The organism is Spirosoma spitsbergense DSM 19989, from assembly GCF_000374085.1.
GTDB lineage: Bacteria > Bacteroidota > Bacteroidia > Cytophagales > Spirosomataceae > Spirosoma > Spirosoma spitsbergense.
Genome location: NZ_KB893559.1, coordinates 115344 through 173014 on the forward strand (window position 1 = coordinate 115344; position 57671 = coordinate 173014).

Consider the following 57671-nt stretch of genomic DNA (forward strand, 5'->3'; position numbering starts at 1 on the left):
ATCATTGTTACGCCCTGCCTTTTTTATTCCTGAAAACAAAAAAGTAGATGATTTACTTCAGGACTTTCAAAAACGGCGTGTTCACATGGCTATTGTGGTTGATGAATACGGTGGAACGCGTGGTCTGGTGACGCTGGAAGATATTATTGAAGAGATTTTTGGCGATATCAATGATGAATTTGACGATGACACAGCCGTTGGTTACCGACGTGAGGATGCCCGTACTGTGGTATTTGAAGGAAAAATGTCGATATCTGACGTATGCAGGGTCCTTAATGTAGAAGCTACCACCTTCGAAGCAGTACAGGGAGATAGTGAATCGCTCGGTGGTCTGCTACTCGAACTATTCAAAAAACTCCCCCAGGCTGGTGAAGAAACTAATTACGAAGGCTTTATTTTTCAGGTATTGTCGGCCGATGACAAGCGGATCAACGAAGTGCGGGTCAGAAAGAACGACCTGGTTGAGCAAACCTAGCCGATTGGATTACGCTACTCAAACCCATAACCCTCTCCCCTGATTATAATCGGTGCTGATACGCTGAATTTCACTGGCCGAATAAGTCAGAAACCCTTTTTGCCGCAACGTCCGCAAACGCCTTTTTTCAACCCACGATAATCGACCGTCGACTAAGGAGGCAAAAACAACGAGTCGTTCCAGACTACGGCGTACAGGAAGAGGTAATGTAATTAACTGTTCGGTAAAGTGCCCTCCCGGCGGCACATCGGCCGAAAGGCCAAATCGGTCTACAATCGTTTCAGTTAACAGGAAGTGGGCATAACTAACAGGACCTTTCAGAATAGATGTATACAGCAGTGCTTCCATGATTATTGGAAAGAACTGATCATTCTTGCCCCATTCTTCGTGCAGTTCATGGACAAACTCCCGGATTGTAGTAGGGGCCATTACCCTGATCTGTGCTTCGTGTAGCACCTGCCACGCTGCCCAGCCATTCCAGAACGCGTAAATGGGTACGGACAATAACCCAACGGTCTGACGCAGGGTATACTCGTCCAAAAACTGCCCCAGCACAAGCTGTATGACCAGCATAATGAAGCTCGCTTTCAGGATATTGAGCAGAAAGAAAATAGGTAGTCCCCATCGGGGCATTGTTAGGTAGGGATCAAGCCCTAAACGAAAAAGACCTGCCCGTGACTTAGTGGGGGTTTCATCGGCCAGTGCCTGTATGTGGCGTTCATACTGGGCATCGTGCGCACGGGGAAACTGGCATACCTCCATAATCATCTTCACTCCCCAGCCACCCAGCCACAATAAAACATTTACTTCCAGGTAAACCAATAATAGCGCGTAGAGTGAGTTGACAAGGGCTAGTTCGTAAGACTGGCCAAGAATAGCAACAGACGTAGTGCTGAACGTGTCGGGCCATTTTTGCTGCGGTAGAAAAAAGGCCAAAACTCCTAACGCACCCAGCAAAGCTGACAAGGTCAGAACAAAATTTTTCGTACGACGAACAACCCGACTTTCGAACTCATTCAACACATACGGCTCATCAGTCGGGTGAGGCATCTCGAGTGCCTGCCGCAGATAGCGCATTGACAGATGGTCGAGTGGACCGGTGTTATTGTCAGGTGGCCGGGTAGACATAGTTTCTATTCAAGGTGGTGGCTCACCTAGTTAAACTACTAAAGCCCTGATGTTGTTGGCAAACAGCCTGATATAATAAATCATGCACTGTCGAACAAGTAGCTTTTGCTTTAGGGATAAATAGGTAAATGCAGCATTTGAGATACTTTACAGGATAGTGCATAAACCAGTTCTCTCATGAAGTACATTTTTTTATTTTGCAGTTGCCTGTTGGCCAGTCAGTTTACCCTGCCAGCGATTGGGCAGGTAGCCCCTTCACCCGCCCAGAAACGGGTAAAAGATGAAATGCTGGACGCGGTAATGGCATTTATGACCAAGCTCACACCTGAGCAAAAGAAGCAGGCCACCTATCCCCTAAACGATGAGGAGCGGTTCAACTGGCACTTCGTTCCCCGGGAGCGTAAGGGACTGCCACTCAAACAAATGACGAAGGAACAACAAAGCGCGGCAATGGCGATGCTCAAAACGGGATTGAGTCAGCAGGGATACGATAAAGTTACCTCAATCATGGATAACGAAAACGTACTTCGCGTAATTGACAATCGGCCGCCCAATGATACCTACCGTGACCCCGAAAACTATTCGTTCACTATATTCGGAAATCCAGATAATAAAGACCCGTGGAGCTGGCGAATTGAAGGCCATCACCTGTCGCTGCATTTTTTATCTCAGACCGGTAAGGTAATTGCTCAGACACCTACTTTCTTCGGTACCAATCCGGCTATCCTGGCCTTTGATTCCAGCATGGCCGACAAACGAATGCAAAACCCACGCATCGTCGATTTACCGCAGAAAGGCCGACAAATTATGAGGCAGGAAACCGATAAAGCGTTCGCCCTGCTGAAATCACTCAATCAGGATCAGCTTAAGCAGGCTATAGTAAATGCCGTTGCTTATCCCGAAATTGTGACCAGTAACAAACGAAAAGCGTCAATGGAGCGAATGGATGGGGTAAAAATGGCCGATATGAAGCCGGAACAACGCACCTTATTCATGGATCTGCTCCAGGTATATCTAAAAAACTACCATGTTACCCTGGCTAAGCAACAGCTAGACAAGCTTAAGAAAACAGGTCTGGATGAGCTTCGTTTTGCCTGGGCCGGCGACCTGACTCCAGAACTGGGCGAAGGAAAAGGCTGGTACTACCGCATTCATGGCCCCACGATTCTGATTGAGTATGATAACACCCAAACGAATGCCAACCATATTCATACAGTTGTGCGCGATTTGACCAACGATTTTGGGGAAGATCTATTGCAGGAGCATTACAAGAACGTAACGCACGATAAACCCTAGGCCGTTTAACAACTTTTAACCAAAAATTCCGATCGTTTCTTCTTAATTTGCCCAGATTTTTTGTTCCAAATTCATGAAGAAACACCTTATCAGCGCGTCGATCTGCCTGCTTTCGATGGCAGCATCCGCGCAGCAAACGCAGTGGTACCTACAGGATAAAACCGATAAAACAGCTGGTATCAGCGTTGAACGGACGTATCGCGAATTGCTTAAAGACCGTAAACCAACTCCCGTTGTGGTGGCGGTTATCGATGGCGGCATTGACACCACCCACGAAGACCTCCGCCGGGTGCTATGGGTAAACCCGAAAGAGATTGCCGGAAACGGCAAAGACGATGATAAAAATGGCTACGTAGATGACATACACGGCTGGAATTTTATCGGGGGCAAAGACGGTCGTAACGTCGATCATGAAACAGCCGAGGTAACCCGGCTGTATGTGCAACTCAAGCCTGCCTACGAAGGAAAAGACCGTAAATCGCTGAAGCCTGACCAGCAGAAAGAGTACGATCTGTATACGAAAGTGAAGGCTGAGGTCGAGAAGAATCAGGCGCAGTACAAAGCACAGTATCAGGGGATTGGCCAGTTTTACACGCAGTTTTCAACAGCGGTCGATAACCTGAAACAAGTATTGAACGTTACCAAACTCGATACGCTAACCTTGAGCAGAGCGGCCGACACCCTATCGGATGCCGCAATGAAACGGCCAGTGCAGGGCATATTGCGCCTGCTGCGCCAGCAGGGAGCCGCCGACACCGATGTGGTCATGGCCGAACTTGAAAAAGCGAATGAACAGCTTAAATCCCGCGCCGAGTACAACTACAATCCTGATTTCGACGGGCGTTCGGTGGTAGGTGACAACCCGGACGATATGAACCAGCGCGATTATGGTAACGCTGATATTTCCGGCGCGAATCCCGATCATGGTACGCACGTTTCGGGCATCATTGGCGCCGACCGGACGAATAATCTGGGTATAATGGGCATAGCAGATGCCGTGCAGATTATGGGGGTTCGGGCCGTTCCCGACGGCGATGAACGGGATAAAGACGTAGCCAATGCCATTCGGTACGCCGTTGATAATGGTGCCCAGATCATCAACATGAGTTTCGGAAAGGATTATTCGCCCCAGCGCAAAACCGTAGAAGATGCCGAGCGGTATGCGCTCACCAAAGGGGTTCTGATGATTCATGCCGCCGGGAATGATGGCAAGGATATAGACACAGCGGCCAACTACCCATCGCCCCGGTTTATTGATGGTTCAGCCATTCCCAATGTGATTACGGTGGGAGCCAGTGCCGAGCCGAACACCGGCGATTTGATTGCCAGTTTTTCCAATTACGGCAAGCAAAACGTAGATGTGTTTGCTCCGGGCAAGGATATTTATTCGACTGTTCCGGGCAGCAAATATGAAAACAACAGCGGCACCAGCATGGCATCGCCCGTGGTAGCGGGTGTGGCGGCTGTGCTGAAATCATACTTTCCTAAGTTGACCTATGCCGACATTAAACGGATCATTATGCAATCGGCAACGTCTTACGTAACAAAAGTAACCCGCCCTGAATCGACGGACGAAGTCTCTTTCAACACCCTGTCGAAATCGGGGGGTATTGTCAACCTATACGATGCAGTAAAAATGGCCATTGCCCAGGAAGCAGGCACGGGTACGAGTAAAGTGAAGTAATGAACTGCCTGGAGAACAGGAGATGAAAATTCTGTTTACAGGGCTACAAAAGCCGGGAGTTGCTATCGTACAAAAAAGATAGTCGACTCCCGGCTTAATTTTTCAGGAACCGTTCCGTTTGTGTCGTGTCCCCCTCCGAAAGATGAAGCATATAGATTCCGGAGGGTAAGTGCTGGATGGTAATAGTCCCCTGGGTTTCTCCCTGCTGGTTTTTCAGCAGGAAGGGGGTATTCCATACTCGCCCCTGCAAATCAACTACCTGAATGTGAACCTGCTTTGCCAACGGATTTGCGTAACGCACGTACAGCGTAGTTTGTGCTGGATTGGGATAAATCCAAAAATACCCGGTTGGGTCAGGGGAAGTAGCGGTTAAAACAGTTGTTAATATGGTTCGCTCGGTCGACCAGCCCACGCAGGTATGTTGTGTTACCCTCACCTTGTATGTACCCGCCTGAGAAACCAGTAATGAATAACCCCGAGCGTTCGTTAGCGAGTCATTATTGCGATACCATTGATACCGGTAAGACGTATCCTGTGGAGCTTTCAGCGTTATCGTAGCTCCCTGAGGAAGCCTGAATTCTGATCCTGCCGGAACCAGATCAAGGTTGTTGACTGAAGAGGGAAGAATCGCTTTTTCGCCAGACAGTACCTGACATGCCCTGTAAACAACCCTCACCCGATACCGGCCGGATTGGGTGACACTGAGTATACTGTCGTTTGCGTGAGGAATAACCGTATTATTCAGCAACCAGCTAAACGTTGCACCAGGCATGCCTACACCATTTACGGGAATAGCTTTCATCCGGACAGGCTCGTCCGGATTACAGAGCCATTGATTACCAACCGGGCTAAGGTCGATGGCGGCAGTCTTTACCTTTACCGGCTGCGATGTGGCTGAGCAACCATTTTTGTTCGTTATCCGCAGAATATACGTCCCCCCTTTTGTTGCCTGATAAACGGAAGCAGTCGTTGCCGCATCGATAGTACCGTCACGTAGCCATTGATAACTAACATTGGCGGATTCAGTGGATGAACGCAGTGGCAGTACGGTTCCGTCGCAGATAACCGTATCTTTTGCCGGTTGAATAGAAACGGCTAACTGGCAGTTCACTCGCTTCTGACCACTGATAATAAGCGAAAAGGGTTGACCCGCGTACTGCATAGTCCCCTTGTGCGAAACAGTGATCGTATAGGTTTTTCCCGGAACAGGATTAGTCAGGTAAATCTGCTCAAGATTATCACGGAAATTATCTTTTTGAACGGCCGCCCTGTCGGGATAAGCAGGATCGAGCGCGAAGGGGAAGGTTGTACGCACACCGTCACTCAGCCGAACGTCGAGGTCGTTGATAAGTTTAGGAGCGCGGTTATTTAACGCACCCGCGCCAATAGGTGTAGGTATTCCTTCTGGATCGGTCCAGCTTAAGGTGATCACCAGTGGTTCATTTCCCTGAGCAACAACACTACGGGAAATCGTTTTACCAGCGGCTAAACTTTGTTCCAGTACCAGGTGGGCCTGATTTTCGTTCAGCAACAGCCGGGCGGCTGCTTCGGTATTCAGTAAGCCCCAACCCTGCCTGTAATCTGGCCCGGCGGCCGGATTAGGCCGGTCGGCGGTATGAAGAACAAGCCCCTTCAGCGTAGCAGCCCGCATAAACTGCCCCGTCTGCGGTAACCCGGCCGCCCGTTGACGGGCGTATAATTCCTGTAGCAGAAACAAAGTACCCGACACGTTGGCTGATGCCATCGATGTGCCACTGTATGTACCGTACGCTGTGTTATCTGTTGCTATCGACGATACTACGTCCGAGCCAATACCCAGTAAATCGGGCTTGATTCGGCCATCATCCGTAGGCCCCCAGCCACTAAATGCCGTTGACCCGACCAGAACAGGCTGATTCTGGCTGGTATAACTCACCTCGGCCGCGCCAACCGTCAGTACGTTTTTCGCCGTAGCGTCGGCCGGAATTACGTCATAATCGGCGTTTCTGTTACGGACAATAGTGCTTTTACTATCTGAATCCTTCAGAAAATAAGGTTTTCCAGCGGGTGGACCAGTTTCTGCCCGTTTGTTATCCGCTGACCGAACCATCAGAAAAAACGGATTATTATACCCCAGCCGATCCAAATCCTGAACAGTAGTGTTGTAAAACCCGAACAGGTAATCGTCTGTGGTACTAATGGTAGTATTTCCCCACCACTCCCATTTCAGGTCCGGGTTGGTACCGGGGCGAGACGCGTTGTATAACCAGCCCGCTACGGGACCATAAGCATGATTCGAGACGAGTAGATTGGGGGCCGCAATAGCCAGTTCAGCCAAATCATTCGTATAGTCCCAAACAGATAACTGGGCTTCATTCGCCATTCCCTTCGCCTGCGGATCAATACCTCGCCCAATAAGCGTACCCGCCAGGTGAGTTGCGTGATTGTTTACAGCAGCTCCGTTGTCTTTTTGGCGTATTCTTGACTTGCCAGCATCATCACCAAACTCCCGGTGGGATTCCAGCACGCGCCCGCCATCCCACAAACCCAGTCGGCCCGCCAGGCTGGGTAAATTTCCCGAAACGTTGATGGGTAACGTCCCCCCACGCTGCAAAGCAAGGGTTCGTGTTCCACGGGCCGCTTCCACATTATGGAGTGTATAATAAATTGGCTGGCCAAGTGGATCAACTCCCTGAAGTTGCAGAATACGTTGATTGGAATAGTTTTTGCGGAGTTCCCACTTATGTCGCTGCGCCAAGCGAAGCGTCTGTTTCCGTGACTGGCTGTACCGATTGACAATCTCCGTTTGCCACAGCAAAGGCTCATTAGCAGGCATAGCCTGCCCCTGAACGGGGTTATCGACACCGTTAACGAACGCCAGAATCAGGCCAGGCAATAGCAAAAAGAGCCATCTATGCCTATACAGCGCCTTATTCTGGCCAATTGGGCCAGGTAGATAAATATGGGTCAGAAGCAGCGATGGTTAGTGTTTGTACATTCGTTTGACCCGGATATTTTGCATCCGTTCATCCGCTACAACCACAAAAAACGTACCGCCCGGCAGGCTGCTCACATCAACTACCACGGAATAAATTTTCCCGGCCCGCTCCAGCGTAGCCGTATAAAGCGTACTGCCGTTCAAATCGGTTAGCCGGACCGTAGGCAGTTGCAGTAAGGGTGTGGTAATGGGTACAGAAATGGTCAGTAGCTTCGTAGCCGGGTTTGGATAAACAGTTATATCCTCGTCGCTCGTGGTGGGTTCAGTTGCCAGAATCGTCAGGACCACTTCGCTGGAAATAGCCACTCCACATCCGTTCACATTTCCCTGCACCGAATACCGACCTGATTGCACAACGGCGTATGTAGCACCCGTAGCGCCCGGAATGGGAACGCCATTCATAAGCCATTGAGTAGATGAAATAGCATTGGTCATCAGCGTAAAACCATTGGCCGTTACCATGGGCGTTTGGGGCGAATTTACGGACACGACCAATGCCGATGAACGAACAGGGGCGCAGGTATTGGCTACCTGCACAGCATAACTGCCCGCCGTAACGGCCGAAAAACTAGCCCCGGTGGCTCCGGCAATGGCTTGCCCATTGAGGAACCACTGGTATGTTAGCCCGGTGCCCGTGTTGGCCTGTAAAGCCAAACTCGCCCCCTGACAGATACTAGTCGACCCGCCCGGTGTAATCGTGGCTGTTGCGGCCGTACTGGTCGTCGAACTAACGGGAGTTCGTTGCGGACTGGCGCAGTCGAGCGACCTGATTTTCATATTGTAGAAATAGTACCAGGCTGTTTTCAGCGTATCGGTCGTCGTACCGGTGTTGAATAGTGACCCCTTAATCGTAACGACAGGTTGCTCCGTCTGTGTTTTCAACTGATACGGAAAACCATTTACACCCGCATTGCTCCGGAAAATTGAAGCTCCCCCCGCATAGTCAATGGTTATTTTATAGTCTCCAGCTGCGGGTATTTTCAAATTCAACGCATACACCGCCCCCTGATCATCAGGATCATCGACCAACTGACTGTTCGTGGTGGCGGTAAGGCTCTGATTCCGGGTGGGGTTCACATCCAGCGTTACGCTTGAGATAGCGGTGTTATCGTATTTGCGTACTGTAAATGTCAACTGACCGGGCGTACCAATGTAGAGCCGGGCACTCTGAATAACAATGGGTACGGTGGTTGAGATAAGCGGAGCCGGTCCAAAGTTCCCACTGTACGTCCCCCCCGTAAACACGGTTTTGCCAACCGGACCAATAACTCCCGATAAATCATTCAGCGCGGCATAAAACTGACCGGTGGCGGGTGAGGCCTTTACCGAAACCCTGTTGCCTGCTGCCAGCAGGCTTCCCCCCGTTGGCGTATCGTACCAGAAAGCGGTTCCACCGCCCATATTCAGCAATGAAAAAACTGAGTCTGAGCCACAGCGGGTAGCGGAGAAAATACCGTTATTCGCAACAGGTGCACTCGTACGGGTTTCGGTAATACTGTTATTGGCAGCATTTTGATCGGTAGACAACCCGGTTGCTATAATGAATTTATATGTCTGGCCGGGGGCCAACGCAACCGTTGCCGGCAGGTTTAGTGCCAGCAAACCGTCCCGAAAAGCCAGCAGGTTAGGCAGTACACCCGTTAGTGTCGTTAACGGAATGTTGTTGGCATCGGTAATGGTCAGGCTAACCGGTACGTTGGTCTGACTGGCAGCTCCATAATTATGGATACGCACCGAAATAGCCACATCGCTGTTCGTTTGCCCACAGAAACTGGCTTCGGGCGAAAGGAGTGCCGAAGCCCCCACATCATTACTTGTTTGGACTACATCAATTACATAATCCTGCGTTTCGCCGTTGCCATAACTACCGCAGGCTACCACATCAGCGGCATTAGCGGTCTCAACAGCTACGACCCTAAACCGAACAATTTGTCCATTCTGGACGCTGGCCGGGATAGCAACCGTTGTTGAGAAAACCCCTGCATTGGTCAAGACGCCCGATATAGCCACGGTTTCACCGGCATCATCGAAACTGCCATTCAAGTTCCAGTCGGCAAACGCTTTAACGACAACGTTTTTGGCGGCTCCACAAGTACCCAGCGTAACTGTCAATGGAATCTGCTGACTGGACTGAACAGTCGTTGTTTCCGTGAAACTAGTGTACGATGTGCAGCCAGATGCTCCAGCCCGGTCGATGCTACCGAACTGCAACCGGTTTATTTTCGTATCGGCCGTTGAGGCTGGTGCTGAAGCGCAATAAGCGGTACCACCGATGCCACTCATCAACAAAGCATAATCCTGTTTGGCACCACTCAGGGTACCTTTATGCGTAACTGTCACCGTATAGGTTTTTCCCGGAACGGGTGTGGCCAGGAGTACCTGCTCTACATTGTCGCGAATATTATCGCCCCTTGTGGCGGCATTGGCCGGATTGGCCGGATCGAGTATCCAGGGTAGCGCAGTCGCTGTACCGTCGCTGATACGAATATCGAGGTCGTTAACGAGTTTGGGCGTTCTGTCATTGAGTGTTGTACTGGCCGTACCGGCGGGATCAGTCCAGCAAATGGTTGATACGAGCGGGCCCCGCCCAGAAGCTACCACAGTGAACGAATAGGGTTGCCCCTGCGTGAGCGTTCGTTCATTGAGCAAATAGTTGTTATCCGTATTCAGAATGACCCGCCCGGCCCGTTCCATGTTCAGCAAACCAAAGCCATTCTGATAGTCGGGACCGGGTGCCGAACCAGCCTCATCGGCGGTGTGAAGTGCCAGTCCTTTCAGCGTGGAAGAACGCAGGTATTGCCCGTTATTTCGTTGCGAAAACAGTTCCTGGAGTAACAGCAATGACCCCGCTACATTGGGCGATGACATGGACGTGCCGCTGTACACCACATAAGCACTATCACTCTCCGAACTGGACGATAAAACGCTAACCCCTATACCTGCTAAATCAGGCTTGATTCGGCCATCATCAGTAGGCCCCCAACTGGTAAAACCACTCAAAACAACATCGGAAGGCTGATTATACCCATAATTCAGGTTGCTTATGGCGGATACGGTCAGAATATTTTTAGCATTACCGTAAGTGGGAATCTGGTCGTACCCATTTTGATTGGCGCGGGCATCAGTACTGGTTTTGTTACTACTGCCAAGGTAATAAGGCTGCCCGGCTGCTGGCCCGTTGGAGCCGTGATCATTACCCGACGATTTCACAATGAGGTAGTAAGGGGCATTTTGAGCAATCTGGTCCCAGGTAACGGCCGAACTATTGTACAGGCCGAACTTATAATCCTCTGTTTTACTGATCAACGTGTCACCCCACCATTCCCATTGTATAGCCCCCGTACGGGTATCGCTGAATACCCACCCTGCATTCGAGCCGTAGGAGTGGTTAGAAACCAGAAGGTTAGGCGCAGCCGCGCTCATTTCGGTAACGTCATTACTGAAATCGTACGCCCGAAGATTGGTACCGAAAGCCATACCTTTTACCAGCGGGTTCACACCAGCCGCCATCATGATACCCGAAACGTGCGTGGCGTGGCTGGATAAGGTAGTGGCGTTATCAATCTGGGCAACGCGGCTGGCGGCTGTACCATTGCTAAACTCAACGTGCGTTGTGCGTACCTTACCCCCATCCCAAATACCCAGTTTGTCCTTCAACGTACTGCCAGAGAGTGAAACACCTAGGCTACCTCCGGCATACAACGAAGTGGTACGGGTACTGATGGCAGCCTGCGTTGTGCTATAGGTAGCATCATACAGTAGCTCGCCCGTAGGGGTAATACCGCGCAGCATCATAACCCTGCCCGTTGGCGACCGTTGTTCGAGCGGGCGGTTTAGCCGCTGTGCTTCCGTTATTGCCTTCTGGTAATTTTGGGTCTGGATTTGCTCAATGGATTGTTGCAAACCCTTCTGTATTGCTTGTTGCCGGGCACTGTACTGGGGTAAAGGCTGGGGTTGAGCAAGCAAACAAGTACTGATGAGGAGTAGAAAAAGAGTACTCTGTATCCAGGGCTTAAACAACCGAAAACGTTTACACATAGCAAAAAAGTACCTGACGGCCTCCAGTCAATTATATACAATACATACGGGAAAGGAGTGGTTCCCGTTGCGCCAGAACGGGATATTGACAATCATTAATGAATTTTTAATTAACCGAATCACCCGATTTATCCACCTCCTGTCGTACCAAAATCAATACATCCAGATAAATCAATTTGTTTTACAATACGGGTCGAAATAAGGAACGGGCCAATCAATAATGGAAGAAAACACCGGGCCATTACAGGCCCGTGTAGCTAAACGGCGTGATGGCTCTAAGTTCCGTTTTGACGGCATTCGACACGTTTAGCTCATCAATAAATTGCCGGATTGTATCCGCCGTAATTTTCTGATTGGTACGGGTTAACGCTTTCAGGGCCTCGTAGGGTTGCGGATAGCCTTCGCGCCGAAGAACAGTCTGGATTCCTTCGGCCACCACTGCCCAGTTATCTTCGAGGTCAGCGTTCAGGGCGGCAACGTTCAGCTCCAGTTTATCCAGACCTTTCAGGAGCGATTTCAACGCAATAACCGAATGCGCGAAAGGGATGCCGATGTTGCGCAAAACGGTCGAGTCGGTCAGGTCGCGCTGAAGCCGGGAGATAGGTAGTTTTGCCGACAGGTGTTCAAACAGCGCATTGGCAATGCCCAGATTTCCCTCCGAATTTTCAAAGTCAATCGGATTCACTTTGTGCGGCATGGCCGATGAGCCAACCTCCCCTTCTTTCAGCTTCTGCTTGAAATAATTCATGGACACGTAGGTCCACATATCGCGGTCGAGGTCAATCAGGATGGTGTTTAGCCGCTTGAACGCATCGAGTGCAGCGGCCAGCATATCGTAGTGTTCAATCTGAGTCGTAAACTGACTGCGAACCATACCCAGGCTTTCCACAAACTTATCCCCAAACCGTTTCCAGTCCTCATTGGGGTACGCTACATGATGGGCGTTGAAATTTCCGGTTGCTCCACCAAACTTGGCCGCCGTCGGAATAGCAGCCAGTAAATGCAACTGCTTCTCAATCCGTTCCACAAACACGGAAATCTCCTTACCCAATCGCGTTGGCGAAGCGGGCTGACCGTGCGTGCGGGCCAGCATAGGGATGTTTTCCCACTGTTCGGCCAGCGTTTGCAGCCGCATAAACACCTGTCGATAGAGGGGTTCAATTTCGGTATCGAGCGCATCGCGCAACAGCAGTGGGATAGCCGTGTTGTTGATGTCCTGTGAGGTCAGACCGAAGTGAACAAACTCCAGAAAAGGTTCTACCGGTGAGCCTTTCAGCTTTTCTTTAATAAAATACTCAACTGCTTTTACGTCGTGGTTGGTCGTTTTCTCAATTTCTTTGATCCGCAGCGCATCCCCTTCGGTAAAGTTTTCATATAGCGCCCGCAGGGACGGAAACTCAGCCGGGTCCACACCCGTCAGTTGCGGAACGGGCCACTCCCGCAGCGCAATAAAGTATTCAATTTCAATACGTACGCGGTAGCGGATTAAGCCTAATTCCGAAAAATAGGGAGCAAGGGCGTTAACCTGAGACCGGTAACGACCGTCGACCGGCGAGATAGCCGTTAATGGAGAGAGCGTCATTTCTACAGTTCTTATCATTTGATGGGCATTCTTAGTCATTTGCTGTCGGAAGGGGTACTATCAATGACAATACATGACTATTAATGACCGCGAATGACAGGTTTCAAAAAGGATTCAGGTACAGGCCAATCCCCATCCAGGAGGTTTGCTGTTGTTCAAACTGGCTATAGGGCCGGAATCCGGAGTAGCCTTCGAGCATAAAAGTCAGGTTATTCTGCGTCCGGCCCAACTCGAAGCCAATCCCTCCGTGAATACCGGGTCTGAAATCGGTTTGCTGCCAGAATTTCACATCAACGCCCCCCACTAGTCGAGTTGCTTTCGTAGATGGCCTTTTATAGAACGTGCCGAGTTGCGCACTTAGGAGCTTTCGCTCCTCCGATTTTCGCAGCACTATACCGGCTCCACCGTACAGCCGCCAGTTATTTACAGTGCGGCTATAGGTAAAGTCCAGCAATTCATAATTAACCGAATTGGGCGAGGGAGCCGTTATTTTATTCCGATAGATGTAATCATCACCCAGGTGCGACGACAGGTGATAAACCCGGATGCGGTAGTTGTTTTCGTTTCGCCGGATGTTGTAAATGATACTGACTTTATAATCCGTATTGACGATGCGCCGGGCGGCTTTGTTAGTTACGTCATCACGAAAGGCTTCAAACTGGGTAAAGGAAGCCAAATCCAGCACCCATTCTTCCGAGTGGCCGGGCTGGGTAGTACGACGGTAGAAAGGCTTGGCAAAGCCAAAGGCAAACGGCACAAAACTACCCTTATATTTCTGGCCTTCTATCCAGTAACCAGGCAGGAAACTTCCGTACGTCTGGGCCTCCAGCGGGTCCAGTATTATTGGCTCGAACAGGTGCCCTTTCGGCAGAAATTCCCCCTGCGCCCGTACAACGGCCGGTGCAACCGCAACGGCTGTTCCCGGCTCCATACTTCGGGGGTCAACCGACTTACGGGCGGCCTTCTTCTCCCGCCGAACCCGGCGTACCTCTTCTGCTTCAGCCGGTTTCTCCGTCGTGATGGCAGGCGTATCAACCGGAGTGGGGGTCGGAGTTACTTCGGCTGGGGCTGGTTCGGGTGTTTTCTCTTTTTTACGCTTTACCTTTTTCTCCTTCTCTACCGGTTCTGCCGGGGTATTTACCACAGCATCCGGTTGGCTAACGGGCGGTGTATTAACAACTGGTTCGGCAGCAGGTTGCGGCTGATTTCCTTCCTTAGCCGCTTTTTTAGCCTGTCGCTGACGTTCCTTTTCGGCCTGTTTAGCTTCGTAATCCCGCTGCTTTTGAGCCATTTCAGCCTTAATTTTTTGTTGTCGCTGAATTTCTTCCGCTATTTTTTCTTTTTGTCGCTGCTGGGCGGGGGTTAAGGCTTGTTGCGCCGAAGCCCAGCTTACGGCAAAAAAACTAAGGAAAAGGACCAATACAGTTTTTTTCATGGAGAAAACAGGGGGTCTTACGCCAGTTTTTGTGCGGTTTTTGCAAAAATCACTGTTTCAGGGCTGCGTAATGTTTATAGAAATAGGGAATAGTTTCGATGCCTTTATAGAAATTGAACAGACCGTAACTTTCATTCGGCGAGTGCAACGCATCGCTATCCAGACCAAAACCCATCAGGATAGATTTGATACCCAGCTCTTTCTCAAATAACGCCGTAATGGGAATACTCCCCCCACCCCGCGTCGGAATGGGCTTTTTACCCCAGGCATCTTCAAATGCTTTACTGGCTGCTTCAAACTCAACCGAATCAACAGGCGTTACGTACGGCATACCGCCGTGGTGGGGCGTTACCGTTACGCTGACTCCAGCGGGTGCAATGGACAAAAAATGGGTCGTGAACAGTTCTGTGATTTGGTCGGGTGTCTGATTCGGTACTAACCGCATACTGATTTTGGCCGATGCCGTAGAGGGCAGCACGGTTTTGGCCCCTTCGCCCGTGTAGCCTCCCCAAATGCCGTTTACATCGAGGGTTGGCCGGATGGACGTACGTTCGTTGGTCGAATAACCGGACTCTCCCATCACATCGCCGATGGCCAGATCGCGTTTGTATTCCTCCAGATCGAACGGAGCCTTGGCTAATTCGGCCCGCTCGTCGTCACTCAAATCAGTCACTTTATCGTAAAAACCAGGCAGGGTGATACGCCCCTCTTCATCATGTAGGGAAGCAATCATTTCGCATAATACGTTGATTGGGTTCGCTACTCCCCCACCGTACACGCCGGAATGTAAATCACGATTGGGACCAGTAACTTTCACCTCCACGTATGATAAACCACGCAACCCGGTTTCGAGCGATGGGGTTTCGTTGGATATAATACTCGTATCCGAAATCAGAATCACATCTCCCCGGAGCATTTCCTTATGCTCCTTCACAAATTCTCCCAAATGGTCGGAGCCAACTTCCTCCTCCCCTTCAATCATTACCTTTACATTACAGGGTAAGCCATCCGTAGCCACCATTGCTTCAATGGCTTTGATATGCATGTAAAATTGCCCTTTGTCGTCGCACGCTCCCCGTGCGTAAATCCGTTCGTTGCGAATGGTAGGTTCAAAAGGGGGCGTTTTCCAAAGCTCATACGGATCGGCGGGTTGTACATCATAATGCCCATACACCAGAACTGTTGGTTTGCTGGCATCCACTATTTTTTCGGCGTATACGATGGGGTGGCCCGGTGTCTCGTAGAGCTTTGCTCCATCCAGGCCGGCAGCCGTCAGTTTATCTTTCACAAACTCGGCGGCCCGGCGCACATCGGCTTTGAATGTTGAATCAGCGGAAACCGACGGGATTCGAAGTAAATCAAGCAATTCATCCAGGAATCGCTGCTTGTTCTGTTCAAGGTAGTTAGTCATATCTGGGCTTACAATAGCGGGCTGGCCAGGCTTGTTTGGGGTGTTATAGTCGTTCAGCGTTGAAAAGATGTAAGAGAAAAGACTTACCACATTACCGTTCGTCTTCTCTGTCTCTTCTCACCGTTTCCTCTATAAAATCGGCCTTATCGGCCCCAGGTCGGTCATCCATCAAAAAGTTCGCCCCGAAGTTACGCCTTTTTCGCGCAACGACGGGGCGTTGATTTCTATCAAACCAGGGAATTTATTCCCCTTCTTTTTTACGAAAGCGGAAAAGTATCGTACGGCTTTCTTCACCACGCAGCAATCGGGCAATATTTTTCTGGTGAGTCAGTACAACCAGCAAAAAGACCACAAAGCCAAAAACGATTAACAGCGGGCTTTCCTGCTGGCCAAAAATTCGGAGTAACAACAGAACCGGGAAAGCCAGGGCAGCAATGATTGACCCCAGCGAAACATACTGCGAGGCAATAACCACCAGCAGAAAAACCCCGATACAGACCGCAGCCATCTCGGGGTGTGTAGCCAGCATCATACCCAATAAGGTAGCCACGCCTTTACCCCCTTTGAAATTGGCAAAAACGGGGTATAAATGCCCTATTACGGCGACAAGACCAAAAATGATCTTGAACGTCAGGATCTCTGTTTCGGAAATAATATTGACATGCCAGAGCAGGGTTGCCAAAATAGCAGCCGTGTACCCTTTCAGAACATCTACCAGCATAACGATAGTACCGGCTCGTTTTCCTAATACCCGGAAGGTATTGGTGGCCCCCGCATTACCACTTCCGTACTTACGAATATCCAGATTAAAAAATCCCTGACCATACCAAACGGCAGTCGGGATTGAACCCAATAGGTAAGCTACTACAATCGTGATACTAATTAATAGAACGTTCATTAATTGGGTTCAGGCAAAGAGTGACATGACAAAAACCATGTGATTCGAGCGAATCTTTACGTATATGAGAAGAATGTAACCCCAAAATTAAGCGATTGTTACCAAACAGCCAACCTTTTTTGTCTTGTACTTTACTGTCCTTGTTTTCAGATTAATTGCCGGTTTTGCTATTTACCACCAACAACAACTTCATCCAGGCTACCAGTTTTCAGGTATCGATTAGCCATTTCCATGATGTCGGCAGACGAAATAGCCCGAATTTTCTGAATGTACGTAGTCAAAAAATCGGCGGGCAACTGATCCAGTAAAATCACTTTATATCGGTCAGCGATTTCGAAGGGTGTGTTGAGGGCACCTACAAACTCTCCTGCCATGTAGTTTTTCACGGTTTCTAGTTCATCTTCCAATACAGGAACCGTTTGCAGGATGCGAATCTCCTTCTGGATCTCATCCAGCGTTTGCTGTGTATTTTCTTTGTTTACATCCGTTCCAATCAGAAAATATCCATCCTGCCGAAACGAAGGCATATTCGATGAAATGCCATAGGTAAAGCCTTTTTCTTCGCGGATGTTCTTCATCAGGCGCGAGCCAAAGTACCCCCCGAATATTTCATTCATGACCAGCATCTTGAAATAATCAGGATGGGAACGGGTAAAAAGCCGACGGCCCAGGCGTATGGATGACTGGCTGCTATCCGGCTTTTCGGCAAGGGTAATGGCATTATTTTCTGTTACTATGGGGGCAGAGTAGCCGGGTAAGGTATCCGTTCTGACGGGTAATTGGCCCAGCACTCGGTTGATCAGTAAGACATCATTTTCTGTCGCATGCCCGGCCAGGATGAGCTGAAAAGGCCGGTTTCGGATAACCCGTTCGTAAAATTCGACGACATTGGCCTGCGTAAGCTGCTCTATGGCTTCGGGTTTCTGACTGCGGCCATACGGGTGTTCACGACCAAATAGTTTTTCTCGAAACAGTACACCAGCCAGATACGCGTTCTTTTCGTAATTAACCCGCAGATTTTGCAGGGTAATATTCCGAAGGTCGTCCAGCTCTTTTTCGGGGAAGGTGGGTTCGTTCAGAAGTTCCTGTATCAGGGGCAGAACATCGGGCAGAAACTTAGTCAGGCAATAAATGACAAGGCTGGCCCGGTCTGGCCCGCTGTTCAATTCAATAAATGCCCCGTACCGGTCTATGTATTCACTTATCTGGGCCGATGAATGGGATGCTGTTCCCTCTACCAGCATTTTCATGGCGAAGAAGGCGCTTCCCGGTACGTACTCATGCCAGGTTCCGGCATCGAAAACGCACTCCAGACGCAGCACTGGCTGTTGCGCTACCCTGATCATGTGCAGTGGGATACCGTTATCCAGGCGGTTCGACTCTACGAGGGGTAGCTGTATTTCGTGGATGGCCTGAAACGCTGGCGGCTGAGTTCTATTGAGGTTCATATAAGCGAAAGAGTGAGCGAGTGCAGGCACGAATGAACCGAATGGTTTTTCGTACCTGCACTCGCTCACTCTCTGGTATTAATTAAAAATCGTCGTTTGTCAATTCATCATCTCCACCAACCCGGTTGGCGCCGGTCAGGTTCAGCAGCAACGAGATACGAAACGTATCCGCCAGTGGATTACCCTGCTTTACCGGAATCAGGTACGAGAAATCGACCCCGAACCGTTGCTGAAGCCGCAACCCTATACCGGCAGTCACATATTTGCGACCTCCTTTTTCATTCGACTCGTTGAAGTAACCAACGCGGGCCGCAAATTGGTCGTTGTACCAGTATTCAACGCCCGATGAGATGGTAATTTCTTTCAGCTCTTCACTAAAGCCCCCGGGCGCATCGGCAAACGAACCAAAGACCGAACTGAAGTAATCTTTGTTGGCATTCAGGTTAACGCCATTAACAATATTAGGCGTTGGCACCATCAGTTTGTTGGCATCTACCACAAAATTGAACTTGTTGTATTGATCGGAGAAGATGGTAAGCCGGGTTCCAAGACGAAGATTCGTAGGAATGAAGTAACTCTGGGTACCGCCGTAATTAATACGACCACCGAGGTTTGAGATCATACCACCAAAAGCCCAGCCAATTCCTTTCCCCGTAGCATTGTCACGGGATTCGTTTTGGTAATAGGCACTAATGTCGGCTGCTGCCGTAGCCCCTGGCTTCAGGCCCGGATTGCTGCTACCGGCCGCCAGATTGGAGTTCAGGTATTTAAGATCGACAGCCAGAGAGAAGTTTTGCGAAAGCTTTTGGGCAAACGAAGCCGTAATGGCGTATTCACGGGAATTGAACGTACCGGCGGCAACGCCCGTTGCCGTCGTAAAATCAACCGTTCCCAGATCGAAGTATAGCAGTGAACCCGCTATAACCGAATTCTTACCCACTTTCGAGTAACCACTCAGGTAGGTGTAGTACATATCGCCAATCAGGTTGCGTAACCAGGGCGTGTACGACAGTGAAGCACCTTTGTCCTGCTTGGCAAAGACAAGCTTCGATGGGTTCCAGTAAACGGCATTCGCATCAGGGTCGCCCAACGCCACCCCCGCATCCCCTAACGCTCCTGAGCGGGCATCGGGCGTGAAATTCAAAAAAGGCACCGATGATGTGGGAATATTTAGCGGTGTGCCGTTAAGCGTGGTTTGGGCCGATACTGCAAGGGGGAGGAAGGTGCAAACGCCCAGAAGAACACGAAGAAAATGGTGCTTCATACAATAAGTGTTGGTCAACAACAGCGGTTAATTATGGTGAGTATGGCCGTGCTGTGCGGCCAAAATTACAAGTAAACGTTGGATTAGAAAAAACGCGACCGTTTTAAGTCGCTTTAATTTACTTTGTTAATACAATTCGTCCGGTGCCGGTAGCCACTGACCCATCCACTGCCGACCGAATGTCGATCCGAACGATGTACAGGCCATTCGCCAATGGCTGCCCTCCCTCCGTCAGACCGTTCCATTCGCCAACGGTTACGGTCGATTCACAATTAATGCACTGCCCCGTTTGCTGGTTGAGCAACCGGCTGTTCAGGTCGTAAACACCCACTGTCCAGTCAAGCGGTTCGCCCGAACGGTTGAGTTCGACCGTCAGTGCGGTTTGAGTTACAACCGGGTTTGGACTGGCTTTGAGTGCCCGTAATGCTAACCCCGGCCGCTCAGAAACTACTATGGTCAACGTGCCCTCAGTTGAATTATTGTTGATATCCCAGGCTTTGACCCGAATCGTATACGTACCCGGAAGCACTTGTCTAAACCGGTACTGTACCACCCCCTGCCGACCGCTGGAGCCGCTTGCCACGTAATACTCATTGAGTATGACTACCGGCAGATTACCCAACCGGGCGATCAGCTCATGGCCTATGCCAGACCGCGCAATATTGATACCCTGATTATCAGACAAATCAATACGCAGCGTTACATCAGGCCCGGAAACCTGCACGATACCTTTATTAACAGTACCACCAACAATGGAAAGGGCCACTGCGGGCGGCTCGGTGTCAATACTGTCAGCAAAAACACTACCACCTATTCGTAAGCTATCATCGCTCCCTGTTGCATCCTGCAAACTATCTGCCCGCACAGCATATAAATACAATTTCCCTTTACCTACGGTGTAATCAATATCTTTGGGCATGGTGAAGCGGGCTGTAAACCGGCCCTGCTGTACCGCTACCTGACCCGTAAAAATCGGGTTACGAAACGCCTGGTAGGTCATTTTAGGGCTTGCGGCATCGAGGCCAAGTGTTGTGTGGTTTGTTGCTTTGTCGTACAATGACAGTTGCGCCGTTCCCGTAAAATCAGTGAGCCGCTGGCCTTGCTGCCGAATTTCCCCTTTCAATTCAACTGTTTGCAGGGCATGTAACGTGTCGAGCGTATTGGACGTTATCGTTCTGCCGTTTACCTGCGTCAGGATGGCCTGGGCCTTTGGGTAAGCCAGCCGCAGAGAAGGGTCGCCCAACAGGGCAAAATTTCGATTGACGGGTCCGCTCAAACTATTGTTTTTTGTGGCTTGCATTACCTCACCCAGGCGAGGCATCTGGCCATTTATCGGGGTGAAAACGGCGTTATAAAATGCCTGATTCAGGAGCAGGTTGGTATTGGCATATACGGGGCGCGTTGTGGTGAGCAGGCCAATACCGCCCCCCGTTCGGCTCAACAACGTTAGTTCGGCCCCGGAAATAACGCTAGGGTCATCATATCGCCCAAACTGGCAGGTGGCCGTCACGAACAGCGGTAAGCGCGCATTTTTCCAGGAGAGTATATCCTGAAGCGTCACTACCTGCTCGTCGGCCAATCCTATTATTCCCCCGTGACCACTGTAATTGATAATTAATCGCCCATCGGCCACCGCCTGATTGATGAGTTGATTGATAACCGGTGCTTTTTGTCCATTGGCCGTATTCTCCTGCGGATAGTCGTCCAGAAAAATGCGCTCAGGCCGATAAGCAGGCGCTGTTTTCTCCACGAGTTTGGCCATTTGGTCGGCATCCTGCTGATGAATGTTATAATCACCATCATCAGCCACCAGCATCACCCGCGTTTGCCAGTCACCGGTAATCGACGCATCCGAACTGTACCGGATAAGTTTATCGACCATCGTTCGGGCCTCGTCGGTTGATTTTACCGGCAATCGCCCTACGCCAATATCCAGTTGGTAATCGCCCAGGTTATTTTCCGGCCACTCGCCCTCATCGGTATCCATGAAGCCAAAATAATCGTCGGATGAGTAACTCAGAACCGGATGCAGTGATTCACGACTTTCGTATACCGGAACCATGTTGTCCAGCTGCGTAGCGTTGACTTGTCCTGACAGGTTTCGATAATCGTATGTAGCGTCGCCAAATAGCAGCAGATAGCGCAGTTTATCGGGCTGTTTCTGGTAAAAATACCGGGCCATATCCCGAATGGCGGTTGGGTCGGGCTGGCCCGATCCAAACTCATTATAGACTTGCTGTGTGGTAACGACTAAAACAGTAAGCTGGTCGTTATCGCGCCGAAATTTAGCCAGTCGTTCGGCCTGATCCCGCCAGGCAGCGGGCGTAACAAGTATAAGGTTGGGTGTTTGCTGACTATGTAAATCCTGATTCAAAACGTTTACCAAAGATACCGGCGACAACGTCTGCGAATCTGTGAATAAAAAATAATCGCCGGATTGGGCAGAAGCCCAGGCAGCTTCCTGTGCCGACGATAGTGTATAGGCCTGCGCCACTGGTTTGAGCGGATCAGTGACATTCCAGACGCGCAAACTGGTAGTGGCCTGCTTCACTGAGTATTGTCCTTTTGCCAGCCTGCGCATCCAAACAGGCTTGTCGTACTGGCGAAGTTCGCGCTGCGTTTGCACAGCCAGGTAATTCAAATACCCCTGGGCCGAATACAATCCGTTCTTCCGAAATGTAACCGCCACCCGAAGGAGATTGTCGCCGGTGGTTAGTTTAGCCAGAAAAGTATCCGTTCGGGCTACGCCCTGATAGTCGTATTCGTACCCGGAAATAGGGTAAACAGGCATAACACCAACCGGCTGATCATTGATCTGCACACGAAATTGTGTTGATACGGTAGCGCCCGCCACCACCGAAGCGGTTAGCCGTACCGCGCTGTTCGGCAAGGCCCCCGGCACATCGAACGGAACAACCTTCGTAGTATCAGTCGTCAAATATTCCCCAAACCATTCCCGCCCGGAATGTACCGATGGAATCTTCGTAAGTTCCTGTTCATGAAACTGATAATCATCGAATACGGTAATTGCCGGAGTATTGGCCAATGAGCCAGCCGGACGGTCGATCAGGCGAAAACCGGGCGAGCTCCCAATGGTCAGAAAATAAAAAGTAGTATCAGAATAGGGGTTGATCTGGTGCGTAAAGCGTCGGGTTATTGAGTCGTAGCGAACAGCGCGGGGGCTTTGACCAAAGAACAGAATCGCATCGTCGGCATCGAATCGCCCGTCGGCTTCTCCCACTACCTGAATCGCATTTTCGGTTAAGTCATTGGGCCGGGGAATATCATTAGGCTGGGGCAACACGGCACCACCATTTCCGTAAAGTCGTAGTCGTTTTGGATCAGCGGTGGCAAAACCGGGATTCAATCGTATCAACTGAGCCTGACTGAGTCGGTACACGCCTGACTCCGTAACACCAATTTTCACCCACGTCCCCTGCGCCAGTACCGACTGAGCCTGAGAATAATGAATAGACAGTGAATAATGAATAATGACCAAAAACAGTCCCTTTAACCATCCTTTGGAGAGGGTAACAAGACCATTATTAAGTATCCACTGTATAGTATGCATTTTTACTGTTCATTAACATCTACCAGGGCGTGAGCCAGGATAGCGTATGACCTGCCCGTTACAGACTCCTTACAAACGATGCGGGTTCGGCGTAACGTACCCCGTACGTACATCTTTTGAGAAAGTTTGAATATACTACCCTCCGGCAAATCGCGCAGTAGTCGTTTGTTGGCCGGTTGCTCTTCCGGCTTATCCCCGTCAAATTGCCTTATTGACAGCATAAGGCCCGGACAAGCGTATGTTGTAGCCGCGGGTCGGTTCAAGTACTGCCGAAGCGGGGTCAGGATAATAGCGGGAAACACTGTTTCGGTAAGCAACGGTTGCATGAGCCGTTGAAAAGCCAGTTGCCAGGCTTTACCGTGGGGTTTCAGTGGACTGTTTTTCCGTTGCATACCGTACTGAGCATACACGTCGGCATGGGCCACTTCGTGTATATACGTTATCAAAAAAGCATACGGATTCAGATTGGCATTGACGGTAATTTTGGTTTGCCTGTTCGGCAGCACCCGGAAGTCACCAAGGCGGGTTCGGCGCGGTTTCGCAATGTGTAACTGGAAACCGTAATATTGCCAGAGGTGCTGGCAATAATCAACTGCCTTTGAAGGGAGATGGGTGAGGAATGCGTTTGTCAAGGGCCTGAAAACAAAAAAGCCCTATAAAAATAAGGCTTTTTCTTACATGTTGCAGGAAGACTACTGATTACTTCACGCTATCTGTAGTCATCATGGTTGATGAGTCAGCCATCATGGTTGCAGTATCGCCCATCATCGTGGTCGTGTCTGTCGACATGGTCGTTTCTGTGGTAGTCGTTTCTTCCGTTTTCTTGCTCTGGCAAGCTGCGAAGGTTAGCATGCTACCAACGAACAGGATCGATAATACTTTTTTCATACTGTGAATTATTCTTTAGGTTTTGACACCAAATATAACGTTTTCCTGACGAATGCAATAAAAATAGCCAATTTATCCATTCAAATGCTAATCATATAAATAAAATACCATTTGAAATATAATTAATCTGAGATGGATTATTATAATTGCTCCTGTTGTTCTCTGGATGAGCGGGAGCGAATTTTATCATAAACCCCTGTAGTGCGGAATGTCAGGAGCTTATGCCCAAAATAGTTGGCCAGGAAACTGAAACCCATCCCGACCACGTGTGACCCTTTCTCACGCCAGAACTCAGATACTTTGGGGAAATACGGATTGGCAATCCATTCGAGTGTAGCCACAGCTACACCTACCTGAATCCCCCAGGCTACCAGCGCAATGATAACAAACTTGACCATTTCGCGACCTGTATTACCCGTTTGCTGTGCCGAAAACGCAAATAGTTTGGTTGGCAGGAAGCTAACGACCGTAGCGGTCAGATACCCCAGAAGAACACTGGTTGAGTAATCGAAATAGCTACGATATAGAATCTGGCTGAAAAAATTAACGGAAGCACCAAGCAGAGCCGTTAAAAAAAACGAGAAAAAACTCTTATAGCTAGTTGATTTTGGCTGTTCGATGGCGTTCACGTTGACTGATTTACCGGACAAAGAGTAGACTATTTTACAGTGGTTAACTTCCTGGTAAATTCAAAAGTACAAACTTAACAGTAAACCTGTTTGTTCTCAGGAATCATAACTTAGGATACGGAACAGGTCCGACCTTGCTCGTCAATCAGAAAAGACCCTGTAGTAAACCCGGTGCAATACCCAGACCTATCGTAATAATAGTGGCCCCCAGCAGCACATATTGATAGAAGGGTGCAACCTGAATAGTTTCCGTTGCCCCATCACGAAAGTACATGGCAATGATAACCCGGAAGTAATAATATATGCCAACCGCCGACATCAATACAGCCACTACCAGTAGCCAGATTTGTCCCCGTTCAACAGCAGTTGAAAATATATAAAACTTACCCCAGAACCCGGCCGTCAGCGGAATACCTGCCAATGAAAGCATAGAAACGGCCATTGTAAATCCCAGAAGCGGATTTTTGCGGGCCAGGCCATTAAACGAATCAAAGTTTTCAGTAATCACACCTTCACCGGTAATCGTTTGAGTACTTCGCTGCCTGGCAACCAGTAGTAAAACGCCAAATGCAGAAATAGTAGCAACGGAGTAAGCCAGTGAGTAAAAGACAATAGCCTGCTTTGTTTGCGCCCCCAGCGAGGCCAGCCCGATGAGCAGGTACCCGGCATGCGAAATGCTGGAATAAGCCATCATCCGTTTAAAGCTATTCTGATACACGGCGGTGATGTTGCCAACTACCAGCGTGAGGGCAGCGATGATAGCCAGTATGGTCCACCAGAAGCCGTAAACCCCTTCGAAGGAGACCGATAGCAACCGGAATAGCGCAGCAAAACCGGCCGTTTTAACCACCGTAGACATAAAGGCGGTGAAAATAGTGGGAGCTCCGTCGTACACATCGGGCGTCCAGAAATGGAACGGAGCCGCCGACACTTTAAAGAGCAACCCAATCAGCAGCATCAGCAAGCCAACGTATAATAGCAGCGAAAGACCCTGTTGGTTAGCCGCATACGCCCCAATACCGGCAATGGTGAAGGAACCCGTTGCACCATAAAGCAACGCTATACCAAACAGCATGATACCCGTAGCAAAGGCTCCCATGAGAAAATACTTGAGGGCTGCCTCATTGGACCGAAGGTTACGCTTATCACTACCGGTCAGTACGTACATGGCTACCGATAAAATTTCGACCCCCACAAAGAGCATGATCAGATTCTCGAAGCCAACCATCATAATGGCGCCTACCAGCGAGAAAAGCATGAGTGCGTAATATTCGGCAGGCTGCGCTTCATCCGTATCCATAAAACTACCCGACAAAGCCACCACCATAAATGCCGACCCCAGCATAATGGCCGTAAAAACCATGGACAGATTGTTGGTTCGCAGCATATCGTTGAAAAACAGATACGTTTTGTTCCAGTCGAGGAAGTTAACGGCCAGCGTGACGGCTAGAAATAGTAGCGTAGCCGGTAAGAGTACAGCTCTCGATTTGAGGAAGCCCAAGAAAAGGAGTACAATACCTAAAACCGACAATAGAACGATGGGAAGCATAACAGGTAGTTTGTTGTTCGTTGTTTGTCGTTTATGGTTAAAAGGCGTAAGCCAGCGACAAACATCAAACTGGATAACTCATTTTAGTGATACCGCTGTTGTACCGATGTATTTCATGATACTGACAACGGAAGGCTCAGTTACTTTCAAAAACGTTTGCGGATAGATACCTATCCAGAAAATCAATACCACCAGCGGAATGAACACCAGACTCTCTGTGCTGCTCAAATCAGCAAACGACTCCGTTCGTGCCGAGGGCATACCAAACATACTTTTTTGGAACATCCGCAGCATGTAAACCGCCCCAAAGATAATGGTGAAGCCGGCGGCTAACCCCAGGTAATGATTGTAGGTGAATACGCCATGTAGTAGTAGGAACTCCCCAATAAATCCGTTCGTAAGCGGCAGGGCAACGCTTCCCAACAGCATAATCATGAAAAAGACTGTCAGCCTGGGCGTAGATTTAGTAATGCCGCCCAACTGGTCAAGCTGATTGGTGTTGGTACGCGAGAAAATTATATCAGCCACGAAAAACATCCCAACCACATTGATGCCGTGGGCCAGCATTTGAATCAGTGCCCCCTGCATGCCCGTTTCCGTTAGCGAAAACACTCCGGCGGCCATCAGGCCAACGTGCGAGAATGACGAATAGGCAATGAGACGCTTCATGTCCCGCTGCCGAATGGCAATGATTGACCCATAAACAATACCGATAACTGCCAGGACTACGGCCGTTCTTCCCCAGGTTTCCACCCCTAGCGGCACGATGGGTAATATAAAGCGAATCAGTCCGTAAACACCCATTTTGAGCATGATACCAGCCAGCAGCATGGTGGCAGGCGTGGGCGACTCAACGTAAGTGTCGGGTTGCCAGGTGTGAAAGGGGAATACTGGCATCTTGATGGCAAAAGCGATAAAGAACGCCCAGAAAAGCCAGTTTTGAGCAGCAGGAGTCAGGTTGAGCTTATAAAAGTCAGCGATAGCCGCCGAGTGAGCTGACAAGTCCGTTGCGGGTGTCTGATAATACAGATAAACAAGGGCCAGCAGCATAAACAGGCTACCGAATATAGTGTAGACGAAGAACTTGAACGTAACCGCCACCCGGTTGCTCCCCCCCCACATGGCTGCCAGAAAGTAAATCGGAATCAGCGCGGCTTCGAAGAAAAAATAGAACAGAAACCCATCCCGCGCCGTAAAAACGCCCATCAGAGCAGCCTGCATGTACAGCATCAGCGCGTAGAAAAGGGACGATTGCTTATAGCTATGCTTGAACGTAGAGAGCACAATCAACGGAACCAGCAGTCCTGTCAATAGTACCAGCAAAATGCTGATTCCGTCGATACCGGCGCTGAACCGAATCCCCAAGGAACCAATCCAGGCATAATCGAAACCAAACTGCGAACTGGCATCCGGGCGAAATCCAGCAAAGGCGAAGGCGACAAAACCAAACTCGACCAGAGCAGCTACCAGAGCGGCCTGCTTTACCCGTTCCCCCCGAATCATCAGAATCAGCGTAGCGGCTACAACAGGGTAAAAAATCAGGAATAGTGTAAGCATATCAAGTAAGTTCGCGGTTTATGGTTTATCGTTTGCGGGAAGTGATGCAGCCTCATTACTCCGGGGGAGTTTGACCGCATTGTACACCGTAAACTGTAAACAACAAACCGAATACTGAAACCATAAACCGTTTTATAATCGAATGAAAAAGCGAAGGGCAAAAATAACGACAATACTAACTACCATTGCCAGGACGTAAAAGCCAATTGAGCCGTTCTGTACCAGCCGCAACTGCGCCGAGCTTTTCTGCACCAGCCAGGCTACGCCGTTCACAACACCATCAATCAGCCCTTCGCCAAAGCTGTACAGGGCATCACCCATGCCACGAACCGGACGGACAATGATGGTATCGTACAATTCATCGACGTAGTATTTGTTGTAAATAACCTTTTCTGGTAACGAGCGTTCAGCCGTTTCGGGCGCAGGAACTGCCTGACGACTGATGTACATGAAATACGCGATGACGAGGGCCAGTAAAGCCACACCAGCCGAAACGGCCATTAGTATGTATTCTGTGCTATGCTCAATCGTCGATTCGGCAAACGCTTCCGGGTTTACCTGCCGGGAGCCTTCAAACAGGGGGGCCATAAAGTTGCTCAGCCAGCCACCACCGGGCAGATTAAGGACTCCACCAACCGCCGATAAGATGGCCAGTACGACCAGTGGAGCGGTCATGCTGGCCGGCGATTCGTGCAAATGATGCTTTTGTTCTTCCGTTCCCCGGAATTCACCAAAGAAGGTCAGAAATAACAGCCGGAACATGTAGAACGACGTTAGGCCGGAACCGAAAACGCCTAACACCCAGAGCAGTTTGTTGTGTTCGAACACGTGGGCCAGGATTTCATCTTTCGAGAAGAAACCAGCAAAAGGAGGTAAACCCGATATGGCGATGGTGCCAATCAGAAAGGTAATGAACGTAACGGGCAACGCTTTCCGCAAACCACCCATCTTGCGAATGTCCTGCTCGTCGGACATGGCGTGGATAACGCTGCCGGCCCCCAGGAACAACAGCGCCTTGAAGAACGCGTGGGTAATGACATGGAACATACCCGCCGTATAGGCCGTAGCACTCAACCCCAGGAACATATAGCCCAGTTGCGACACGGTGGAGTAAGCCAGTACTTTCTTGATATCGTTTTGAAGCAGGCCAATAGAAGCCGCCAGTAATGCTGTAGCAATGGCGATGCCGCCAATTAGTTCGAGCGTAAGCGGAGACAGCGTGTAGAGTACGTTGGAGCGAACGACCATGTAAATACCGGCCGTAACCATGGTTGCTGCGTGGATCAGCGCGGATACAGGCGTTGGACCCGCCATGGCATCGGGCAGCCAGGTGAAGAGCGGAATTTGGGCCGATTTACCCATGGCTCCCACAAACAGCAGGAGCGTAATGGCCAGTATCGTTGGGTCACCTATTTCCAGACTGGTAGCCTGTTTGAAAATATCCAGATATTCAACCGTACCAAATGTGTTGATGAGCATGAATATCCCCAGCAGGAAGCCGAGGTCACCAATACGGTTCATGACAAAGGCCTTGCGGGCGGCATTGTTGTAGTTGGTATTCGTATTCCAGAAGCCAATGAGCAGGTAAGAGCAAAGCCCAACCCCTTCCCAGCCGATAAACATGATGACGTAGTTGGACCCCATCACCAGCAACAGCATAAAAAAGATAAAGAGGTTCAGGAAAGCCATAAACTTGCCAAAACCGGCATCATGACTCATGTAGCCGATACTATACAGGTGAATCAGTGAGCCAACCCCCGTTACCACCAGCAGCATCAGCAGGGAAAGCTGGTCAATTTGAAACGAGAAATTAATGTGCAGGTCGCCTACACTAATCCAGTTAAAGAGGGTAGCGATGATGGGTTGACTCCCCCCTGCGCTGAACGCACTAAACAAATAGATGGAAAGTACAAAAGAGGCTAGTACAGACCCGGTAGCAACAACGCCAGCCAGACCGTTTGGTAATCGGCGGAAGCCGAATCCGTTAATCAGAAAGCCAACCAGCGGGAGAAGCGGAATTAACGCGCAGAGTAATTCTAATTTCATGGAAAGGAAGTCGTAAGTCTTTAAGTCAAAAGTCGTAAGTCAATTCCTGCGTCAGCCACTTGCGGCCCACGGCTTACGGACTTACGACCTTTTTCTACCATTTCAACTTATTAAGCAAGCCCACGTCGATAGAGCGGGTGTTGCGGTAAATCATCACAATAATAGCCAGCCCAACCGATACTTCGGCGGCAGCAACAGCCATGATAAAAAAGACAAATACCTGACCAGCCGAATCAGACCGGTAGGACGAAAAAGCGATAAGTAACAGATTGACCGCATTAAGCATTAACTCAATGGACATAAAAATAACAATGGCGTTACGCCGGGTGAGTACACCAATGATGCCGATAACGAACAGTGCGGTACTGAGAATCAGGTAGTACGTAAGCGGTATTTGCTGAATGACTTCCGGAATGAGGACGTCCTGCGTAGGTTGCATGGCTTGCCGGTTAATAGAAAGTGTCGCAAAGGTAAAGATTATTCGGAATTGGCCGAAAGGTGTTTTCAATCCCAACACATAGTAATTGCAAAACAGGGGTTGGCCAAGTCCGGGAAGGGTCGTTATGGCCAATAATGCGGGCATGGACCGGTAAAGCAATAAACGGGCGAAATGGCATCAATTCTCCGCAAGCTTCGTGAGTTTTGCATACGGAATGACCCCGACCCGTTTGGCCCAGGCATCGTATAACGCGGCCATCTGCCGTACGCGCTGCGGTTGTTGCTGGCTCCGGTCATGCAGTTCTGTGCGGTCGGTCTTCAGGTTATACAACGCCCAGCTATCGGCAGGGTATGTCGAAACGAGTTTCCAGTCCCCCTGCCGTACGGCCCGATTGCCTTCGTGTTCAAAATACAGCACATCGTGGCCAGTCCAGGCCGGGCTCAGCCTGGATTGGCCCAGCCTGGACTGGCCCTTTAGCAACGGCACTAAGCTGATGCCCTCGGTTGGGGTAATGGTATGCCCATTGTAAGTACGCGGATACGTGGCACCGGCCAGGTCCAGGCAGGTGGCCATAAGGTCGATAATGTGGCCGGGCTGGTGGCTGACCCGCCCCGGCTTCACCACCGATGGACCGTAGGCGATGAACGATGTGGCGGTACCACCTTCGTACTCCCAGTGTTTATACAGTCGAAACGGGGTATTGCTGACGTTGGCCCCCGGCGGCCATAGGCCGTAAAGGAAGCCGTGTCGCTGGCGGGTAGCTTACTTCGCTCAACAATGCTGGGCAGGAAGCCGTTGCCGTTAGTCGTTTCGTGGCTGGCTCCGTTGTCAGACAAAAACATGATAATAGTATTCCTGTCATCACCCCGCTCCCTGAGCCTGGCGAGAATCCGGCCGATATTCTGGTCCATCCGGTCAATCATGGCTGCGTAGGTCGCCATATGGTCAGACCACCGGGCTTTCTCCGTTTCATTCAGCGTGTTCCAGGCGGGTATGGTGCTGTCGCGGGGGGAGAGCGTGGTAGTAGGGTCAAGGATACCGAGTTTTTTCATCCGACTAAATCGGGCTGCCCGGATTTGATCCCAGCCACCCGCGTATTGGCCCCGGTATTTGACTACATCCTGAGGCAGGGCGTGCAGGGGCCAGTGCGGAGCCGTAAACGCGAGGTACAGAAAAAACGGATTGTCTTTGGGGTTCCCGTCAATGAATTTAAGCGCATAATCGGCATAGGCGTTAGTGGCGTAGTAGTCAGGCCCGGGGGTCATGGGCTGGTCATCCAGAGCAGTCGTAAGGGTCTGGCTGGGTCGGTAAGGGTGGTTGTTGAAGTAACTGCTGGCTCCATCAATCAACCCAAAATAACGGTCGAAGCCTCGTTTAACGGGCCAGTGGTCGGGTGTGGTGCCTACATGCCACTTCCCTGCCATATAGGTCCGGTAGCCAGCAGGCCGGAGTGCTTCGGCAATGGTTACGCACTGCTGATTGAGGTAGCCCTGATAAGCCGCCTGCCCCCGGTCGCCTACCATGTCGCCCACCCCCGCCTGATGGGGATACAGCCCCGTTAGCAGACTGGCGCGGGTGGGGCAACAGCGCGACGCGTTATAAAACTGCGTCATGCGGAGTCCGTTACGAGCCATCCGGTCTAAATTAGGTGTTTGAATTTCGGAGCCGAAGCAGCCAATATCGGAATAGCCCATGTCGTCGGCCATAATCAAAATGATGTTGGGTGGTATGGCCGGAATGCCGAACCGCCGGTGCGGTTCGGCATTCCGGCGACCGGGAACGTTTTTTTCTACCACCGACATCATACCCAACGGCAATACCAGCATCAGGCCACCCAGAAGCAGCCTATAGGCGACAGATATATTTTTCACCTGGTTCATACTCATTCAGTTTTCTCGTTCCAAACCGCAACATTGCCCCGTCAAAATATGGGTGAGACGCAACATTGTCGTTCCCTGGATTGGCTCGTCCACCATAAAAAACAAGTTATCCCGTTGACCATCACCGCCTGTATCAACCTGTTGAAATGGTATGGCGATGTTCAGATGGTTTCTCGATTCAGGAAACCTTACCGTGCTGCTTTCGCCAATCAACTGACTGTAAGTTGAGGTATCAGGCTTGTTCGTCAGGTCGAAACCAGCGCGGTTAGCCAGGAGACTATTTTTTACTCCCGGTCGCGATTGAGCAATAACCGGAACACGAAGCAAGTCCATTAAATGGCAAACGGTCAGTTTCATCAGGTCAAAATGTATTGACAATCAACTCCACCACATTTTTTCCCGGCGACAGACGGATGGTTTTAAAAGCCGTATCGACCTTCTCGCCATTCACCGTAATCGTGTCTTCGGGCGACGATAGCAGCTCCAGTTCTGCCGACACGTTGGCCGGGAGTTCGATGGTGTAGGCCTGATTCAGCTTGCTTTTCCGTACGTACGATGCACTGATGGTGCCTTTCAACATCGGAACCAGTATGGATGACGTTTGCAGACTGCCCAACTGCGGCCTGATGCTGACGATGCTACCGCCCGGTATGGCGGGCTGAATACCCCACATGTTCCGGGAAATGATGTTGGCCGGAGTAGCTCCCCAGGCGTGGTTCCAGTCGAGATTGGGTTTGTATTTGGTGTCCCAGGCTTCCCAGGCTACGGTAGAGCCGGACCGAATCATGTTCCACCAGCTACGGTCGGTGGTGGCCGTCATCAGTTTCAGGGCGTAGTCGGCTTCTCCGGCGTTGTACAGGCTCTCCAGCAGGTACTGCGAACCATAAACGCTGCACGCCATGCCTCTGGATTTGATGAAATCGGCTACCGATTTTTTGTGCCTTTCGGGCGTAATATCGAACGCCAGGACCATCATATTGGCGTGGAGTGAGGAGTGATTCGTGCCTTCGCCATCAACGTAAGCCCCCGTCTTTTCATCGAACAGGGTCGAGTTGATGGCTTGTTTTGCTTTCAGGGCAGCCATACGGAACCGGATTTCGTCGTCGGGTTTATTCAGGATGTGGGCAAACTCCGCCATGATATCCATATTTTTGTAGAACAGCGCATTCACGACCGTATTGATAGGCGTAAAGACGTACCCATCGCGTTCGCCCTCGGCGGTGGCCAGTTTCCAGCCAGTGTCTTTCTGGGCAGGGGGCCAGTCCACAATATCTTTCAGCTTGATGTCAGGGTCGGTGAAACCCAGTTTCTGCATGAACGCGGGCGTGTTTTTGGGCGACTCCGAACTAATCAAACCATCCTCCCGAACCAGTTCAAGTAGTGTTTTATGGGTTAGCGGCTCGTAGTAGCGGGTAATCAACTCCGTATTGCCAGTGTACATGTAATCCTGGTACATCATCAGCGCCACGTGAAGCTGCCACTCGGTGGGCCACGTGGGGTGCTGCATGAAATACTCGATGGTGCGCCGGGCCATGCCGTACTCGCGGTCGGTGGTGTAGTGGCTCAACTGATTCAGGTACGCGTCGGCTTCGTAGGGAATCCGTTCCCGGTCGCCGTCAATGTACAGACCAGAAAAAGAGGTGGCTTTGATGGTGTATTTACACATGTCCCAGACCTGATTCAGGATGGTATCCGAACTGGAAAAGTGACTCTGACTCTCGTCGAAATACCCGAAATAAGCCACCCGCGTCAGGCTGTTGGCCGTGAGTGGTTCAGTGGCCCGCTCAATTTCGGTGTACCGAAATGGCAACAGTACCGGAAACGAATCAGGCAACACTACGGCACCAACTTTCGTATTTCGCTGATCGGGTTTGATAGCGAGCCGGTAAGTTCGTTTTCCGGGCTGCACGGGGAGTTTCACCTCCTGATAACGGATGTGCCCTTCCGGCTTTCTATTGATCTGATTACCGGCCAATTGCTCACCCAGCCGAACCAGCAGCGTATCGAGGGTAGGGGCCGCATAGGTCAGTTCCAGCGTGGAGAAGGCATCTTTGCCAAAATCCGCGAAATACGCTCCATTCGATTGCTTCCGAAACGATTGCGGGGCATTCCGTTCTATCTCGAAACTGGGCGGGGGGGCCAGCGACGTACCCGGCGGGCCAACCCGAAACGACTGACTGACTGAGTAGTCGCCGGTACGGTTGCTGGTGTCCCAGATTCTGACTTTCCAGAAGCAGGTCATGCCCGGTTTCAGGGGTGTTCCGGCGTACCTTACGTTGGCCGACTGGCTGCCCCGCACCTGTCCGCTATTCCAGACATCGCCAATGTTGTTGTCAAGATTTGCCCTGGACGAAGCCACCAGCACCTGATATGCCGACTGAAAAACGGCTTCGGTCGGGGCAATCCAGAAGAAATCGGGGATCTGATTAGCAGGTAGCACCTGGCCAGACATCCGGTTAAAATTGACCATCAATCCCGACGGAACGACCGCATAGGGGTCGCTGTATTTACGACCTAACCGGTCCGTAGCTCCCCGAAGTTTGTTCAGTACCGTTTTGTACGAATCGTTTCGGGCGAGGTTGGTCATCTCCTGTGGGTCGGCCGACAGGTCGTACAGTTCTTCGAGGGTTTTGTCATTTACGTACCGGAAGTATTTCCACCGGTTTGTTCTTACCCCTTCGCTCGGCGGAATGTCTTTAAACTCCCAGAGGTGCTCAATCAGGACAGTGTCCCGGTCAATGCGTTTGGTAGCTCCCGAAACAATAGGTAACAAACTTTTTCCGTGCCACGCGGCTGGCTGTTTTGCTCCTGCCAGGTCGGCAATGGTGGCGGGTACGTCAATGTTCAGGGCCATGTCATCAACATCACGGTGGACGGGCGTGCGGGGGTCGTAAATAATGAGCGGCACCCGCACGGAATTATCGTAAAGCAACCATTTATCGGCCAACTGCCGCTCGCCCAGAAAGTAACCGTTATCGCCCATTACGATAATGATGGTGTTTTTGTCGAGCCCCTGCTGTTTGAGCTGCGCCCGGATTTTAGCGATCTCCAAATCAACTCCGGCAATCATACGATAATAGCCCTTTACCATACGCTGGTATTTTTCGGGCGTATCGAACCGCCAGGTCCAGCGCAGGCGGTTAAAGCCCTTCCGAACGGCTTCCGGCTGCGCGTTAAAGTATTTATCGTCGCCCAAGGCCGGGGGCGGAATGGTTTCGTTGTCGAGCAGGTGAGCCGTTTGTTCGTCGTAAAAATATTGGCCCGGCGCGGAGTCGTGCGCGTGCGGAGCCGAAAAACTCAGCGACAGACAGAACGGTTTTTTTGCCGATGCTGCCTTAATGAAATCAATGCCTTTCTGGCCCGTATAGCGCGTCAGGTGAACGGTATCTTTGCCCAGCGTTTTGTAGAAATACCCCCGCTGGTCGGGATATTTATTGTTGCGGTCGTAGTCTTCGATTACGTCGAACAACGCGTCGGCCTTGTCGTACTTTACGCCGAGTTTCCCGAAGAATCCGGTGTAATACCCCGCTTGTTTGAGTACGTTCGGGTAAGCCGTTTTCATGTAATCGTCCCGAATAGGGCCGGTCTGGAATGTATATCGGTGTGTCCGTTCGTAGAGGCCGCTCAGGATGCTGGCCCGGCTAGCCGCACAGATGGGCGTCGTCACCATGCCTTTTTTGAAATAAGTGCCAATCCGGGCCAGTTTGTCCATCTCGGGCGTATGCACGAGCGGGTTACCGGCATAGCCCAGCGCACTCCAGCGCTGGTCGTCAGTCAGGATAAAAATGATGTTGGGTTGGGTGGGGCCGGGCCGCCGGTGCGCCGGTGCGATTTGGCGGCTCTCCGTCGCGGTTGGCTTTTGGGCGGTGTTGGTTGCTAACTTTTGGGCGTAGCCAAGCGGCCGGCCAAAAAGTATAACGGCTATGACAGAAACAGTAAGTATCCTCTTCATTCGATGAACAGCGTTTGGCAGTTGCACAGTTACTCTGTGCGTTGCTGCTTTGAAAAGCAGCTGGAGCACTCACTATAACCAATCAGGCCCGAATAAATGCTTGTCGGGCAGCGGCAACCAGACCGTCTGGCAGTCGGCGGAAGTTGAATCTATACATCAAACAGCCAGTCCGGGTAGTACGTAAGCGGAATTTATGGAATGATTGCTGGTCAACAGAAAATGATCATAAAGAGTATTCGGTATCAGATGAAAAGTATGTTCATCTCTGTAGTGGCTAACCGAAAAAGAATTCCGGCTCCCTCGCCGGCAAAAATAACCAGCCACCTGAAGCAAGGCTGACCAGCACGGGTAATGGCCTAGTGAGTTACGGGTTTTTACGGATAAAAAATTCAGTACTTATACGCTAAAAAATACCCTGCATTACTGGGAACTTCGAGTAGCTAATCAACTGCCTGTCAGTCAACTAAAAAACCCCTTCTACAATGAAACGTCTGCTTATCTGTTGCGCGATCCTATTTTTAGCCGGATGCAAGAAAAATGACGAAACTACGGCTACTCCTGAAAAAACAGTGAACGATATAACACTCACGGCAAATCAGTTGAGTGTGCCGCTAAGTAGCTATGATATTGGCCCTTATCCTGTTCAATCGGTTCTGGTCGGAAACAGTATTTATTTTGGTAACTGGTCAAATACGGCCAAAGCTCAGTTCTTTGTGCGTTACAACCTGTCATCCAATACGTTCTCGTCCGCTCTGGCCAAATCCAGCAACGTATGCGGCTGTGGATACAGCAGCCATTTAATAACGGATGGTACGAATATTTTTTACATTGCCAACGATGCCACCAAGTATACGGCAGCGGCCAATACCTGGTCAAACCTCACGTATACGGCTACTGCCAAAGACAACAATGGCGAAGCGGGTGTAGTTTATTACAGTGGCAACATCTATTTTATTGGGGGACGCACGACGAGCAACCTATTCAAATATTACAGCATTGGTCAGGATAAATGGTTCACCGCCCCCAACTACCTCTACTCAACAACCAGTAGCGAAATGGCGGTGTACAAGGATAGAATCTATGTGCTGGGCGGTCAGGGTGCCAAACAGAAAATGGCCTATTTCTCCACCAGCACAAGCACATGGACAGCCCTAGCCGATACGCCTGTTGAGGTGTCCAGCAATTATGGTAATGTCTTTTCCGCCGTGTTGGGGGATTATTTGTACCTGTTGCAAAACCAGTCCGTCTACGTCTATGACCTTACCAAAGATGTATGGGCAAAAGAGGCTATAAAACTGACGGGATTGCCCAGTTACGGCAATCTGTTTTCAAACGGGCAAACGCTGTACGTATCGGGTAAGAATACCTCCAACATTCCAGTCGTTACTGAACTTGTTGTATCTGCCAGGTGATTTATCCGTCAGCGTTTCCCGTTACTATGGATAAACGTCCGAAGCTTTATCTCGGTCAGTCGGCGTTTGGTGTCCAGGGGAAAATCACCTTTCAGCATCCAGTCGTAAAACGAAGGTTCTTTCTTTAATACCTCCAGCACCGGGAATCCCTTGTGCTTGCCGAAGTTAAAGACTTCCTCTCCTTTGTCATTCAGGATAATGCGACCGGCGAGGTCAACGTTTGAATTGGCAGTCAGACTATGGAGTATGTCCACATCATTATCGATGATAACCTCCTGTCCGTTATCGGCTTTAGCCACCATGCCCATGTAGCGCTGTACCTGAGCGTTGAGCACCTCCAGACTGGCAATGGTATCTGCTTCGGCACCGTGCGCACCAACTAACTCCTTGCTGCAATAAAACTTATAGGCCGCCGACAGATTGCGGGGTTCCATGAGGTGAAAAATCCGCTGAGCGTCCACCAGCCGACGATTTTTCATGTCGAAATCCACATTGGCCCGCAAAAACTCCTCGACCAATAAAGGCACATCGAACCGGTTGCAGTTGAAACCGGCCAAATCACAGCCGTCCATAAACTGGGCCAGCGTTCGGGCCACCGATTTAAACGGCGGGGCATCCACCACATCATCATCGTAGATACCGTGAATCAGACTAGACTCCAGCGGAATGGGCATCCCGGGATTTACGCGCTGCGTTTTACTGATGACTTCGCCACCGGGCAGAGCTTTTATGACGCAAATGTCAATAATACGGTCTCTGGCAACGTTGATGCCCGTGGTTTCGAGGTCGAAAAAAGCGAGTGGCTTTTTGAGTATAAGTTGATGCGTCATAACCAAACCGGGTTTAATACGGTCAGGTTGCAAAGGTAGAAACGTTTTGCCGGAATCAGCCCTTTTTCAACGCATTAACCCACTCCACCCCCTGCCGAACCGTTTCTACCGAAGGCATACGGTTCGCCTGCATCAGTTCGCGAATAGCGATAATGTCCTGGTCGCGTTTCATACCTGCTACGGCCTTTATCTGGTTTTCCTGCACGTAGAAGGCCAGAAATGAATCATCGCTTTCGGGGTCGCCATCGTAAATGATCTCATCAATCTGCGTAGCGTGGCCAATGTAATTAATCCGGTTACCCTGCTGATTTGTCCAGAAAAAGGGCACTTCCTGATAAGGCATTCCTTCCGATGCCGCCATGTTCATGCCGGCCACATAGCCCTGCTGTCCGGCCACTTTCCAGTGTTCAATCCGTTGGTATCCGTCCACTACGGGGTAATGAACAATATCGCCAGCCGCGTAAAAGTCATCGGTCACGCACAGATATTTATCCGTTTTAACGCCCCCATCTTTCTCCAGCGGAACAGCCTTCAGGAAGTCGGTACGGGGTTTGACACCTAAGCCCAGCAACACAAAATCGGCAGGGAGCCGCTCCCCGTTATCGAGTACAACGGCGCTGACAGCCCCATCACCTTCCAGATGGTCGACTTTACGACCGAGGTGGAACTGTATACCCTCCGCTTCGTGCCATTTCTGCACAACACGACCAATTTTTTCGCCCAGTATTTTCCCGAACGGAACTGCTTCCATACCCACTACCGCTACATCGGTACCTAATTTTCGGAGACTCATACCGCCTTCCAGCCCAATGAATGAACTACCAATAATGACCACCCGCTTCCCCTGTTTGCCCAGCTCACGCAGGGTCTTGCTATCGTGTAAACTTCGGAGCGGATAAACGCCTTCCAGTTCAGAAGCCATTCCGGGCAGGGTATTCGGTTTCCCCCCCGAGCACAGCAGCACTTTATCGTACGTAATCGTCTCGCCGGAAGCCAGTTCAATGCGTTTTTTGGCCGGATCGAGTTCCGTTACCTGCTGACCTGTGCGCACCTCGATGCCGTAGTTTGTATAGAATTCTTCCGGCCGGAGCGGCATCCACTCATCCGGGGCTTCATCCTGTAAGTAGTCTTTGGAACAGTTGGGCCGGTCGTAAGGTACCTGGCTACTGGATGTCAGCATCAGAATTTTCCCTGTGAATCCACCCTCACGCATGGCTTCAGCCGCAAAAGCGCCAGCACCACCACTTCCAATGATAATATACGTTTCCCGACTGTCTTCGTCCGGCGAAGACATGGGATTGTCCTGAGTTTCCTGGGCAGAGGTGAGCCGCACAAAGACCTGATCATTTTCAATCCGTACTTCATGCGTGGGCAGGCCACTCAGCGCGGGCGCTTCGAGCCGTTGGCCGTTCCGAATATCGAAACAGGCGTTATGCCAGGGACAAACAAGTCGGTACCCGTTCAGTAGTCCCTTTTCCAGCGGAGCATGGTAGTGAGTACATTGAGGATGGAGAGCGTAAAATTGGCCATCAGCACGAACCAGCAACACATCCGTATCGCCCACGTGAACTTCTTTCATTTCTCCGTCGGCCATGTCATTGATATGGCAAACGGGAGCTTCGGTATAATCGGCTGTCATAACTCAGTTGGGTTTGTAGTGTAACTATGAAGTTAGCCCGTTTGATTTGAGCCAATAGAAAAGTCGGTGCTTTCGACACCGACTACAATCACTATACCTCAGCTATGCAAGGCAAAATCTGTGGCTACGCGCCTATTTCGAAGTGGCCATCACCATTTTGATATTCAGTTTGGCACCCGTTTGCAACACATCAACTAGGTCCTGAACAGTCAGCGTTTTATCGAAGCGGACAACAACGGTTGGCTCGGCAATACCGGCCATCATGGTTTTCAGTTCATTTTCGAGATTAGCCGGGTCAACCGGTCTTTTGTCGATGAAGTACTGCTTCTTTTCATCGACGGAGAGCGTCACCTGCTTTTTACTCAACTGTTGGGTAGCAGCAGCTTTTGGCAGTAATAGCTTGATAACGTTGGGGTTGGCTACCGTGGAGATAATCAGGAAGAACAACAGCAGGAAAAACATGATGTCGTTCAGCGAAGACGTCGCCACTTCGGCAGCAAATTTGGTTTTTCGGCGAAGTTTCATAGAAAGTAATGTACAATGGAGAATGGATAATGTACAATGGACAGAGAGAGTAGAACAGCTAACCGTTCATTTTACATTGTCCATTATACATCTTACATTACCCCTACCGCATCCGGGCAGGTTCGGTGGTTGGTTTTTGGAGTACTTCGATGAACTCGAAGGCATTCACTTCAAGCGCGAGCGTAAACCGCTCAATCATCATGTTCAGCAGGTGATAGCAGGTGTAGGCAATGACCCCCACAATCAGACCAGCGCCCGACGTAATCATTTTCTCATACAAGCCACCGGCAATGATACCAACGCTGATATTGTCGGTCAGGGAGATGTCGTAGAATATACGGATGATACCCGAAATAGTTCCGATAAAACCCATCATCGGCGCAATACCGGCGATGATACCCAGGTAGCCCATGTTACGCTCCAGCCGGGATAGTTCGATTTGCCCAACGGTTTCGATGGTACTTTCAATTTCCCGAATGGGCGACCCAATCCGGCCAATGGCTTTCTCGAATACGCGTCCCATAGCGGTACGCTGGTTTTTGGCGAATGATTCGGCCGATTTAATGTTACCCTGCGCCACCATATCCCGAATGTTGTCGATGAAATTGGCATCCATCTTTGTCTGGGAACGGATAACGAAATAGCGTTCAAGCATCAGGTAGAGCACAGCAAAGAACAAAAAGGCGATGGGAACCATTACCCAGCCCCCTTTGGCGACCAGGTCAAATAGTTGTAACGTTTGGGGTTGAGCGGCCGCATTGGCGGTCATCGATGCGGCCGTGGTATCAATAGCCGGAACCTGGAGCAAAAGCATACGAACGAGTCGGGTAAATGGATAAGGTTAGACCAATGACTGTTAAAGGAACAAACGTGCTGGTTTCGGTGGATATTGTTTCAAAGATACGCAAGTAGCTGTTTAGTTGGTTTCGTGTTCAGCGTTTCAGGCTCGCATCGGCCAACCAGAAGCTGCCTGGCTGTTTGCCCGACGGCATCCATGTACGGTCAGGCAAACTGCCGGACTATAGCGGTAATTTCTTCGGGCTGGCAGGCCCGCGCCTGCCAGCGTTCGAGCCGGGGGTTCATGATACGAAACCAGAGGGGGGGCAAAAAAGCCAGCAGAATCATGAGTGGGTAGCCCCCCGGCAACTGCGGGCTTTCGTCAAAATGCCGCAGTACCTGATACGGTCGTGCGGCATACGCGTGGTGGTCGGAGTGGCGCTGAAGTTGAAACAGTACCAGATTACTGACAAACTGACTGGCGTTCCAGGAGTGCAACGGATTGACGCGTTCGTACTTTCCTGGTGCTACCTCCCGCCTGATAATGCCGTAATGCTCGATGTAGTTGATGCTTTCCAGCAGCAGAATAGCTACCAGACTCTGACCTAAAAAGAATACCAGTACCACCCAGGCCACATAACCCGCCCACGCGCTGAAACCTGCCGTGAGCAGCCCACACAGCATGACAGGCAGTGCTGTGAACCAGAGCATTTCATTCAGGAGACTCCAAACCTGATGCCCGGCTTTGGCCAGCAATTTCGATTCGATACGCCAGGCACTCCGGTAACTACCCACTATACTTTGCCCCCAGAAAGCAAACAAAGGTTGGTTTTTGTGTGATGTAGCCGGGTCGGCCGGCGTGGCTACGTGCACATGATGCCCCCGGTTATGCTCGATAAAGAAGTGCATATAACTAACCGACAGCAACGCGAACTTCGCGTGAAACCTGGCTATCCGGCTGCTTCGGTGACCCAGTTCGTGGGCTACGTTGATGATGGTTCCGGCAAACAGCCCAATGCTCATCATCAGCAGTAGCTGCTGCACGGTTGTCAGTGGGTCCGTGAGCAGTACATAGCTACCCCAGAGCAGGAGGGCGTAGTGCAGGTACACGAAAAGGTAAAGCAATGCATCGAAGTACCGGTCATGCAGCACCTGCTCATACGCATCCCGGTCCACGTTGTTCCGGTCTTTCCCAACTACAAGGTCTAATAGCGGAATGAGTACAAAGACGTAGACAATCCCCGCCCAGGTCCAGTGCCCTTCACCAGCATAGTAACCGCCCACGATGGCCGCCAGCAAACTGAACGACCACAGAAAACCGAGTTTTTTGGTAATAGGCATCGCAAACGGGTTTTAGGGCTTGATCAGAATTTTACCCCAGCGACCGGGCCGGTCGGCGTGTTCGACGGCTTCGGCAATCTGGTCAAGTGAATACGACGCTTCTATAGGCAACTGAAACGTTCCCGATGCCAGCAAACCGATGACGTTTTTAGCCACGTCCTGCCGGGTATTGTTGTCAACCCGTCGCATCCAGTCGGTTAGCCAGAACCCTTTAACGGTCAGCTCCCGGAATATCAGTAATCCCGCATTGATTTGGGGGTCCTGTAGACTCAGCAAACCGTAAATAAGCATAGTGCCGCCTTTTGCCAGGCACGTTAGGGCTTCGGTAGCGGTTTGGCCACCCACGGCATCCAGCACGCAGGCAACGCCAACCCCGTCCGTAATCTGTTTGACGCGGGCCGACCAGGCGTGGCCCGCCAGGTTTTCCGTTTCCACATTGACAACTTCGGTCAGGCCAAGGGCTTTCAGGTCGTCGTTCAGGTCATCCCGCCGAACGGTACCGATAGTCTTGATTCCGCGCATTTTGCATAACTGAATCACCATTTTCCCAAACGCCGACCCGGCTGCTGTAAGCATCAGCCAGCCCCCTTCCGGTACGTTCGCGTCCTGCACCATCGCGTAGGCCGTAAAGGGGTTCACGAATAACTGAGCGGCTATATCGTCCGACATGGCATCGGGAACCGGAATCAGGCTGCGGTGGTGCGCAATGGCATATTCGGCCCAGGTACCCACACCGGTAAAACTAACGCGCGTGCCCGCTTTCATGGAAACGCCCTCCCCTACCGCATCGATAACGCCCATTCCTTCAAACCCTGCGCCTGAGGGCAACTGAGGCCGAATGCCGTACAGATTCTGCACGAACATAATATCGGAGGGGTTGATGGGCGCTGCAAGAACCTTTATCCTGACCTCATTGGGACCGGGTTCGGGCATGGGAACGTCGGTATTTTTAAGGATGTCGGCCGGTTTGCCGGTTTGTTCAAAAAGTATACTTTTCATACTGTTAAAAGCGCGAAAGAACGAAAGACCAAACCAGTAACTGGCTGGTTCAACAATGGAGCGAAAAGTGAATTATGTCGAAGGGTTGGCGTTAGGTCAAAAATATGACTTAATTCGCAGAAACTATTCCTAAACTCCTATTAACAGGCTTGAAAGCCTTCCGCAGTGCATTCAACGGCCGGCTTTCAAGTCTCACTCTTATTATGCAAACCTCTCCTTTTCTGGGCGAACTGATTGGCACGATGGTGCTCTTATTATTGGGTAATGGCGTTGTCGCCAATGTTGTTTTAAAAAAAACCAAGGGTAACTCGTCCGGCTGGATCGTGATTACCACGGGCTGGGCATTCGCCGTTACAATGGGTATATTTGTTGCCAAAGCGTTTGGTAGTACCGATGCCCACCTGAACCCCGCCGTAACGGTCGCTTTCGCCGTAGCGACCAATGATTTTAATAACCTGGTGCCCTACATTACGGCCCAGATGATTGGTGGTTTTCTGGGTGCCACCCTCGTTTGGATTCTCTACCGGCCCCACTGGGCCGCTACTCCCGACCCATTTGATAAACTGGCCTGTTTCGCTACCGGACCGGCTATTCGGAGTAAGGGCGATAATTTCGTGAGCGAAATGATAGCAACGCTGGTGCTGATTGTTGGGTTGGCGGGTATATCGTCCAAAAACATTGGTGAACTGGCCATTGGCGTTGGTCCTTATCTGGTCGGCATTTTGATCTGGAGCATTGGCCTATCGCTGGGTGGCACCACGGGCTACGCCATGAGTCCGGCCCGCGATTTTAGTCCCCGACTGGCTCATGCGTTGCTACCCATTCCGGGCAAGGGTTCGTCGGATTGGGGTTACGCGTGGGTACCGGTGGTAGGGCCAATAGTGGGGGCCGTACTAGGTGGGTTACTGATTCGCTCGTTTGCGCTGTAGGGAATTGTCGCTCCGACTCGATTGGCTTTATAGGTATGTATTGAGTCTTTTACAACACTACAATGTATCACGGTTTCTAATGAGCGGCATTTAGTCCAGTCAATTATTGAAGCTCTCACCATCAATCTTAACAACTTAAAACTGACGCGGTTTTATTGCACCTAGTAAATTCTCAGATGTTCCATCGAATCGTTTACCTCCTTGTCGTGCTGTTTTTTATACCCTTTCTAGCGTTAGGTCAAAAAGCAGGCACACCAGGATTAACAACCCAAACAATTAATCTCTCTGATAAAACATTTATCATTGATGAGGAAGCAGAAACCAATAAGGCCGGAAATGATTTACACCTCTTTCTTATTTTTCATAAGGATGGCAAAGCTATATTTCGGGGCAAAAGAGGAAATATGGTTACTAAGGATAGTCCACTTGGCTGGCAGTTAGTAGGCGACTCACTCTATTTGCAACACGACCCAATTTCACTGGAAGCAGATGGAAAGACGCAATACATTGCTCGTGAGCCAATAAAGTATGCTATTATAAAAACACCAAACGGTTATCTACTTACAGATAAAGATAGTCAGATGCGTTTGTTCGAGATAAAATAGCTTAGTTGATTGATAAACAATTCCTGAACCTCTTTTTTCATTCAATAAACTAAGCTGGTGTTAGATTCAGGAATCTGACACCAGCAAAAACAGTAGCGTCTAACTATATAAATTCGTTTCCAGAAACGCATTGCGGAATTTACCCTGTGGGTCGTATTGCTTTATCATCGCCTTGAAGTCCGCCATCTTCTCGTAGCGCGATTGCAACTGGGCGGGGACTAGGGTAAATAACTTGCCCCAGTGCGGCCGGGGATTGAAGGGGCCCAGTTCTTTTTCGATCATCGGTAGTACTTTACGAACCGAATCCCAGTCCTGTTTCCAGGTAAAGTGAATCGCCAGACTCGGCTGTTTGTACGCCATACTCATCCACAGGTCATCCGCGTCGATGGTACGCAGTTCGGTAATCATCAGGTGCGGGCTTATCTGGTCCCGTAGTTTTTCAACGGCCAGAATGGCTTCGACCGCGTTTTTGCGGGGAACAAAATATTCGGACTGTAATTCCTTGCCACTACTCGGCGTGAAACCCATGCGGAAGTGGGGCATCCGTTCGTACCAGGGGCCGGGCACGCCCATCTGTTCGGTGCAGTTCACGGCCGAGAGTTCGGCAATCGGGTGGAGGTTTTTGGTGGCCAGTTTGGCGCCGAAGAAGTCGGGGTTTGCCGTGGCCGTTCCCCCGTTCTCTATCTTCTCTTTTATCCAGACTTCGTTGATGCGGTGTTTTTGCCAGTCGGTAAATAGGCTGACGCTATAACCCGCCGACATGATGGCCTCGAAATGGTCTTTGAGTTGCTCCATCGGTAGATTCTCGTACACATACTGACGCATCATGAACGTTGGCTGTACATCCAGCGTAACCTTTGTCACGACACCCAATGCCCCCAGATGCACCACGGCCGCATTGAAAGCCTCCCCATCGGCAGCGCGGGACAACGTGCGCGTTTCACCCTTTGCCGTAATGAGTTCCATGCCCGATACGGCCGTGGCTAGATTACCATTCTTCACGCCCGATCCGTGCGTTCCCGTAGCACAGGCACCGGCAACCGAAATATGCGGCAGTGAGGCCAGATTATGCAGGGCAAAACCCTTTTCATCGAGATAGGGCGCTAACTGACCATATTTCATCCGTCCATCGACGGTTACGGTTTTCGCCGTTGTATCCAGCGAAACAACCTCGTCCATGCCTTCCAGCGAAATGAAATTGTGCGTGCTATCGGCAATACTGTTGAAGCAGTGTCGGGTGCCAAGCACCTTCAGTTTGTTCTGCTTCCTGATAAAATCCTGCACTTGTTGTATAGAGTCGGCCTTGTACAGTTTATCGGTGCTGTAAACGAGATTACCCGCCCAGTTTTTGAGTTTTTCAGCCGTTGCCCAGCTAACCAATGGTGCCATAAGGGGAGCAGTTAATAAGGATGATGATAGTTTCAGGAAGGTTCTTTTTTTCATGGTCATAAGGTTTTTCGCTAAACTAATTGGATAATTTAACAATATTACACACGGAAAAGCCTTTTAACCGATTCTTATAATTAGGATATGCCGACGTACGTAGCCGCCATTGACCAGGGTACCACCAGCACCCGTTGCATTGTGTTCGACCGCCAGGGACAGATTGTTTCCGTTGCCCAGAAAGAACATAAACAAATTTATCCACAACCAGGCTGGGTAGAGCATGATTCCGAAGAAATCTGGCGTAACACACTCGAAGTGATTGCATTAGCCCGTATTAAGAAAAAAATACCGGTTCAAGATATCGTGGCGGTTGGCATTACGAATCAGCGCGAAACCGCTGTTGTCTGGAACCGTAAAACCGGTAAACCCTACTACAACGCCATCGTCTGGCAGGACATGCGAACGGCCGATCTGGTAGCACAATTCTCCAAAGGCGAAGGCGGACAGGATAGGTTCCGGGCTAAAACAGGACTTCCATTAGCGACCTATTTCAGCGGATTAAAACTAAAATGGCTGCTGGATAATGTGGCCGGTCTGCGGGAAGATGCCGAGCGGGGCGACGCGCTGTTTGGCAATATGGATACGTTCCTGGTCTGGAACCTGACGGGTGGTGTGCAGGGAGGGTTACACCTGACCGACGTCACCAACGCCAGCCGGACACAGTTGATGAACCTGCACACCCTCGACTGGGACGACTCATTGCTCAGTGATTTTACGGTACCCCGCGCTATGCTTCCCCAAATCCGGCCCAGCAGCGAGGTGTACGGGCACGTAACGTCGGAAGTACTCCCCGGCGTACCCATTGCGGGTATTCTCGGCGACCAGCAGGCGGCTTTGGTTGGTCAGACCTGTTTTGAACCAGGTCAGGCTAAAAACACCTATGGCACGGGTTGCTTTCTGCTGATGAATACCGGCACCGAACTCCGCCCTTCCACCTGTGGGTTGTTGACAACCGTAGCCTATCAGTTTCAGCATGAGCCGGTTCATTACGCGCTGGAAGGTAGCATCGCCATTACCGGTGCGCTGGTGCAGTGGGTGCGCGACAACCTCGGTATTATCAAAGACAGCAAGGAAATCGAAAGCCTGGCCCGCTCGGTCGACGATAACGGGGGCACCTATTTTGTCCCGGCTTTCTCGGGCCTGTACGCACCCCACTGGAAAGCCGATGCGCGGGGCGTTATTGCGGGTCTGACCCGTTTCGTCACCAAAGGCCACCTGGCAAGAGCCGTACTGGAAGCCACAGCTTACCAGACGGTTGATGTGGTACGGGCCATGGAAGAGGACGCGGGTGTTTCACTGAAATCACTGCGGGTGGACGGTGGTATGGTGGTCAACTCCCTGCTGATGCAGTTTCAGGCCGACGTGCTGGATGGCCCCGTCATTTGCCCCCGCATGACCGAAACCACCGCCCTCGGTGCGGCTTATGCCGCCGGACTGGCCGTTGGTTATTGGAAAAACCTGGACGATTTACGCCAGAACTGGGGCATCGAAAAAACGTACGAACCGACGATGGACGATACCCAGCGGCAAAAACTTATGAAGGGCTGGCAGAAAGCCATCGAACGGTCATTCGGCTGGGAAGAATAGACTAGATTTCCGGCTCTTTTGGCATCAGCTCTTCAGCCAGCATAAGCCGGGTCTGGGGCAGACTTTGCGGATATTCGTCCCGAATGAAGGCAATAAGCTGCTCCCGCATATGACACCGCAAGTCGAAAGCCGAAGGCGAATCAGGGGCCGAAACCAGAATACGCACCTGAATGCAGGTGGGCAGCGTATCGATTACCTGAACGGCGAAGCTTTCACCCGTCCAGAGGGGGTCATCTTCAACCAGTTTACGCGCCTTTTCCCGAAGTTTATCAACGGGTACGTTATAATCCAGGTAGAGAATAATGGACCCAACGATGGAAGCATCCGAACGGGTCCAGTTCTCGAATGGTTTTTCAACGAAGTACGTGATGGGCAAAATAAGCCGACGCCGGTCCCATAGGCGGACAATGACACTGGTAAGATTGATTTCCTCCACGCGGCCCCACTCTTTTTCAACGACTACCGCATCATTGAGCCGGATTTGCTGATTGAACGCAATCTGAACACCGGCCAGCAGATTAGCCAGTGTTTTTTGTGCGGCAAAACCAATCACAACCGACACGACACCGGCTGAGGTCAGGACACTAAGACCAATTTTCCGGCTACCCTGAAACGAAATAAGCACCAGCGAAGTCCCGATAACAAGAACAGTGATAGCGACCAGTCGGCGGAAAAATCGTACCTGAGTAACGTATTTACGCTGGGCCAGCTTCTCGTCATTATCCGTAACGTACTGTTTAACCAGGCTCATTTCGCCTACTTTTAACAGTTGAACAACCAGCCAGGTCGTACTGATAATAAACAGTATCTCGGCCATTTTATCCGCTATTGCATGCTGACGCAGGAAACGATCAGACTGGACATTGGTAGCCAGCAGAAAAAATAAGGAGGGCATGAAAAGCCAGAATGGCCAGCGCGCATATTGCTTCAACAAAGTCAGCGTTTGAAAAGGACGCTGACGCACCACAAACCGGCTTATCTGTGTGATAACCACATCAACCACTACACCTGCCAATACGGCTGTAAGTAGTAATATCCACCCCGACAAATCACGGTTGGGTATATAGCCGAACCAGCGAATAACGGCCCGTATCCAACTATCCAATTGTTGTTGCATGGTGCAAAAATAAGAAGACTGGAAAGCTTTACCGCCTTTTACGCCTACATCGTGCCTTGCAAAAGCTTATATGCTTTCAGGCACTTGGCTATTGGCTTGTTTTTCCGGAAATAGGCCAGATACGCTGCTGTTATTCTCCTTATCTTTAGTCGGCCGAAGTCGGGCGTTCCGCCAGGCCTTATTCTTAGTTCACTTATCAACCCGCATTTATAAGCATGAAACAAGTTTTTCTTCTGTTACTAATCAGTTGCTATTCATTTACCGGTACATGGGCGCAAAAGCCAGTCAGCGCCGAAAAACAACCCGCCAAAGAAGGCAAATCACCCAAAGAGGATAAACCGGCACCGGATTCCCGTAGTCTGGACATCGACTCGCAGGTGGTAACCAACGGACAAGTGACCATTAAGGGACAGCGGGTTCCCTATAAAGCGACTGCCGGCACCATCCCGGTTTGGGATGAGGATGGCAAAGCCGTAGCCGGTGTATTTTTCACCTATTTCGAACGCTCCGACGTTAGCGACCGCACCACCCGCCCGCTGGTCATTTCCTTCAACGGTGGTCCCGGTACGGCTTCCGTCTGGATGATGATTGGCTATACGGGGCCGCGCATTCTCAAGGTAGATGACGAAGGCTACCCCGTTCAGCCATATGGTGTAAAAGACAACCCGAACTCCATTCTCGATGTAGCCGACATTGTTTATGTCGACCCGGTCAATACCGGCTTTTCGCGGCCCGTCAATAAGGATGTGCCCGCTGCAAAACTGTTCTTCGGTGTCAACGCCGATATCAAGTACCTGGCCGACTGGATTAACACGTTTGTTAGCCGGTATAACCGCTGGGCTTCGCCAAAGTATCTGATTGGCGAAAGCTACGGCACCACGCGGGTATCGGGCCTGGCACTGGAACTGCAAAACAGCCACTGGATGTACCTGAACGGGGTTATTCTGGTCTCTCCCACCGACCTCGGTATCGACCGCGACGGCCCGGCTCAGGGGGCACTGAAGCTGCCTTACTTTGCGGCTACGGCCTGGTTTCACAAAGCACTTCCGACCGATTTACAGAAAAAAGACCTGACCGACGTACTGCCCGAAGTGGAAAATTTCACCATTCAGGAGTACCTGCCTGCGCTGGCACTTGGCGGCTCACTGAGCGACCAGAAACGCGCCGAAATTGCTAAAAAAGTAGCCCGGTATTCGGGCCTGTCCGAAACGGCCGTGATGCAGCAGAACCTGGACGTACCCACCAATTTCTTCTGGAAAGAACTCCTGCGCGATAAAAGCCAGACGGTGGGTCGGCTGGATTCACGCTACCTGGGTATGGATAGCAAAGACGCCGGTATTGCCCCGGATTATAATTCGGAGCTGACTTCCTGGCTGCACTCGTTCACACCCGCTATCAATATGTTTATGCGCGAGGAACTCAACTACAAAACAGACCTGAAATACTACATGTTCGGACCGGTGCGCCCCTGGGATAATACCAATAACCACACGGGCGAAAACCTGCGTCAGGCAATGGCGCAGAATCCGTATCTGCATTTACTGGTGCAATCGGGCTACTACGATGGAGCCTGCGATTATTTCAATGCCAAATACAACATGTGGCAGATGGATGCCAGCGGCAAACTCAAAGACCGCATGGAATGGGAGGGCTACCGGAGCGGTCACATGATGTACCTCCGCAAAGAAGATCTGGCTACCAGCAATGAGCGCCTGCGGACGTTTATCAAAAAAAGCACGCCAAAAACCAGCGAACCGGCCAAATATTCAGGAAGCCGGTAAGGGACGTTTCTTTAGATTAGGACGGCTGAAAATCATTGAACCACGCACGATAATTGGTTCGCTGTTTTAGCCTGTGTATTCCGCTGAAGCATAAACAATCAATTCACCCCTGATACGTAAGTACTGAATCAAACAACCTGATGAAAAATTCCCGACGAAATTTCCTTCGCCAGTCGACCCAAAAGGGCCTGGCCCTACTCTCGGCCAGTAGCCTGATAACCGATGCATCGGCGGGGCTTCCCCATTCAGCGGCTACCGAACTCAAAAACGAACCGGTACGGGTCAAACCGGACCATGTCGTACGTTCACTTCCCGAAAATATGGTTTGGGGCTATTTTGGGGCCGATGTTCCACCCGTCTATAAAGCAAAAGATGGCGATATAGTCGAAATTCAAACCGTCAACCCATCGGGCGTCAGCCGCACGAATCCCGACGAGTTTTACACCAAAAATAACTTACCCATCGACCAGCACGCTCAGGAAGTAATTGCCATCCTGAAAAACGTGAAGCCCGAACCATCGGGTATTCGTGGCCATATGCTGACGGGGCCGGTATATATCGATGGCGCACAACCCGGTGATACGCTTGAGATTCGTATTCTCGACCTGGCTTTCCCGGCCAGCTTTGGGGTGAACAGTGTATGGCCCGGTGGGGGCGGCATTCCCGACGCAGTTACCAGCCGAGAAACCTTTGTGTACCGGTATGATACCAAACACATGACGGCTTCCTGCGTGGCGGGTGTCGACATTCCCCTAAAGCCATTTATGGGCGTTATGGCCCTATCTCCCCCCGCCGATATGGGCCATCAAAGCTCTATTCCACCTAATTTCTTTGGCGGTAATCTGGACATCAAACATTTGACCAAAGGCTCTACGCTGTACCTGCCCGTGTCGGTTCCGGGAGGGTTATTCACGGCCGGGGATGGCCACGGGGCGCAGGGTAATGGCGAAGTAAGTGGTGTAGCCATCGAAACAGCCCTGACCCTAACGGCAAAGTTTATTGTCCATAAAGGGAAAGCCCTGAAACAGTGCCGTGCCGAAACAGCTACCCATTTTATTGCCATCGGCCTGGACAAAGACCTGAACAAAGCCATGAAAAACGCCCTTTCGGAAGCAGTCGCCTTCATCAGGGATGAACTGGGCTTTACGTTCAATGAAGCCCTGTCCATTGCCAGTACAGGCGTCGATTTTGAGGTTAGTCAGGTCGTTGATCAGACCCTAGGCGTTCATGCCATGATTCCGAAGTCGATCTTCACTAAGAAAAAATTCGACTACTGGACGTAAAGAACCCGGTTTCTACAGAGTGGTATTTGACTTTTCCCGGCACAGGCGGGGCAATCTGTGCCGGAAAAAGTCAATTTCTTTTGCAGCGTTTTTCCGCCAACGGCTTCCTGCCAGAGAACTCTACGCAGCGACCGTTCGCTAACTCGAATGGTCGCTGACGATAACCCAGCGATTTTTCATTTTCCGCCAAAGCAGGGTGAAATATCCTTCAGCATCCCCGATTTGGGGGCGGGTCAGGTGATACCGGCCAATAACATAGGCTGTGTTAGGCGTCAGTAAATCCAGTTCCAGAATATCGAATTTCAGCGTTCCCATCGAAGCCCGGTCGGGATAGCGTTTTTTGTAGTTGGCCAGAGTAGCCTGATAGCCGTAGGTGATACCCACTTTCCCCACAAAGGTCAGTGAATCGGAGGGCCAGTACCCGATCATAAACCGGTCTACCCGTCCGGCGTTCCAGTCGGCAGTTTGGCGTTCGAGAATTTGCAGGATGGCGCGTCGTTCTTTGGCCATTTGTACTTTTTCTGCTTCAATGGTCCGCTGCCCTGCCCCCGGCAGGCAGATCGTAACGAGGAATAACGCCGTGAGGAGATAGTTCATAACCAACTTTTTTACTAAACTAAGTGAATCATGCGGTAGTTGAAAGGATGATATGCGTTTCTGTTTCATCGGTGTTTGCCGCCAACAAAATTTGATATCCTGAACAACTATGCGATTAGCTGATAAAGTGGCAATTATTACCGGAGCCGCCCGGGGAATTGGCCAGAAAGCCGCCGAAGTCTTTTGCCGAGAAGGTGCTACCGTTATCATCTGGGATGTACTCACCGAAGGTGAAACCACCGCCCAGCAGTTGCGGGAGCAGGGGTTCCGGTGCGCGTTCAACCACGTGAGTACGACCGATGTGGCAGCCATCGAAACCGCAGTACAAGCCGTACACGATCGCTACGGACGAATCGATATTTTAATCAATAACGCGGGCATCACCCGCGACAAAAGTCTGCTAAAAATGTCGTTTGACGAATGGCAACAGGTTATCGACGTCAACTTGACCGGGGTATTCAACTGCACGAAAATCATTGCTCCCTACATGGTGGCGCAGAAACAGGGCCGCATTATCTGTACTTCGTCCATCAATGGGGTGCATGGAGCATTTGGACAGACGAATTACGCTGCGGCAAAGGCCGGGATTATTGGCATGGTCCGTTCCTGGGCTAAGGAACTGGGACCCAAAGGCATTACGGCCAACGCCGTAGCACCCGGTTTTATTCAAACAGCCATGACGGATGCCATGCCAGACGACGTTCGTAACCACGCCATTGCTACTATACCGGTCCGACGCATCGGTCAGCCGGAAGACATTGCCAATGCGTACCTGTTTCTGGCTTCTGACGAAGCGTCATTCGTTAACGGACACGTCTTATCAGTAAATGGGGGTCAGGCTTTATAGTGATTTATGGTTTACAGTGTATAGTCTAAGGTGGCTGACACAAACCATAAACTATAGACCGTAAACCATAAACCACAAAACCGTGATTAACTTTACAGAAGCATTCACCGTCGGCAGTACCTTATGAACAGGATACGGAAATTTTATAATGAGTACAAACCATACATCTTTTCGGATGGCTGGTACTACGTCTTTATTGTTGTTTTCATTCTGCTGTTATTTATTTTCTTTTCCTAAGTGGCTACCCGTTCGGCTATTCTGGCCATCATTAATCCGCTCTCCGGCACTACATCTGTCGAGCAAAAAAAACTGCTTCAGGACGCGTTTATACGCCGGGCCAATGTTCTTGGCTTCTCGCCCGATGTGGTCATGACTACCCACCCCGGCCATGCTACCGAATTGGCAGCGAGAGCCGTTGAACAGGGCATAAGCCGCATATTGGCCATTGGGGGCGATGGCACCATCAACGAAACAGCGCAGGCTCTACGGCGGTCGGCTACGGCATTAGGTATTGTTCCTGTTGGCTCAGGAAATGGGCTGGCCCGCCACCTGGGTATTCCGCTCAACCCCATGAAAGCCATCGAACGTGCCCTGTCAGGACGACCCGTTGTTATCGACAGTGGTGAGATAAGTGGGCACCCCTTTTTCTGCACTGCCGGTCTGGGTTTCGAAGCGTTTGTGGCCCATGCGTTTGCAAAAGAGCCGATTCGTGGTTTACCAACTTACATCCGTGCCGCATTTCGGGCATTCTGGACATACAAACCACCCGTATTTACTCTCAATGGCGAGCAGAAGGAGTTATTTTCGCTCACCTTCGCCAATGCCGGACAGTTTGGCAACAACGCCTGGATGGCTCCGCAGGCCAACATTGCCGATGGCAAACTGGACCAGTGCGAAATAAGACCATTCCCGGCACAGGCAACCGGGATGATTACCTGGCGGTTGTTCAATAAAACCCTGAATGAATCATCCTATTGGCGGGGGCATTCCATCACCAAAGCAACCGTGCAGACCTGGGAGCCGTTACTTATTCACGCCGACGGGGAGCCGCTTACGTTGCCCTCCGGCCGGGCCGATGTGCAGATACTTCCGGGGAGTTTACTGGTGTTGTTATAAGCAAGGACGTTATTCTATCTTTTTTGTTCCCGGCCTGTCGGCTGCCAGATTGCGGTTGAAGGCTATAATCATACCAAACTGCCTGTAACTAATTACATCTGCTCAAGATGTAAACATGTTGCGGAATACCCAACAGTAAACCCTCCTACCATCAACTACCCTTTTAGGGTCGGTATCCAGCAGTTATAAAGCCCGTTTTTTTGCCAGAACGGCACATCAACACCAAGCGCCTGGTACTATCTGGTGGATATCAATCCAGACTAAGTCTCTAACTATCAGATAATCGCATACGTATACTTGTTCACCGAAGGGGAAAGACAGCTTTCCGGGTATACTATTATTGCCAATACGCAACTATCAATTCCATTCCTACAATAGTGACCACCATTCCTGGTCAACCGATCTTTATGCATAAACCTGGTTGATCCATAAAAAAAAATACAAGTTATGTTGCCTAATCATCAGTAAGCTACAATTGGGCATACTTTTTGAAATCATTACCTTTAGTTACCTTTTTTAAATAAAAGAACACAATAGATTTACGTATTACGGTAATAGAAAACACCGTTAAATCAATGAAATTATTTTTTATCTTTTTTTTTCCTCTCACAGAAATATTTTTTTTGTTTCCTATTTTCACAAAACAGTAACCTGTAAAAAGGGAAAATATGTGGTAAGAGGTTCTGTATTAAGAGAGTGGATCAGGAAAATAACAAATTTTTTGGTTGAATTTTAGAGTAATAACTAATAATGCATTCGTTAGATAGTATACAAAAATGTGTTTACAAACAAACTTAATTAGCCTATTTATTATATAGTATACCAATAACTACTCTGGATACTTTTTCGTAAATTAAAGTTGACCCTATATTTTGTGACTAGCAGACTATGATGCGTCTAACAGGTTGATTACGAGTCTACAGAAAGTTATCGACGCCAATATGTAAAATAATAGACAATATGGTAACAAAATGTTAAACAATAAAATCGTATTGATGTTGTTCGGTTAGACGCTGGCTTTATTTCTAACAAAGAAAGGCACGGATTTCGCTACTATCTGTATTATATCCTATTATTTAAGCAGCTAACGAATATGTTTATCACATTTGCCCAGTACAGTATTCTGATGGCTTCACAGCATCGGGTCACGTACAGTCAATTAAAGAAGAGGACCAGTTTCGACCACCTGATGGTCAACTATTACACGATGGGGCTATTAAATATTGGCCTGATCAGCGCGAGCGATAAAGAAGGTACTGACTCTACTTACTACCAACTGACCGATGAAGGGGAGATTTGCATTCGGGAATACGAACAGGCTAATCCAGAGTTAGTTATCAAGTCTATGTACTAGTCCCTCTTACTCAACGCCACCCATCCATTTTTTCAGGGGCCTGGCGAAGAGTAGCATGACAATGCCAGCACCTAAGCCAAAGTACGCTACACTTTGGAACAGAGCAGGCATTTGCTGCACGTTTTCTTCATCAAACCCACCGGCAAACAAGCCGGCAATTAGGTTTCCAAGCGAGGTACCTACGAACCAGATACCCATCAACTGGCTGGCAAAACGCTTTGGAGCCAGTTTGGTAAATGAACTCAGCCCTACCGGACTCAGAAATAACTCGCCCAGGGTGAAGAATAAATACGTGAACGTCAGATAGAGAGCCGATGTGCGTACGCCCGTCAGAGCCAGTTTAGCGGCAAATACCATAATGACGTAGGCCAAACCAAGTAAAATCAGGCCGGTAGCCAATTTAGCAGGCACCGAGAAGTTTAATTTTCGGTTCGCCAGAAAAATCCATAGCGAAGCCAGAACGGGAGAAAAAATGAGAATAAAAGCCGGGTTGAAGTTCTGAAACCAGCTCGATGGCATTTCCCAGCCAAAGAAGTTCAGGTCGGTATAACGGTCGGCAAAAATCTGTAGAGATGACCCCTGCTGTTCGTTGCCCGCCCAGAACAAAGCAGCCGCCAGGAAAAAGACAAACAGAACGACGACCCGCTTTTTTTCGACGGTCGTTAACCCGCCCCCCAATAAAATATAAGCAAAATAACTGATGGCTACCAGGGCAATAATTGTTCCCATGGCTTTAGCCAGCCCCTGTGCCGTGGTCATATCAATTACGTGGGTTAGTTGCAGTGCTGTCAGAATTGCAGCTAACCCAACCAGAAACGCAATCATGGGCTTGTTGCTACCGGGCGTTCTGGCAACCCCGTCTGTTACTTCTGCTTTTATGGGCACATTCCCGTACCGTCCCAGGTATCGCTCTCCCAGAATACGGAAGGTAATCAACCCCAGCCCCATACCTACCGCAGCGGCCCCAAACCCGTAATGCCAGCCCACTTTCTGCCCCAGGTAACCAACAATGGTAATTCCCAGGAAAGAACCCAGGTTAATACCCATGTAAAAAATGGAGAAAGCCGCATCCCGACGCGCCCCGCCTTCCGGGTATAATTCGCCAACAATCGTACTAATATTCGGTTTTAACAGACCCGTTCCGAGCGCCACTACGCAGAGGCCCGAATAAAATAAACCCGTGCCGGAGGGGATAGCAAGAATAATGTGGCCCACCATAATGGTTATTCCACCATACCAGATAGATTTTCGCTGCCCCAATATGTTATCGGCAATCCAGCCGCCGGGTAACGAGAGCAGGTAAACAGAAGCCGTATAAATTCCGTAGATGGCCGCTCCT

The 57671-nt window shown here is 50.3% G+C and carries 43 protein-coding genes (2 of these 43 cut by a window edge); 12 read left to right on the forward strand and 31 right to left on the reverse strand.

Annotation, left to right across the window (positions count from 1 at the left end):
- Window positions 1-475, forward strand: partial view of a gliding motility-associated protein GldE gene (gene gldE, locus B157_RS0120435; RefSeq protein ID WP_020605168.1) — the 3' portion only. 866 nt of this gene lie to the left of the window's left edge; 475 of the gene's 1341 nt are visible here — the last part of the coding sequence; its start codon lies off the left edge, out of view; it ends in the stop codon at window positions 473-475.
- Window positions 476-493: 18 nt separating this feature from the next.
- Here gldE and B157_RS0120440 read toward each other — a convergent pair whose 3' ends face one another.
- On the reverse strand, window positions 494-1603 hold the full coding sequence (locus B157_RS0120440) for an LBF_2804 family protein (protein ID WP_245565166.1): 1110 nt from the start codon (window positions 1601-1603) through the stop codon (window positions 494-496).
- A gap of 177 nt (window positions 1604-1780) precedes the next feature.
- On the opposite strand from B157_RS0120440, the gene B157_RS0120445 reads away from it, so the two are divergent.
- Complete coding sequence (locus tag B157_RS0120445; protein WP_020605170.1) at window positions 1781-2899, forward strand: DUF3500 domain-containing protein; 1119 nt, start codon at window positions 1781-1783, stop codon at window positions 2897-2899.
- A gap of 73 nt (window positions 2900-2972) precedes the next feature.
- Window positions 2973-4583, forward strand: coding sequence for a S8 family peptidase (locus tag B157_RS0120450; protein WP_026308838.1), 1611 nt, complete (start codon window positions 2973-2975; stop codon window positions 4581-4583).
- A 94-nt stretch (window positions 4584-4677) separates the two neighbouring features.
- On the opposite strand, the gene B157_RS0120455 is transcribed toward B157_RS0120450, so the two are convergent.
- From B157_RS0120455 to B157_RS0120545, 20 genes are all read right to left on the reverse strand, one after another.
- A complete protein-coding gene (locus B157_RS0120455) occupies window positions 4678-7458 on the reverse strand; it encodes a S8/S53 family peptidase (RefSeq protein WP_020605172.1) in 2781 nt (926 codons plus the stop codon).
- Window positions 7459-7545: 87 nt separating this feature from the next.
- Window positions 7546-11598 (reverse strand): GEVED domain-containing protein, encoded by a 4053-nt coding sequence (locus tag B157_RS0120460; RefSeq protein WP_026308839.1) that lies wholly within the window; start codon window positions 11596-11598, stop codon window positions 7546-7548.
- Window positions 11599-11839: 241 nt separating this feature from the next.
- A complete protein-coding gene (purB, locus tag B157_RS0120465) occupies window positions 11840-13180 on the reverse strand; it encodes an adenylosuccinate lyase (protein ID WP_020605175.1) in 1341 nt (446 codons plus the stop codon).
- A gap of 103 nt (window positions 13181-13283) precedes the next feature.
- On the reverse strand, window positions 13284-14615 hold the full coding sequence (locus B157_RS0120470; RefSeq protein ID WP_020605176.1) for a DUF1207 domain-containing protein: 1332 nt from the start codon (window positions 14613-14615) through the stop codon (window positions 13284-13286).
- A gap of 49 nt (window positions 14616-14664) precedes the next feature.
- Window positions 14665-16026, reverse strand: coding sequence for a dipeptidase (locus tag B157_RS0120475; RefSeq protein ID WP_020605177.1), 1362 nt, complete (start codon window positions 16024-16026; stop codon window positions 14665-14667).
- Between the two features lie 241 nt (window positions 16027-16267).
- On the reverse strand, window positions 16268-16924 hold the full coding sequence (gene plsY, locus B157_RS0120480) for a glycerol-3-phosphate 1-O-acyltransferase PlsY (RefSeq protein WP_020605178.1): 657 nt from the start codon (window positions 16922-16924) through the stop codon (window positions 16268-16270).
- A gap of 167 nt (window positions 16925-17091) precedes the next feature.
- Window positions 17092-18372, reverse strand: coding sequence for a M16 family metallopeptidase (locus tag B157_RS0120485; RefSeq protein WP_020605179.1), 1281 nt, complete (start codon window positions 18370-18372; stop codon window positions 17092-17094).
- 82 nt (window positions 18373-18454) lie between these two features.
- A complete protein-coding gene (gene porV, locus B157_RS0120490) occupies window positions 18455-19636 on the reverse strand; it encodes a type IX secretion system outer membrane channel protein PorV (RefSeq protein ID WP_020605180.1) in 1182 nt (393 codons plus the stop codon).
- Window positions 19637-19754: 118 nt separating this feature from the next.
- Window positions 19755-23207: a type IX secretion system sortase PorU gene (porU, locus tag B157_RS0120495; protein ID WP_020605181.1), complete on the reverse strand. Its 3453-nt coding sequence runs from the start codon at window positions 23205-23207 to the stop codon at window positions 19755-19757.
- Window positions 23208-23209: 2 nt separating this feature from the next.
- Entirely contained in the window at window positions 23210-23839 is a 630-nt protein-coding gene (locus B157_RS0120500) for a SprT family zinc-dependent metalloprotease (RefSeq protein ID WP_026308841.1), read from the reverse strand.
- Window positions 23840-23906: 67 nt separating this feature from the next.
- Window positions 23907-24059 (reverse strand): hypothetical protein, encoded by a 153-nt coding sequence (locus tag B157_RS0120505; RefSeq protein ID WP_245565168.1) that lies wholly within the window; start codon window positions 24057-24059, stop codon window positions 23907-23909.
- 176 nt (window positions 24060-24235) lie between these two features.
- Window positions 24236-24745 (reverse strand): GtrA family protein, encoded by a 510-nt coding sequence (locus tag B157_RS0120510; RefSeq protein WP_020605184.1) that lies wholly within the window; start codon window positions 24743-24745, stop codon window positions 24236-24238.
- A gap of 124 nt (window positions 24746-24869) precedes the next feature.
- Complete coding sequence (locus B157_RS0120515; RefSeq protein WP_020605185.1) at window positions 24870-26273, reverse strand: NADH-quinone oxidoreductase subunit N; 1404 nt, start codon at window positions 26271-26273, stop codon at window positions 24870-24872.
- A gap of 78 nt (window positions 26274-26351) precedes the next feature.
- Window positions 26352-27830: a complex I subunit 4 family protein gene (locus B157_RS0120520; protein WP_020605186.1), complete on the reverse strand. Its 1479-nt coding sequence runs from the start codon at window positions 27828-27830 to the stop codon at window positions 26352-26354.
- 132 nt (window positions 27831-27962) lie between these two features.
- Window positions 27963-29876, reverse strand: a complete 1914-nt coding sequence (nuoL, locus tag B157_RS0120525) for an NADH-quinone oxidoreductase subunit L (RefSeq protein WP_020605187.1) — start codon at window positions 29874-29876, stop codon at window positions 27963-27965.
- Between the two features lie 94 nt (window positions 29877-29970).
- A complete protein-coding gene (gene nuoK, locus B157_RS0120530; protein WP_020605188.1) occupies window positions 29971-30315 on the reverse strand; it encodes an NADH-quinone oxidoreductase subunit NuoK in 345 nt (114 codons plus the stop codon).
- Between the two features lie 177 nt (window positions 30316-30492).
- On the reverse strand, window positions 30493-30939 hold the full coding sequence (locus B157_RS39415) for an alkaline phosphatase family protein (protein ID WP_020605189.1): 447 nt from the start codon (window positions 30937-30939) through the stop codon (window positions 30493-30495).
- A complete protein-coding gene (locus B157_RS39420) occupies window positions 30933-32186 on the reverse strand; it encodes a sulfatase-like hydrolase/transferase (protein WP_211225011.1) in 1254 nt (417 codons plus the stop codon). The genes B157_RS39415 and B157_RS39420 overlap by 7 nt, the downstream gene beginning before the upstream one ends.
- 15 nt (window positions 32187-32201) lie before the next feature.
- The gene (locus tag B157_RS0120540) at window positions 32202-32552 is read right to left on the reverse strand and encodes a hypothetical protein (RefSeq protein WP_020605190.1); all 351 of its coding nucleotides are present in this window, start codon (window positions 32550-32552) and stop codon (window positions 32202-32204) included.
- Window positions 32553-32556: 4 nt separating this feature from the next.
- Window positions 32557-36147, reverse strand: a complete 3591-nt coding sequence (locus tag B157_RS0120545; protein ID WP_020605191.1) for a sulfatase-like hydrolase/transferase — start codon at window positions 36145-36147, stop codon at window positions 32557-32559.
- A 482-nt stretch (window positions 36148-36629) separates the two neighbouring features.
- On the opposite strand from B157_RS0120545, the gene B157_RS0120555 reads away from it, so the two are divergent.
- The gene (locus B157_RS0120555; RefSeq protein ID WP_020605193.1) at window positions 36630-37559 is read left to right on the forward strand and encodes a Kelch repeat-containing protein; all 930 of its coding nucleotides are present in this window, start codon (window positions 36630-36632) and stop codon (window positions 37557-37559) included.
- Window positions 37560-37567: 8 nt separating this feature from the next.
- On the opposite strand, the gene B157_RS0120560 is transcribed toward B157_RS0120555, so the two are convergent.
- The 6 genes from B157_RS0120560 to B157_RS0120585 all read right to left on the reverse strand — a co-directional run bounded on the left by B157_RS0120560 (window position 37568) and on the right by B157_RS0120585 (window position 43670).
- Complete coding sequence (locus B157_RS0120560) at window positions 37568-38389, reverse strand: 3'-5' exonuclease (RefSeq protein ID WP_026308842.1); 822 nt, start codon at window positions 38387-38389, stop codon at window positions 37568-37570.
- 55 nt (window positions 38390-38444) lie between these two features.
- Window positions 38445-40028, reverse strand: a complete 1584-nt coding sequence (locus B157_RS0120565) for an FAD-dependent oxidoreductase (RefSeq protein WP_020605195.1) — start codon at window positions 40026-40028, stop codon at window positions 38445-38447.
- Between the two features lie 132 nt (window positions 40029-40160).
- The gene (locus B157_RS0120570) at window positions 40161-40553 is read right to left on the reverse strand and encodes an ExbD/TolR family protein (RefSeq protein WP_020605196.1); all 393 of its coding nucleotides are present in this window, start codon (window positions 40551-40553) and stop codon (window positions 40161-40163) included.
- Between the two features lie 103 nt (window positions 40554-40656).
- Entirely contained in the window at window positions 40657-41367 is a 711-nt protein-coding gene (locus tag B157_RS0120575) for a MotA/TolQ/ExbB proton channel family protein (RefSeq protein ID WP_020605197.1), read from the reverse strand.
- Window positions 41368-41555: 188 nt separating this feature from the next.
- Window positions 41556-42671, reverse strand: coding sequence for an alkane 1-monooxygenase (locus B157_RS0120580; RefSeq protein WP_020605198.1), 1116 nt, complete (start codon window positions 42669-42671; stop codon window positions 41556-41558).
- A 12-nt stretch (window positions 42672-42683) separates the two neighbouring features.
- Entirely contained in the window at window positions 42684-43670 is a 987-nt protein-coding gene (locus tag B157_RS0120585; protein ID WP_020605199.1) for a zinc-dependent alcohol dehydrogenase family protein, read from the reverse strand.
- Between the two features lie 203 nt (window positions 43671-43873).
- Here B157_RS0120585 and B157_RS0120590 point away from each other — a divergent pair, with 203 nt between their 5' ends.
- Both B157_RS0120590 and B157_RS0120595 read left to right on the forward strand, forming a co-directional pair.
- Window positions 43874-44599 (forward strand): MIP/aquaporin family protein, encoded by a 726-nt coding sequence (locus B157_RS0120590; RefSeq protein WP_020605200.1) that lies wholly within the window; start codon window positions 43874-43876, stop codon window positions 44597-44599.
- A 176-nt stretch (window positions 44600-44775) separates the two neighbouring features.
- Complete coding sequence (locus B157_RS0120595; protein ID WP_020605201.1) at window positions 44776-45204, forward strand: hypothetical protein; 429 nt, start codon at window positions 44776-44778, stop codon at window positions 45202-45204.
- 99 nt (window positions 45205-45303) lie between these two features.
- Here the strand turns inward: B157_RS0120595 and B157_RS0120600 are convergent, their stop codons facing one another.
- Window positions 45304-46647 carry a D-arabinono-1,4-lactone oxidase gene (locus B157_RS0120600; protein ID WP_026308843.1) on the reverse strand — a complete coding sequence of 448 codons (1344 nt, stop codon included), beginning with the start codon at window positions 46645-46647 and terminating at the stop codon, window positions 45304-45306.
- 87 nt (window positions 46648-46734) lie between these two features.
- Between B157_RS0120600 and glpK the strand changes: the two genes are divergently transcribed.
- A complete protein-coding gene (gene glpK / locus B157_RS0120605) occupies window positions 46735-48237 on the forward strand; it encodes a glycerol kinase GlpK (RefSeq protein WP_020605203.1) in 1503 nt (500 codons plus the stop codon).
- 1 nt (window position 48238) lies between these two features.
- Here the strand turns inward: glpK and B157_RS0120610 are convergent, their stop codons facing one another.
- Window positions 48239-49354 carry a mechanosensitive ion channel family protein gene (locus B157_RS0120610; RefSeq protein ID WP_026308844.1) on the reverse strand — a complete coding sequence of 372 codons (1116 nt, stop codon included), beginning with the start codon at window positions 49352-49354 and terminating at the stop codon, window positions 48239-48241.
- 215 nt (window positions 49355-49569) lie between these two features.
- On the opposite strand from B157_RS0120610, the gene B157_RS0120615 reads away from it, so the two are divergent.
- Together B157_RS0120615 and B157_RS0120620 are read left to right on the forward strand one after the other, a co-directional pair.
- Entirely contained in the window at window positions 49570-51135 is a 1566-nt protein-coding gene (locus B157_RS0120615; protein WP_020605205.1) for a S10 family peptidase, read from the forward strand.
- A 140-nt stretch (window positions 51136-51275) separates the two neighbouring features.
- Window positions 51276-52418: an acetamidase/formamidase family protein gene (locus B157_RS0120620; protein WP_020605206.1), complete on the forward strand. Its 1143-nt coding sequence runs from the start codon at window positions 51276-51278 to the stop codon at window positions 52416-52418.
- A 138-nt stretch (window positions 52419-52556) separates the two neighbouring features.
- Here B157_RS0120620 and B157_RS0120625 read toward each other — a convergent pair whose 3' ends face one another.
- Window positions 52557-53015 carry a YybH family protein gene (locus tag B157_RS0120625; protein WP_020605207.1) on the reverse strand — a complete coding sequence of 153 codons (459 nt, stop codon included), beginning with the start codon at window positions 53013-53015 and terminating at the stop codon, window positions 52557-52559.
- Window positions 53016-53124: 109 nt separating this feature from the next.
- On the opposite strand from B157_RS0120625, the gene fabG reads away from it, so the two are divergent.
- From fabG to B157_RS0120650, 3 genes are all read left to right on the forward strand, one after another.
- Window positions 53125-53862 (forward strand): 3-oxoacyl-ACP reductase FabG, encoded by a 738-nt coding sequence (fabG, locus tag B157_RS0120630; RefSeq protein ID WP_020605208.1) that lies wholly within the window; start codon window positions 53125-53127, stop codon window positions 53860-53862.
- A gap of 237 nt (window positions 53863-54099) precedes the next feature.
- Window positions 54100-54978 carry a diacylglycerol/lipid kinase family protein gene (locus tag B157_RS0120640; RefSeq protein ID WP_020605210.1) on the forward strand — a complete coding sequence of 293 codons (879 nt, stop codon included), beginning with the start codon at window positions 54100-54102 and terminating at the stop codon, window positions 54976-54978.
- 1093 nt (window positions 54979-56071) lie between these two features.
- Entirely contained in the window at window positions 56072-56332 is a 261-nt protein-coding gene (locus tag B157_RS0120650; RefSeq protein ID WP_020605212.1) for a hypothetical protein, read from the forward strand.
- Between the two features lie 6 nt (window positions 56333-56338).
- Here B157_RS0120650 and B157_RS0120655 read toward each other — a convergent pair whose 3' ends face one another.
- On the reverse strand, window positions 56339-57671 hold the 3' portion of the coding sequence (locus tag B157_RS0120655) for a peptide MFS transporter (RefSeq protein WP_020605213.1). The gene runs 170 nt beyond the window's last position; the window shows 1333 of its 1503 coding nt (coding positions 171-1503); its start codon lies off the right edge, out of view — the gene reads right to left on this strand; its stop codon occupies window positions 56339-56341.

What these genes read in the sequence shown, in the direction of transcription:
- B157_RS0120440 (WP_245565166.1), bottom strand. Translation starts at nt 1,603, where the DNA reads ATGTCTACCCGGCCACCTGACAATAACACCGGTCCACTCGACCATCTG.
- B157_RS0120445 (WP_020605170.1), top strand. Translation starts at nt 1,781, where the DNA reads ATGAAGTACATTTTTTTATTTTGCAGTTGCCTGTTGGCCAGTCAGTTT.
- B157_RS0120450 (WP_026308838.1), top strand. Translation starts at nt 2,973, where the DNA reads ATGAAGAAACACCTTATCAGCGCGTCGATCTGCCTGCTTTCGATGGCA.
- B157_RS0120460 (WP_026308839.1), bottom strand. Translation starts at nt 11,598, where the DNA reads ATGTGTAAACGTTTTCGGTTGTTTAAGCCCTGGATACAGAGTACTCTT.
- purB (WP_020605175.1), bottom strand. Translation starts at nt 13,180, where the DNA reads ATGACGCTCTCTCCATTAACGGCTATCTCGCCGGTCGACGGTCGTTAC.
- B157_RS0120470 (WP_020605176.1), bottom strand. Translation starts at nt 14,615, where the DNA reads ATGAAAAAAACTGTATTGGTCCTTTTCCTTAGTTTTTTTGCCGTAAGC.
- B157_RS0120475 (WP_020605177.1), bottom strand. Translation starts at nt 16,026, where the DNA reads ATGACTAACTACCTTGAACAGAACAAGCAGCGATTCCTGGATGAATTG.
- plsY (WP_020605178.1), bottom strand. Translation starts at nt 16,924, where the DNA reads ATGAACGTTCTATTAATTAGTATCACGATTGTAGTAGCTTACCTATTG.
- B157_RS0120485 (WP_020605179.1), bottom strand. Translation starts at nt 18,372, where the DNA reads ATGAACCTCAATAGAACTCAGCCGCCAGCGTTTCAGGCCATCCACGAA.
- porV (WP_020605180.1), bottom strand. Translation starts at nt 19,636, where the DNA reads ATGAAGCACCATTTTCTTCGTGTTCTTCTGGGCGTTTGCACCTTCCTC.
- porU (WP_020605181.1), bottom strand. Translation starts at nt 23,207, where the DNA reads ATGCATACTATACAGTGGATACTTAATAATGGTCTTGTTACCCTCTCC.
- B157_RS0120505 (WP_245565168.1), bottom strand. Translation starts at nt 24,059, where the DNA reads ATGCTAACCTTCGCAGCTTGCCAGAGCAAGAAAACGGAAGAAACGACT.
- B157_RS0120515 (WP_020605185.1), bottom strand. Translation starts at nt 26,273, where the DNA reads ATGCTTCCCATCGTTCTATTGTCGGTTTTAGGTATTGTACTCCTTTTC.
- B157_RS0120520 (WP_020605186.1), bottom strand. Translation starts at nt 27,830, where the DNA reads ATGCTTACACTATTCCTGATTTTTTACCCTGTTGTAGCCGCTACGCTG.
- nuoL (WP_020605187.1), bottom strand. Translation starts at nt 29,876, where the DNA reads ATGAAATTAGAATTACTCTGCGCGTTAATTCCGCTTCTCCCGCTGGTT.
- nuoK (WP_020605188.1), bottom strand. Translation starts at nt 30,315, where the DNA reads ATGCAACCTACGCAGGACGTCCTCATTCCGGAAGTCATTCAGCAAATA.
- B157_RS0120540 (WP_020605190.1), bottom strand. Translation starts at nt 32,552, where the DNA reads ATGAAACTGACCGTTTGCCATTTAATGGACTTGCTTCGTGTTCCGGTT.
- B157_RS0120545 (WP_020605191.1), bottom strand. Translation starts at nt 36,147, where the DNA reads ATGAAGAGGATACTTACTGTTTCTGTCATAGCCGTTATACTTTTTGGC.
- B157_RS0120555 (WP_020605193.1), top strand. Translation starts at nt 36,630, where the DNA reads ATGAAACGTCTGCTTATCTGTTGCGCGATCCTATTTTTAGCCGGATGC.
- B157_RS0120560 (WP_026308842.1), bottom strand. Translation starts at nt 38,389, where the DNA reads ATGACGCATCAACTTATACTCAAAAAGCCACTCGCTTTTTTCGACCTC.
- B157_RS0120565 (WP_020605195.1), bottom strand. Translation starts at nt 40,028, where the DNA reads ATGACAGCCGATTATACCGAAGCTCCCGTTTGCCATATCAATGACATG.
- B157_RS0120570 (WP_020605196.1), bottom strand. Translation starts at nt 40,553, where the DNA reads ATGAAACTTCGCCGAAAAACCAAATTTGCTGCCGAAGTGGCGACGTCT.
- B157_RS0120575 (WP_020605197.1), bottom strand. Translation starts at nt 41,367, where the DNA reads ATGCTTTTGCTCCAGGTTCCGGCTATTGATACCACGGCCGCATCGATG.
- B157_RS0120580 (WP_020605198.1), bottom strand. Translation starts at nt 42,671, where the DNA reads ATGCCTATTACCAAAAAACTCGGTTTTCTGTGGTCGTTCAGTTTGCTG.
- B157_RS0120585 (WP_020605199.1), bottom strand. Translation starts at nt 43,670, where the DNA reads ATGAAAAGTATACTTTTTGAACAAACCGGCAAACCGGCCGACATCCTT.
- B157_RS0120590 (WP_020605200.1), top strand. Translation starts at nt 43,874, where the DNA reads ATGCAAACCTCTCCTTTTCTGGGCGAACTGATTGGCACGATGGTGCTC.
- B157_RS0120595 (WP_020605201.1), top strand. Translation starts at nt 44,776, where the DNA reads ATGTTCCATCGAATCGTTTACCTCCTTGTCGTGCTGTTTTTTATACCC.
- B157_RS0120600 (WP_026308843.1), bottom strand. Translation starts at nt 46,647, where the DNA reads ATGAAAAAAAGAACCTTCCTGAAACTATCATCATCCTTATTAACTGCT.
- glpK (WP_020605203.1), top strand. Translation starts at nt 46,735, where the DNA reads ATGCCGACGTACGTAGCCGCCATTGACCAGGGTACCACCAGCACCCGT.
- B157_RS0120610 (WP_026308844.1), bottom strand. Translation starts at nt 49,354, where the DNA reads ATGCAACAACAATTGGATAGTTGGATACGGGCCGTTATTCGCTGGTTC.
- B157_RS0120615 (WP_020605205.1), top strand. Translation starts at nt 49,570, where the DNA reads ATGAAACAAGTTTTTCTTCTGTTACTAATCAGTTGCTATTCATTTACC.
- B157_RS0120620 (WP_020605206.1), top strand. Translation starts at nt 51,276, where the DNA reads ATGAAAAATTCCCGACGAAATTTCCTTCGCCAGTCGACCCAAAAGGGC.
- B157_RS0120625 (WP_020605207.1), bottom strand. Translation starts at nt 53,015, where the DNA reads ATGAACTATCTCCTCACGGCGTTATTCCTCGTTACGATCTGCCTGCCG.
- fabG (WP_020605208.1), top strand. Translation starts at nt 53,125, where the DNA reads ATGCGATTAGCTGATAAAGTGGCAATTATTACCGGAGCCGCCCGGGGA.
- B157_RS0120650 (WP_020605212.1), top strand. Translation starts at nt 56,072, where the DNA reads ATGTTTATCACATTTGCCCAGTACAGTATTCTGATGGCTTCACAGCAT.